The organism is Luteibacter sp. (assembly GCF_009912395.1).
Lineage (GTDB): Bacteria > Pseudomonadota > Gammaproteobacteria > Xanthomonadales > Rhodanobacteraceae > Luteibacter.
In genome coordinates, this window is the sequence record NZ_WNDO01000006.1 from 56,890 (window position 1) to 114,560 (window position 57,671).

At 64.0% G+C, this 57,671-nt stretch carries 49 protein-coding genes (2 of these 49 only partly in view); 28 read left to right on the top strand and 21 right to left on the bottom strand.

Annotated elements, in window-relative coordinates; all coding sequences use genetic code 11:
* The 6 genes from GAK28_RS07930 to GAK28_RS07955 all read left to right on the top strand — a co-directional run.
* Positions 1-243, top strand: partial view of a phosphopantetheine-binding protein gene (locus tag GAK28_RS07930; RefSeq protein ID WP_291776865.1) — the 3' portion only. The gene continues 30 nt to the left of window position 1, outside the view; 243 of the gene's 273 nt are visible here — the last part of the coding sequence; the start codon falls outside the window, past its left edge; its stop codon occupies positions 241-243.
* Between the two features lie 82 nt (positions 244-325).
* On the top strand, positions 326-631 hold the full coding sequence (locus GAK28_RS07935; protein ID WP_291776866.1) for a hydroxymyristoyl-ACP dehydratase: 306 nt from the start codon (positions 326-328) through the stop codon (positions 629-631).
* Positions 628-1,578: an acyltransferase gene (locus GAK28_RS07940; protein ID WP_291776867.1), complete on the top strand. Its 951-nt coding sequence runs from the start codon at positions 628-630 to the stop codon at positions 1,576-1,578. Before GAK28_RS07935 ends, GAK28_RS07940 begins: the two co-directional genes overlap by 4 nt.
* On the top strand, positions 1,499-2,146 hold the full coding sequence (locus GAK28_RS07945) for a LolA-related protein (protein ID WP_291776868.1): 648 nt from the start codon (positions 1,499-1,501) through the stop codon (positions 2,144-2,146). The genes GAK28_RS07940 and GAK28_RS07945 overlap by 80 nt, the downstream gene beginning before the upstream one ends.
* Complete coding sequence (locus GAK28_RS07950; RefSeq protein ID WP_291776870.1) at positions 2,143-4,467, top strand: MMPL family transporter; 2,325 nt, start codon at positions 2,143-2,145, stop codon at positions 4,465-4,467. The genes GAK28_RS07945 and GAK28_RS07950 overlap by 4 nt, the downstream gene beginning before the upstream one ends.
* Complete coding sequence (locus GAK28_RS07955) at positions 4,442-4,876, top strand: phosphotransferase (RefSeq protein WP_291776872.1); 435 nt, start codon at positions 4,442-4,444, stop codon at positions 4,874-4,876. The genes GAK28_RS07950 and GAK28_RS07955 overlap by 26 nt, the downstream gene beginning before the upstream one ends.
* A 178-nt stretch (positions 4,877-5,054) precedes the next feature.
* Here GAK28_RS07955 and GAK28_RS07960 read toward each other — a convergent pair whose 3' ends face one another.
* From GAK28_RS07960 to GAK28_RS07975, 4 genes are read right to left on the bottom strand one after another with little or no spacing between them, the layout of a single operon-like run.
* Complete coding sequence (locus GAK28_RS07960; protein ID WP_291776874.1) at positions 5,055-6,653, bottom strand: tryptophan 7-halogenase; 1,599 nt, start codon at positions 6,651-6,653, stop codon at positions 5,055-5,057.
* Between the two features lie 22 nt (positions 6,654-6,675).
* Positions 6,676-7,443 carry a glycosyltransferase family 2 protein gene (locus tag GAK28_RS07965; protein ID WP_291776876.1) on the bottom strand — a complete coding sequence of 256 codons (768 nt, stop codon included), beginning with the start codon at positions 7,441-7,443 and terminating at the stop codon, positions 6,676-6,678.
* The gene (locus GAK28_RS07970) at positions 7,440-8,240 is read right to left on the bottom strand and encodes a beta-ketoacyl synthase chain length factor (protein ID WP_291776878.1); all 801 of its coding nucleotides are present in this window, start codon (positions 8,238-8,240) and stop codon (positions 7,440-7,442) included. The genes GAK28_RS07965 and GAK28_RS07970 overlap by 4 nt, the downstream gene beginning before the upstream one ends.
* Positions 8,237-9,427, bottom strand: a complete 1,191-nt coding sequence (locus GAK28_RS07975; protein ID WP_291776880.1) for a beta-ketoacyl-[acyl-carrier-protein] synthase family protein — start codon at positions 9,425-9,427, stop codon at positions 8,237-8,239. Before GAK28_RS07975 ends, GAK28_RS07970 begins: the two co-directional genes overlap by 4 nt.
* Positions 9,428-9,551: 124 nt before the next feature.
* On the opposite strand from GAK28_RS07975, the gene GAK28_RS07980 reads away from it, so the two are divergent.
* Together GAK28_RS07980 and hemF are read left to right on the top strand one after the other, a co-directional pair.
* Positions 9,552-10,259 (top strand): YdcF family protein, encoded by a 708-nt coding sequence (locus GAK28_RS07980; RefSeq protein ID WP_291776882.1) that lies wholly within the window; start codon positions 9,552-9,554, stop codon positions 10,257-10,259.
* An 87-nt stretch (positions 10,260-10,346) separates the two neighbouring features.
* Positions 10,347-11,249: an oxygen-dependent coproporphyrinogen oxidase gene (gene hemF, locus GAK28_RS07985; protein WP_291776883.1), complete on the top strand. Its 903-nt coding sequence runs from the start codon at positions 10,347-10,349 to the stop codon at positions 11,247-11,249.
* A 60-nt stretch (positions 11,250-11,309) separates the two neighbouring features.
* Here the strand turns inward: hemF and GAK28_RS07990 are convergent, their stop codons facing one another.
* A complete protein-coding gene (locus GAK28_RS07990; protein ID WP_291776886.1) occupies positions 11,310-11,966 on the bottom strand; it encodes a hypothetical protein in 657 nt (218 codons plus the stop codon).
* A gap of 146 nt (positions 11,967-12,112) precedes the next feature.
* Between GAK28_RS07990 and gpmA the strand changes: the two genes are divergently transcribed.
* Positions 12,113-12,853 carry a 2,3-diphosphoglycerate-dependent phosphoglycerate mutase gene (gene gpmA / locus GAK28_RS07995; protein WP_291776888.1) on the top strand — a complete coding sequence of 247 codons (741 nt, stop codon included), beginning with the start codon at positions 12,113-12,115 and terminating at the stop codon, positions 12,851-12,853.
* A 126-nt stretch (positions 12,854-12,979) separates the two neighbouring features.
* Positions 12,980-13,399, top strand: coding sequence for a hypothetical protein (locus tag GAK28_RS08000; protein ID WP_291776890.1), 420 nt, complete (start codon positions 12,980-12,982; stop codon positions 13,397-13,399).
* 154 nt (positions 13,400-13,553) lie between these two features.
* Here GAK28_RS08000 and glnK read toward each other — a convergent pair whose 3' ends face one another.
* On the bottom strand, positions 13,554-13,892 hold the full coding sequence (glnK, locus tag GAK28_RS08005) for a P-II family nitrogen regulator (protein WP_291776892.1): 339 nt from the start codon (positions 13,890-13,892) through the stop codon (positions 13,554-13,556).
* Positions 13,893-14,071: 179 nt separating this feature from the next.
* On the opposite strand from glnK, the gene GAK28_RS08010 reads away from it, so the two are divergent.
* The 3 genes from GAK28_RS08010 to GAK28_RS08020 all read left to right on the top strand — a co-directional run bounded on the left by GAK28_RS08010 (position 14,072) and on the right by GAK28_RS08020 (position 17,047).
* Positions 14,072-14,326 carry an accessory factor UbiK family protein gene (locus GAK28_RS08010; RefSeq protein ID WP_291777205.1) on the top strand — a complete coding sequence of 85 codons (255 nt, stop codon included), beginning with the start codon at positions 14,072-14,074 and terminating at the stop codon, positions 14,324-14,326.
* A gap of 174 nt (positions 14,327-14,500) precedes the next feature.
* Positions 14,501-16,003 carry a YifB family Mg chelatase-like AAA ATPase gene (locus GAK28_RS08015; protein ID WP_291776894.1) on the top strand — a complete coding sequence of 501 codons (1,503 nt, stop codon included), beginning with the start codon at positions 14,501-14,503 and terminating at the stop codon, positions 16,001-16,003.
* Between the two features lie 114 nt (positions 16,004-16,117).
* The gene (locus GAK28_RS08020; RefSeq protein WP_291776896.1) at positions 16,118-17,047 is read left to right on the top strand and encodes a hypothetical protein; all 930 of its coding nucleotides are present in this window, start codon (positions 16,118-16,120) and stop codon (positions 17,045-17,047) included.
* A 103-nt stretch (positions 17,048-17,150) separates the two neighbouring features.
* On the opposite strand, the gene map is transcribed toward GAK28_RS08020, so the two are convergent.
* Positions 17,151-17,927, bottom strand: a complete 777-nt coding sequence (gene map / locus GAK28_RS08025) for a type I methionyl aminopeptidase (RefSeq protein WP_291776898.1) — start codon at positions 17,925-17,927, stop codon at positions 17,151-17,153.
* Positions 17,924-18,133, bottom strand: coding sequence for a ParD-like family protein (locus GAK28_RS08030; protein WP_291776900.1), 210 nt, complete (start codon positions 18,131-18,133; stop codon positions 17,924-17,926). The genes map and GAK28_RS08030 overlap by 4 nt, the downstream gene beginning before the upstream one ends.
* A 263-nt stretch (positions 18,134-18,396) precedes the next feature.
* On the opposite strand from GAK28_RS08030, the gene GAK28_RS08035 reads away from it, so the two are divergent.
* From GAK28_RS08035 to GAK28_RS08065, 7 genes are all read left to right on the top strand, one after another.
* The gene (locus tag GAK28_RS08035) at positions 18,397-20,214 is read left to right on the top strand and encodes a hypothetical protein (protein WP_291776902.1); all 1,818 of its coding nucleotides are present in this window, start codon (positions 18,397-18,399) and stop codon (positions 20,212-20,214) included.
* A gap of 382 nt (positions 20,215-20,596) precedes the next feature.
* Positions 20,597-25,906, top strand: coding sequence for a hypothetical protein (locus GAK28_RS08040; RefSeq protein ID WP_291776904.1), 5,310 nt, complete (start codon positions 20,597-20,599; stop codon positions 25,904-25,906).
* Entirely contained in the window at positions 25,903-26,910 is a 1,008-nt protein-coding gene (locus GAK28_RS08045; protein WP_291776906.1) for an RHS repeat-associated core domain-containing protein, read from the top strand. Before GAK28_RS08040 ends, GAK28_RS08045 begins: the two co-directional genes overlap by 4 nt.
* Positions 26,907-27,473: a hypothetical protein gene (locus GAK28_RS08050; protein ID WP_291776908.1), complete on the top strand. Its 567-nt coding sequence runs from the start codon at positions 26,907-26,909 to the stop codon at positions 27,471-27,473. The genes GAK28_RS08045 and GAK28_RS08050 overlap by 4 nt, the downstream gene beginning before the upstream one ends.
* 397 nt (positions 27,474-27,870) lie before the next feature.
* Positions 27,871-28,131, top strand: coding sequence for a hypothetical protein (locus GAK28_RS08055; protein ID WP_291776910.1), 261 nt, complete (start codon positions 27,871-27,873; stop codon positions 28,129-28,131).
* Between the two features lie 443 nt (positions 28,132-28,574).
* Positions 28,575-29,246, top strand: a complete 672-nt coding sequence (locus GAK28_RS08060) for an N-acetylmuramoyl-L-alanine amidase (RefSeq protein WP_291777207.1) — start codon at positions 28,575-28,577, stop codon at positions 29,244-29,246.
* Between the two features lie 281 nt (positions 29,247-29,527).
* Complete coding sequence (locus GAK28_RS08065) at positions 29,528-31,309, top strand: sodium:proton antiporter (RefSeq protein WP_291776911.1); 1,782 nt, start codon at positions 29,528-29,530, stop codon at positions 31,307-31,309.
* 215 nt (positions 31,310-31,524) lie between these two features.
* On the opposite strand, the gene aceA is transcribed toward GAK28_RS08065, so the two are convergent.
* Both aceA and aceB read right to left on the bottom strand, forming a co-directional pair.
* Positions 31,525-32,814 (bottom strand): isocitrate lyase, encoded by a 1,290-nt coding sequence (gene aceA, locus GAK28_RS08070; protein ID WP_291776913.1) that lies wholly within the window; start codon positions 32,812-32,814, stop codon positions 31,525-31,527.
* A gap of 26 nt (positions 32,815-32,840) precedes the next feature.
* Positions 32,841-34,436 (bottom strand): malate synthase A, encoded by a 1,596-nt coding sequence (gene aceB / locus GAK28_RS08075; RefSeq protein ID WP_291776915.1) that lies wholly within the window; start codon positions 34,434-34,436, stop codon positions 32,841-32,843.
* Between the two features lie 140 nt (positions 34,437-34,576).
* On the opposite strand from aceB, the gene GAK28_RS08080 reads away from it, so the two are divergent.
* The gene (locus GAK28_RS08080) at positions 34,577-35,605 is read left to right on the top strand and encodes a LysR family transcriptional regulator (RefSeq protein ID WP_291776917.1); all 1,029 of its coding nucleotides are present in this window, start codon (positions 34,577-34,579) and stop codon (positions 35,603-35,605) included.
* 3 nt (positions 35,606-35,608) lie between these two features.
* Here the strand turns inward: GAK28_RS08080 and GAK28_RS08085 are convergent, their stop codons facing one another.
* The 7 genes from GAK28_RS08085 to GAK28_RS08115 all read right to left on the bottom strand — a co-directional run bounded on the left by GAK28_RS08085 (position 35,609) and on the right by GAK28_RS08115 (position 40,513).
* The gene (locus GAK28_RS08085) at positions 35,609-36,196 is read right to left on the bottom strand and encodes a 1-acyl-sn-glycerol-3-phosphate acyltransferase (RefSeq protein ID WP_291776919.1); all 588 of its coding nucleotides are present in this window, start codon (positions 36,194-36,196) and stop codon (positions 35,609-35,611) included.
* Positions 36,193-36,615 (bottom strand): alternative ribosome rescue aminoacyl-tRNA hydrolase ArfB, encoded by a 423-nt coding sequence (gene arfB, locus GAK28_RS08090; RefSeq protein WP_291776921.1) that lies wholly within the window; start codon positions 36,613-36,615, stop codon positions 36,193-36,195. The genes GAK28_RS08085 and arfB overlap by 4 nt, the downstream gene beginning before the upstream one ends.
* A gap of 144 nt (positions 36,616-36,759) precedes the next feature.
* A complete protein-coding gene (locus tag GAK28_RS08095; protein ID WP_291776923.1) occupies positions 36,760-37,476 on the bottom strand; it encodes a pseudouridine synthase in 717 nt (238 codons plus the stop codon).
* A gap of 5 nt (positions 37,477-37,481) precedes the next feature.
* The gene (gene ubiB / locus GAK28_RS08100; protein WP_291776925.1) at positions 37,482-39,134 is read right to left on the bottom strand and encodes a ubiquinone biosynthesis regulatory protein kinase UbiB; all 1,653 of its coding nucleotides are present in this window, start codon (positions 39,132-39,134) and stop codon (positions 37,482-37,484) included.
* Positions 39,131-39,799: an SCP2 sterol-binding domain-containing protein gene (locus tag GAK28_RS08105; RefSeq protein WP_291776927.1), complete on the bottom strand. Its 669-nt coding sequence runs from the start codon at positions 39,797-39,799 to the stop codon at positions 39,131-39,133. Before GAK28_RS08105 ends, ubiB begins: the two co-directional genes overlap by 4 nt.
* 53 nt (positions 39,800-39,852) lie before the next feature.
* Positions 39,853-40,317: a tRNA (cytidine(34)-2'-O)-methyltransferase gene (locus GAK28_RS08110; RefSeq protein ID WP_291776928.1), complete on the bottom strand. Its 465-nt coding sequence runs from the start codon at positions 40,315-40,317 to the stop codon at positions 39,853-39,855.
* A 7-nt stretch (positions 40,318-40,324) separates the two neighbouring features.
* Positions 40,325-40,513: a hypothetical protein gene (locus GAK28_RS08115; protein WP_291776929.1), complete on the bottom strand. Its 189-nt coding sequence runs from the start codon at positions 40,511-40,513 to the stop codon at positions 40,325-40,327.
* Between the two features lie 403 nt (positions 40,514-40,916).
* On the opposite strand from GAK28_RS08115, the gene GAK28_RS08120 reads away from it, so the two are divergent.
* Positions 40,917-43,763 carry a pitrilysin family protein gene (locus GAK28_RS08120; RefSeq protein ID WP_291776931.1) on the top strand — a complete coding sequence of 949 codons (2,847 nt, stop codon included), beginning with the start codon at positions 40,917-40,919 and terminating at the stop codon, positions 43,761-43,763.
* A gap of 91 nt (positions 43,764-43,854) precedes the next feature.
* Positions 43,855-44,262: a DUF4156 domain-containing protein gene (locus GAK28_RS08125; RefSeq protein ID WP_291776932.1), complete on the top strand. Its 408-nt coding sequence runs from the start codon at positions 43,855-43,857 to the stop codon at positions 44,260-44,262.
* Positions 44,263-44,377: 115 nt separating this feature from the next.
* Here the strand turns inward: GAK28_RS08125 and GAK28_RS08130 are convergent, their stop codons facing one another.
* Positions 44,378-45,289 carry a LysR family transcriptional regulator gene (locus GAK28_RS08130; protein ID WP_291777209.1) on the bottom strand — a complete coding sequence of 304 codons (912 nt, stop codon included), beginning with the start codon at positions 45,287-45,289 and terminating at the stop codon, positions 44,378-44,380.
* A gap of 115 nt (positions 45,290-45,404) precedes the next feature.
* On the opposite strand from GAK28_RS08130, the gene GAK28_RS08135 reads away from it, so the two are divergent.
* From GAK28_RS08135 to GAK28_RS08150, 4 genes are all read left to right on the top strand, one after another.
* Positions 45,405-46,145 carry an SDR family oxidoreductase gene (locus GAK28_RS08135; protein WP_291776934.1) on the top strand — a complete coding sequence of 247 codons (741 nt, stop codon included), beginning with the start codon at positions 45,405-45,407 and terminating at the stop codon, positions 46,143-46,145.
* Positions 46,146-46,174: 29 nt separating this feature from the next.
* Complete coding sequence (locus GAK28_RS08140; protein WP_291776936.1) at positions 46,175-47,071, top strand: SDR family oxidoreductase; 897 nt, start codon at positions 46,175-46,177, stop codon at positions 47,069-47,071.
* A gap of 158 nt (positions 47,072-47,229) precedes the next feature.
* On the top strand, positions 47,230-47,448 hold the full coding sequence (locus GAK28_RS08145; protein ID WP_291776938.1) for a hypothetical protein: 219 nt from the start codon (positions 47,230-47,232) through the stop codon (positions 47,446-47,448).
* A gap of 32 nt (positions 47,449-47,480) precedes the next feature.
* The gene (locus GAK28_RS08150; protein WP_291776940.1) at positions 47,481-48,323 is read left to right on the top strand and encodes a hypothetical protein; all 843 of its coding nucleotides are present in this window, start codon (positions 47,481-47,483) and stop codon (positions 48,321-48,323) included.
* Here the strand turns inward: GAK28_RS08150 and GAK28_RS08155 are convergent.
* From GAK28_RS08155 to GAK28_RS08165, 3 genes are all read right to left on the bottom strand, one after another.
* The gene (locus GAK28_RS08155) at positions 48,320-48,871 is read right to left on the bottom strand and encodes an ECF-type sigma factor (RefSeq protein WP_291776942.1); all 552 of its coding nucleotides are present in this window, start codon (positions 48,869-48,871) and stop codon (positions 48,320-48,322) included. The genes GAK28_RS08150 and GAK28_RS08155 overlap by 4 nt on opposite strands.
* Before the next feature lie 102 nt (positions 48,872-48,973).
* Positions 48,974-51,772, bottom strand: coding sequence for a serine/threonine-protein kinase (locus tag GAK28_RS08160; protein ID WP_291776944.1), 2,799 nt, complete (start codon positions 51,770-51,772; stop codon positions 48,974-48,976).
* A gap of 222 nt (positions 51,773-51,994) precedes the next feature.
* On the bottom strand, positions 51,995-52,888 hold the full coding sequence (locus tag GAK28_RS08165; protein WP_343161847.1) for an EAL domain-containing protein: 894 nt from the start codon (positions 52,886-52,888) through the stop codon (positions 51,995-51,997).
* A gap of 854 nt (positions 52,889-53,742) precedes the next feature.
* On the opposite strand from GAK28_RS08165, the gene GAK28_RS08170 reads away from it, so the two are divergent.
* Positions 53,743-57,671: the 5' portion of a hypothetical protein gene (locus tag GAK28_RS08170; protein ID WP_343161848.1), read on the top strand. It continues 817 nt past the right edge of the window; the window shows 3,929 of its 4,746 coding nt (coding positions 1-3,929); its start codon is at positions 53,743-53,745; its stop codon lies off the right edge, out of view.

The window sequence follows — 57,671 nt, forward strand, 5'->3', positions numbered from 1 at the left end:
CTCGCCGAACTGATCGTCACCAGCCTGAACCTCGAATCCGTCCAGCCTGCCGAGATCGATCCCGATGCGCCGCTTTTTGGTGGCGACCTGGGCCTCGACTCGATCGATGCGCTGGAAATCGCGCTCGCCGTGTCCAAGCGCTATGGCTTCCAGCTGAAGTCGGACAACCCGGACAACCGCACGATCTTCACGAGCCTTCGTTCGCTGTCCGATCACGTCGAGCAGCATCGCGCAGCGGCCTGACCGCCGTTCAGGCCCTACTCGGCCCGGGCATGGTTCGCTAGTGGCGACCATCCCGAAACGCCTACCGCCGGAAGCCTCGCCGATGACCGACACCGCGTCCTTCGTCCGCCCGCTGCGTTTCGACGCCAACCATCCCAGCTTTGCCGGACACTTTCCCGGTCGGCCGATCGTGGCAGGCGTCCTGATGCTGGAGCAGGCCGCAGAGGCCCTTCGCACATGGCGCGGCCTGGGCGTGCGGCAGGTGATCGATGCGAAATTCCTTGCGCCCCTGCTGCCCGACGAGGACGCCCGCGTGGAACTCGATGCGCTTGGGGGGCGTCGCTACCGCTTCGTGGTCCGTCGCGATGACGACGTGCTGGTGAAGGGTACGCTGGAGGCCTCCGAGTGAGTCACTGGCAACAACGTGAAGGTGGCGGCCGTTTCGCCATCTGGCTGATCCGCACGATCGCCCTGCGTATCGGTCGCAAGCCGACGCGCATTCTGCTGTATCCGATCACGCTGTACTTTTTCCTGCGCCGTGCCAACGAGCGACTGGCGTCGCGTCTTTATCTCGAGCGCGTGCTCGGCCGGCCGGTCACGCATCGCGATATCTTCCATCACATCCACCTGTTCGCCGCGACGCTGCTCGACCGCCTGTTCTTCCTGGCGCGCGGCGAACGCGATTTCCGCGTCGAGGTAGAAGGCCTCGCCGAACTGGACGAGCGCCTTCGCGCAGGTCGCGGCGTATTCCTGATCGGTTCCCACCAGGGCAGTTTCGAAGCCTTGCGTGCGCTCGGCGCGCGCTGTCCCGACGTGCCGCTGCGCGTGGTGCTCGACAAGCAGAAGACGCCCGCGCTTACCGCCGTGCTGGAGGCCCTGGCGCCGGACGTGGGCGCCGCGGTGATCGACGCCTCGCTGGGCGGCACCTCCGTGGCCCTGGCGATGGCCGAAAGCGCCGCCAATGGCGCCATGCTGGCCCTGCTCGCCGATCGCGGGCACCAGGGCGAGGCGTCGCGCATCGTGCCCTTTCTGGGTTCACCGGCACCGTTTCCGGTGGGGCCGTGGCTGCTGGCCTCCGCGCTGAAGATTCCGGTGATGCTGTGCATGGGCATCTACCTGGGTGGTGACCGTTACCGGCTCATCTTCGAACCCTTCGCGGAAAGCATCGACATCCCTCGTGCCGGTCGTGCCGCGGCCCTCGACGACATCGTCGGCCAGTATGCGTCGCGCATCGAGCACTACTGTCGCGCCTATCCCTTCAACTGGTTCAATTTCTATGACTTCTGGCAAGAAACGGTTCCTGCTGACGAGCCTGCTGCTGCTTCCACTGGCCTGCCTCGCCGCTCCGACGCCTGACAACACCGATGCGAGGGCGTTGGTCGCTTCGCTCAAGCGTCCGGCGCCTGCACGTACGCCGTTCGCCGAGGCCCGCTTCATGAAGGTGCTCGACAAGCCATTGGTTGTTTCCGGCGAACTGTCGTGGCTTGGTGGCGATCGACTCGAACGGCGCGTGGACAAGCCGGCGAAGGAAGTCTCCACTATCGCCGATGGTGAGGTAACGCAGGAGCGTGATGGTCGCAAGCCGCGTACGTTCTCGCTCAAGCGCGCCCCGCAGTTGAAGATCCTGCTCGATAGCTTCGTGGCCTTGCTTGGCGGTGATGCCTCGCGCCTGGACGACTCCTTCGATGTGCATCTGGGCCGCGACGCGGATCGCTGGGCACTCACCCTGACGCCACGTGATGCCCGCCTGGTGAAGCAGATTGCCTCCATCCAGGTCTACGGCAGCGGTAACCAGCCGCGCTGCATGCGCATGAACGAGGCCGATGGCGACACGTCTATCGACATGCTCGGCGAGCTGGCCACGCACATGCCGGCCGAGCCGAAGCTCGAGGCGGTGATCGCGCAGTGCGGCGGCGCGATGTGAGCCGGGCACGCCTGGGGCTCCTTGTCCTGTGGTTGCTGGCGCTGGGCTTGCTTGGCTGGCTCGCGTCGCAGCATCTGAAGATCGGTACCGACCTACGCAGCTTCATGCCGGCGCCGACCACACCGGACCAGAAGCTACTGATGGAACAGGTCGGTGAAGGTCCGGGCTCGCGCCTGCTGTTGCTCGCCATCGAGGGTGGCGACGATGCGCGAAAGGCCGCCTGGAGTCGCGGACTTGCCACGGCGTTGCGCAAGGATCCGGCATTCACCCAGGTGGTGAATGGCGATTTCGACATGGCCGCGCTTGACGAACGCCTGCTGCCATACCGTTACCTGTTGTCGCCCACGCTGGATACGCAGCCGCTGGACAAGGACTACCTGGCTGATGAATTACAGCAGCGTCTGGACGATCTCGGTTCACCTGCCGCTAGTTTGCTGAAAGGGCTGTTGCCCCGCGATCCGACTCTCGAAGTGCTGAAGATCGCCGAACGCTGGACGCCGGCGCATTCACCGGATGTGCGCGAGGGCGTGTGGTTTTCCTCGAAGGGCGAGGCATTGCTGCTCGCGCAGACACGTGGTGCGGGCTTCGATCCGGGCGCCCAGGGCGAAGCCATCGACCACATCCGTGCGGCGCTCACCGCGCTGCCGGATGGCAAGGATGCGCGGCTGACGATCAGCGGTCCCGGCTATTTCACCGTGATGGTGAACGCGCAGACGCGCGACGAAGCCGACTGGATCGGACGTGTCTCCACCGTCGGTTTCATCGTGCTCATGCTGCTGGCGTACCGCAGCGTGCGCAGCTTGCTGCTCGGCGCGCTGCCGGTGGCGACCGGCGCGCTTGCCGGTATCGCGGCGTTGATGGCCATGTTCCCGGAAGTGCACGGCATCACGCTCGCCTTCGGCTTCACCTTGCTTGGCGTGGCGCAGGAGTACCCGATCCGCCTGCTCAGCCATCGTCGCGCAGGCGAATCCGCCGTGGCGAGCGTGCGCGGCCTCTGGCCGCTGCTGCTGACCGCGATCGCGTCAGCGTGCATCGCCTACCTCGCGTTCTACGTCTCCGGTGTCGGTGGCCTGAAGCAGCTCGCGGTGTTCACGATCAGCGGCCTGTTGGCCGCCGGTTTCTCCACGCGCTACCTGCTGCCTTACCTGTTGCCCGAACAGGCGCGCGACGTGGCGGATACGCCGGGGCTCGCGCGCTTCCGCGCATGGCTCGACGGCCTGCCGCGTCCGCGCTGGCTGCCGGTGCCCGTGGTGCTCGCCGTGCTGGCGATGCTGTGCTTCGCTCCCGGTCCGTTCTGGCAGAACGATCTCTCGGCATTGACGCCGCTGCCGCGCGACCTGCTCATGACCGATGCGCGCCTGCGCGGCGAACTGGGTGCGCCGGACGTGCGTTACCTGCTCATCGTGCAGGCGAAGGATGCCGATGCCGTGCTCAGCGCGTCGCGCAAGCTGGAGCCGGCGATGCACGCGCTGGTGAAGCTCGAAGCGCTGGATGGCTACGAGTTGCCATCGGTCTACCTGCCCGACCTTGAGACCCAGCGGGCGCGACAGGCGAAACTGCCCGATCAGAAAACGCTGGATCGCGAACTGGCTTTGGCGTTGCACGGACTGCCGTTCCGGAAAGACCTGTTCGCCCCCTTCGTCGCCGACGTGGAGCAGGCGCGCACGCTACCGCCGCTCACGCCCGAAGCGTTCGAGCAATCGCCACTCGGCCAGCGTCTTGCCGCCATGCTGGTCCATCGTGGCGACCAGTGGGTCGGGTTGTCCACGTTGAGTGGCGTACGCGATCCACAGGCCATCGAGACCGCCCTGCACGATACGGGCGTCGACGCCCGCCTGCTCGACTTGAAGGATGCCTCGGAGTCGCTGGTGGCGGCCTATCGCACGCGCATCCTGCATGCGGTGCTGGCTGCGACGGCGCTGCTGTTCATCACGATCACGCTGGCGCTGCGCAGCATTCGTCGGGCATGGCACGTGCTGGCGCCGATGACGCTGGCGACCTTTCTCGTGCTTGGCGTGGAACGCCTGGCGGGTATTCCGATCTCGCTGTTCCACCTCGTGGCGTTGATCCTCGCCGCTGGCCTGGGCCTGCATTACGCGTTGTTCTTCGAGCGCGACACGGGCGATGCCGCTGAGCAGCGGCGCACCCTGCACGCCACCGTGGTCTGCGTGCTGTCCGCGTTGCTGGTGTTCGGCATGCTGGCGTGGTCGAGCATTCCCGTGCTGCGCGCGATCGGCCTCACCGTGGCGCTGGGCGTCGCCTTCCATTTCTGTCTTTCGATCCTGATGGCCCCGCATGTACGCGAAGACCGACTTCCTTGATCTCATCCCGCATGCGGGCGACATGTGCCTGCTGGACGGCGTGGACGCCGTCGACGGCGACACAATCCACGCCTGGAGCACCAGCCACGTCTCGCCCACGCATCCGCTGCGTGGCCCGGATGGACTGCATGCCGTGCACCTGGCCGAGTACGGCGCACAGGCCACGGCCGTGCATGGTGCGCTGAAGTCGAAAGCCGGCGGCACGGCGCCGCCGCGCCCCGGGATGCTGGTGAGCTTGCGTGGCGTGACCCTGGCCGTGGGTCGCATTGACGACCTGCCGGGCCGTATCGATGTACATGCGCAATGCCTGATGGCCGACGACAACGGTGCGCAGTACACCTTCCGTATTGAACACGACGGGCGCGAGATCGCCTCGGGGCGTGTTGCGGTGATCCATCCGCCGATGTGATCGGCGGCCCGGAGGGGCTGCGAGAAAGGGTGACTGATGAGGAGCCTGACCGACCCCTCCGGGCCGACTTGGCCAGTGTGTGGGAGCGCTGTCTCATTCTCTAAGACTTGTAGGAGCGCGCTTGCGCGCGATGGGTGCTCGCGTCGAATCCCATCGCGCGCAAGCGCGCTCCTACAAGTCAGGCTACGCGGGCGAAGAGTGCCGTGCGAGTACCTTCGATGCCCGTGAACCGCTCGGTGCCTTCCAGCAACGAGGGGTGATCCACCGCCGCGCGCTCGACGATGCTTGCGGCCAGCAAGCGCATCATGTGCACGTTGTTGCGCAGCCGCTCCGCCAGGGAGCTATCGTCGAGTTGGTCATGCAACGTGCGGTTCATGTCGGCGAACCAGGTGAGGTCGCGCTGGTCGAGCATGGTCTTGCGATTGCGCCGCTCGGACTGCGCGTGCCAGCGCTGGAAGAACACCTGCATCTCGCCATTCAACTCGGCCGCTGCCTGTAGGTCGTCGCCCATGCGAGTGATGAAGGCACTGTCGCCGAGACGGTTCTGGAACACGATCTGGCAAAGCACGCCCCAGTAGTAGGCATAGTCCCAGATCACCTTGATCGGCAGCACCTCGGGATCGCCGAACAGGTTGTACTGCCCCCGATACATGCACAGCGTGTTGTCGTAGAACGACATGAACAGACGCTCATAATGCCGCGTATGTGGCGCCAGCTTCGCGCCAGCAAGATCGTGCCCGATCAGCAGCGTGATATAGGTATTGGTGATCGCAATAAAGTCGCTGCCGGGCGAGTAGAACGGATCCAGGAAGGCACCGGCCTCGCCCGTAAGCGCCCAACGGTCTGCCGAGAACATGCGCGAGCAGCTGTAGGAGAAATTGCGGAAGAAAGCGAAGTCGAGCAGCTTGTCCGTGTGCTTGCCGATCTCGCGTGCCACGACGGGCTGGTGTTCACGTAACCAATCGAGCGCGAGATCGAAGGTCTTCATCTTATCCAGCGGATGCATGTCGGCATCGGCGACGATGCCCACCGAATGCGCCCCAGAAGACAATGGAATCAGCCACACCCAGTAACCGGGGCCGCAGAGATGGTTGGTGGAGCGCCAGCGTTCGGGTGGATCGCAGCGATCGAGCCATTCCGCGTCGTCGCACCAGCCGTCGATGGCCAAGCGCTCGCCGATGCGGAACCAGACGGCATTGGCGTGATGCCCGTTGTCGCGGGTGAGGTCGAGCTTGCGACGGATCATGCCCGCGCGGCCGGACGCGTCGAGCAACCAGCGTGCATGGAGGGTGTGGTCGCCAGCGGCGTCCGTGTAGCGCACGGTATGCGCGTTGTCACCGGCACCGATGTCGAAACCTCGCACCGTAGCGCCTTCACGAAAGTCGATGCCGCGTCGCCCGGCTTCCTCCCCCATGAAGTTCTCGAGGATGCCCCGATCCACCTGGTAGCTGGGCGTCGGCAGCACGGCGCTCACGCCCAGTTCCGTCACGTCCGCGAGGTCGTCGCGGCCTTCCGAGAAGAAGAAGCGGAAACCGAACTTGCGGATATGGTCCGCTTCCAGATGATGGCGAAGGCCTAGCGTATCGGCGAAATAGTGCGCGGCGATCTCCACCGTGGATTCGCCCACCTTGTGGGTGGCTTCGGGCAAGGGGCGCGTCTGGCGCTCCAGCACGACAATGCCGAGCTGTGGATGTGCCGCGCGTAGCTGCATGGCAAGGGACAGGCCGGCAAGCCCGCCGCCGAGGATGACGACATCGTGCTGCGTGCCTTGCTCCATAGCCTGTCCTCCTGGAAGGGTGTCAGTGCGCCGGTCGCAGCGCGCTTTCGTCGATGATGGTGGGCATGGCCCGTGAGCGCCGATAGCTGGCGAGGATATCGCCATAGTGGAACAGGCGGCCGATGGTGTACGTGGTGATCCGGGTCACATCGCGCACGGGCTGGAAATGGCTCAAGCGGAATTCTCCCTGGTAGCGGGAGGCGATGGGCACGGAGACCACGCCGATGCCACGCTCGCGGCAGGCGGTGATGAGCAGGGCCGCCTCGAACACGAAATGCTCCGCCGGCAGGTCCACGAGGTCGAGTGCCGCGCGTGGATAAAAGCGCTGGCCGCTCTGCGTGTCCGCGATGGGGCGGCCACATGCCCACGAGATGCCCCAGTCCGCCACGGCATTCGCACGGCGGCGTCCGCCGGGTTGTTGCTGGCGATCGATGAGGCGCGCGCCGATGACGATGCTGCCCGGATACCGGTCTGCGGCATCGAGAATGGCGGGTATGTCGGAGGCGAGATGCTGGCCGTCGCCGTCCATCGTCACCACGGCGTCGTAACCCGCGCGCAGCGCCTCGCGGAAACCGGAGCGCAAGGCTTCTCCCTTGCCGCGACGCTGGGGATGGCGAATCAGGGTGACGGGCAGGGCGGCGACGATATCCGGCGTGCGATCGCTGGAGCCGTCGTCCACCACGATCACGGACAGTCCCAGGGCGAGCGCATCGGCCACCACGCGCCCGATCGCCTTTTCCTCGTTGAGGCAGGGGATCAGCACGCAAGGGCGGCCGGCAATCGCGTTCATGTGGGATAGCCCAGGTCGATATGCAGATCGAGCTCGTGCGCGGCGGGAACACGCAGGGCAGTGGCATGGGTCTTTGCCAAGGCGGCCATCAGCGGCACGGCACGAGCGCTGGGATTGCTGGCGGCGAGTGCGTCCAGCCATGCGTGGCCGCTGGCTTCCGCACCGGTATTGCAGGGTTCGGGCGAGAGGTCCATGCGCGCGGCGGCGCCGTGCGCGTGCGGCGACAGCACGAAGGCGAGGGCGAACGCACCGGTGGTGCTGGTCATGCTGCCCAGTGGTCCCGTCCCGGCGATGTCGTAGCACGCGAGCAGGACGGGATGGTCGTCGGCCACGGCGAGTGTCGCCGCTTCGAGTAGCCCGGCACCGAAGGCGTATTCACCACCGGAGACGGCGCTCGACGAGGCATGGCAATGCGTCGCGATGGTCCAGTAGCCGGCGGGTGCGTTGTGCACGGAGTTGTGGAACTTGGTCGGCGAGAGTTCGCGCGGTGCGCTCGCCAGGGTTTCGCACATGTAGTCGGTGATGGCCTGGTCGCCATGGGCCGAGGAAAACACGCAAGGCAGCGTCGCCGCATCCAGTCCGCTCATGCGCACGGCCTGGCCGGCCGCCGTCGCGGCGAGTAGCACGCTTTCCGGTGCGCGACGACGTTCGTTGGGTGGAAGGATTTCCGCAGGGGGGCGTGTGGTCGCGCTCGGCTCTGCACCACGCGCGACGATGTCGCCGAAGGCATGCCAGTCGGCGGCCCCCGGTGCCCACAGTCCGATGCCCTGCACCCAGACGGTCAGCGCGGCGCTCATGCGGCACCTCCCTGCCGGGAGAACGCAAGGCAGGCGTTATTGCCGCCAAATCCGAACGAGTTGCTGAGGGCGATGCGAATGTCGGCACGCTCCGCGTGCCAGGCCATCTGCGCGCCGCAGTGCGGATCGGGTGTCGTTCCGCCAAGGTTGGCCGGCACCACGCCGTCGCGCATGGCGAGCAAGGTCATCACGGCCTCCAGGATGCCGGCTGCGCCGAGCGTGTGCCCGGTGAAACCCTTCGTGGAGCTGGCACGGGTGGTGTCGGGGAAGAAGCGTGTCACCAGCGCGGCCTCGACCTCGTCGTTCTTCTGGCTGGCCGTGCCGTGCAGGTTGATGTAGTCGACGTCGATCGCCTCGATGCCCGCGCGATCGAGCGTATCGCGCAAGGCCAGTTCGGCGCCGAGTCCTTCCGGATGCGGCGTGGACATGTGATGCGCGTCGCTGGCTTCGCCGTAGCCGATGAACAGCGGTGCGTCGTCGTCCTCTTGCGGACGTTCGATCAGCGCGAAACCCGCCGCCTCGCCGATGGAAATGCCATCACGCTCCGCGTCGAAGGGACGACAGGGTGACGGCGAGACCAGTTCCAGCGAGTTGAAGCCGAACAGCACGCTGTCGCACAAGGTGTCCGTACCGCCGACGATCGCCGCGTCCACCAGGCCGAGGCGGATCATCCGCTCCGCGTTGGCGAACACTTTCGCGCTCGACGAGCAGGCCGTGGCGACGGTGAGGCAGGGTCCTTCCAGGTCGAAGACGGTGGCGACGAAACCCGCGAGCGAATGCGGCGTGTGCAGGACAGGGCGATGCAGGTCGGCCGGCATGCGTCCATGGTCGAGCCGTCGATAGCCTTCCTCGGTGGCGCCAATGCTCGCCGTGGACGTACCGAGCAGCACGGCCACGCGCGAGGCGCCGTAGCGTGCGCGGGCATCGCGCACGGCATCCATGAAGCCATCCTGCCGGAGCGCCAGCCACGCGAGGCGGTTGTTGCGGCAGTCCCACTCGGCGAGCGGTCCGGGCAGTGCCACCTGCTCTACGCCATCGACGCGGCCGATCCAGCAGTCGAGCGGTGCGGAGCTGATGTCGTTGGGACGTAGCCCACCGCGGGACAGCGCCAGGGCCTCCGCGTGGGCGGCGAGTCCATGGCCGAGGGCGGAGGTGGCGGTGTAGGCGCGAACGGCCAGGGGAGACATGGGATGAGGCATGACCTGAGCCTAGCGTTTTTGACCTCCAGCGTCGCGTGAACGCCGTGCGCCGATTCAGCCATCGTCGGCTCCGGGTAGACTCCGCGTTTTCCCCCGGATGCGTCGCCCACGTATGTCCACCGGCCTGCTAAAGCCCCTGCGCCGTGGCGTGTGGCGGTACCTGAGCGATCGCGACATCCTCGTCGCAGCCCTGGTCACCGCCGTGGGCTTTGTGGGTAGCCTGGGCCTGTTGTATGTCGCGCATTTCATCCGCGTCCTGAGGCTGGCGCGCCGTTCGCCGGTGACCGCCGGGCATCGCGGCACCTTCCTCGTGTTCGGCCGTCGTCTCGTGGACGACCGGCCGGAGAGGGATTTCCAGGCGCGGTTGCTACGGGCGCGCGCCAATGCCCTTGAAGGACGCGCCGACATCGTCATGCTGCTCGGCGGCATGAGCGGTGGCCATGTCAGCGAAGCGGAGGCCGGCCGGCGATGGCTGCTCGGGCAGGGGTGGCCGTCTGGCGTGCCACTGGCCTTGGAACAGGTGTCCATCGACTCGCTGGAAAACCTGCGCCATGCCCGCGAATTGTTGCGGGGGAGCGAGCGGGCACCGTTGCCGGCGGTATGGCTGGTTACCAGCCGCTATCACCTGGCCCGCTGCATGTACCTCGCCACGCGCCTAGGCTTCGACGCGTCGCCGCTGGGCGCCGAAGAAGTCATGCCATGGACGCGGCGCTATGTCGTGCGCATGGCGATGGAGGCGGGCTACCTGATGTGGATCGACACCGGCATGCGCTGGGCGTCGCTCACCGGCAACCGGCGCATGGCCGCGCGCATCGCCTGAGGCGTCACCCCTGCGCGGCCGCGTGTCGCAGCGGTGGGCGCGGGCACACTTGATAAGCTGCACACCTGCCAAGAGGATGCGGTCCCCATGTCCGAACAAGCCGATATTGCCGAAACCTTCCTGCGAGGTCTTCAGGACCGCATCTGTGCCGCCATCGAGGAGATCGACGGCAAGGCGCGTTTCCAGGAGGATGCCTGGACCCGTCCCGCCGGCGGCGGCGGACGCACCCGCGTGCTGCGCGACGGCGCGATCTTCGAGCAGGCGGGCGTGAACTTCTCACGGGTCTCCGGCACGCAGCTGCCGCCCAGTGCCACGGCGCACCGGCCGGACTTGGTGGGCGGCGGTTTCGTCGCTACCGGCGTATCGCTGGTGCTGCATCCGCGTAATCCGCATATCCCGACCACGCATGCGAACGTGCGGTACTTCGAAGCCTCGAAAGAGGGCGTCGAACCGGTGTGGTGGTTCGGTGGCGGTTTTGACCTGACGCCGTTCTATCCGGTGGACGAGGACGTGCGCCACTGGCACACGGTGGCGCGCGATCTGTGCGCGCCGTATGGCGCCGACGTTTACGACCGCTACAAGCGGTGGTGCGATGACTACTTCTTCATCAAGCACCGCAACGAGACGCGCGGCGTGGGCGGCCTGTTCTACGACGACCTCAACGAAGGCGGTTTCGACCGCTGCATGGATTTCACCCGCGACGTGGGGCAGGGCTTCCTCGATGCCTATCTGCCTATCGTGGAGCGTCGCAAGGACACCCCGTACGGTGAGCGCGAACGCGATTTTCAGTTGTACCGTCGCGGCCGCTACGTGGAGTTCAACCTGGTCTACGACCGCGGCACGCTATTCGGCCTGCAATCGGGCGGCCGTACCGAATCCATCCTGATGAGCCTGCCGCCGCAGGTGCGCTTCGAATACGCCTATGCGCCGGAGCAGGGGAGTGCCGAGGCGAAGCTTTACGATTATCTCAAGCCGCGGGATTGGCTCTGACCGGCTATCGCGCGCAAGCGCGCTCCTACAGGTAGGAGCGCGCTTGCGCGCGATCAGGCCTTACGGCGCGCTACCCGAAAACTTCTTCGCCGTCGCGCCCTGCACATTGCCGACCGATGCCGAATCGCTCACGAACAGGTCCACCGGGCGCTCGAAGGTGAGGTCGCCCTTCACCACGGCGTGCGGGCCGATCACGACCTTCGGGTTGCGATTCTCGTCGCGCCAGCCGTTGCCCTGCGGCTTCTTGTAGAGGATGCCGCCCTCAACCTTCGAGTTGCTGCCCACGGTCAGGTCCGCGTTGACCGTCTCGATGCCCTGGCCGACGTGGGCGTTGTCGAGTTCGATCTCGCCATTGACGTTGTACAGGCGGCCGCCGATATCGGCACCCTTGTCGAGATAGACGCGGCCATTCACGGACTTCACATCGCCGCTCACCTTGGCCTTCGCACCCAGGTTCACCGCGCCGTTGACGGTGTCCAGCTTGTCGGCCGAGGCCGAGTCGCCCAGCCTCACGGAGCCGTTCACGGTCTGCGCCTTCTGCACCACGGCGCGGTCGCCCACGCGGACGCTGCCGTTGACGGTGCTGACCTTGTCGACGTGTTCGCCGGCGGAGACTTCCACGGAGCCATTGACCTTGTTGTACGGGTCGGTGTCCTTGGCAATCACGCCTCCGGCGATGGTGAGGGCGACGAGGACGGAAAGCAGGGTACGGCGCATGGTGTGTTACTCCACGAGTGGTCTGGTAGGCCTAGGATGCGTCAGCCGGGCGCAAGGTTTAGCGTGACTTCCGGCAGGGTCCTGAAGTTGACGGCCCCCGGGTCACGGCCCACCATCGCCTTTTTCCCCTCGCAGCGTTGGACGCCATGTACAAGCTCGTCATGATCCGCCACGGCCAATCGGCCTGGAACCTCGAAAACCGCTTCAGCGGCTGGGCCGATGTCGACCTCAGCGAGCAGGGCGTCGCGGAGGCCCGCGAGGCGGGTCGCCTGCTCAAGGACGCCGGTTTCACCTTCGATCTGGCCCACACGTCCTACCTCAAGCGCGCCGTGCGCACCCTGTGGCACGTGCAGGACGCCATGGACCTGATGTGGATCCCGGTGGTCACCGACTGGCGTCTCAACGAGCGCCACTACGGCGCGCTGACCGGCCTCAACAAGGCCGAGACCGCCGCCAAGTACGGCGACGATCAGGTCAAGATCTGGCGCCGCAGCTACGACACCCCGCCGCCGGCCCTGAAGCCGGGCGAGATGTCCTTCGCCGACGACGCACGCTACGAGGGCATCGCCGACGTCCCCCTCACCGAGTGCCTGAAGGACACCGTGGCCCGCGTGCTGCCGTACTGGCACGAGGTGCTGGCCCCGGCGATCAAATCGGGCAAGAGCGTGCTGATGACCGCCCATGGCAATTCCATGCGCGCCCTGGTCAAGTTCTTCGACAACATCTCGGACGATGACATCGCCGAACTGAACATCCCCAACGGCATCCCCCTCGTCTACGAATTCGACGAGAACATGCACCCGGTGAAGCACTACTACCTGGGCGACGAGGCCGAGATCGCCGCCAAGATGGCTGCCGTGGCCAACCAGGGCAAGGCCAAGGCCTGATCCGACGTGGCGGGGTCTTCGGACCCCGCCTGACAGTCGTCACCCGCGATGGGTGGCGACTGGCCCTCGTGGGGGCGAGGGGCAATGGCTAATCTGTGTCCATCCGATCAACGCGAGAGCCACGCCATGCTTGCCCAGGTAGCCACGCAGTCCCCCGCCTCGCTGTTCACCCCCATCCTTATCGGCGGGTTGATCGCCTTTGGCATCTATCGCCGGGTGCGCGGCAGCTTCGGCCGCCAGCCGATCCGCACGAAGCGGATGACCGTCCGGGTGGCCTTGTTCGGCCTGGTGGCGCTGCTGATCCTGTCGTCGGGCCTGCAGGACATCCGCCTGGCGGAAGGTGGCTTCGGTGGCCTGGTGGTCGGCGCGGCGCTGGGTATCCTCGGCCTTCGCCTGACCCGCTTCGAGCTGGGAACCGGCGGACAGGATTGCTACATCCCCAATCCCTGGATCGGCGCGGCCCTGACGGCGCTGCTGCTGGGACGCCTGGCCTGGCGCTTCCTGGTGCTGGCGCCCATGTTCGGCGGCGCGGCCCTGCATCCGTAGACCCCGGCCCCGGGCAACAGCCCGCTGACCATGGTGATCGCGGGCCTGACCATCGGCTACTACATGGCTTACTACGCAGGCATCCAGATTCACCACCGCCGCTTCAAGCGAATGGGCCAGGCCGCCGCCTGAGGTCGCCCTGAAACGACGCCCTTCAGAGGGCGTCGTTATCCAGTTCGCCGGTGCGGATACGGATCACCTGGTCGAGCTGGCTCACGAAAATCTTGCCGTCGCCGATCTTGCCGGTACGGGCGGCCTGCTGGATGGCCTCGACCACGCGCTCGATCTGGTCGTCGGCCACCGCCACTTCCAGCTTGATCTTGGGCAGGAAGTCGACCACGTACTCGGCGCCTCGGTACAGCTCGGTATGGCCCTTCTGGCGGCCGAAGCCCTTCACTTCCGTCACGGTGACGCCTTGGACGCCCACGTCGGCGAGGGCCTCGCGGACGTCGTCCAGCTTGAACGGCTTGATGATGGCGACCACCAGCTTCATGTAAGGCTCCTTGGGGCGCAGGCGGGTGCCGGCGCGGGGATGGCCATTGTGCCATCCGGGCTGCCGGGCGTCTCCCGGAGGCGTTTGTAGGAAAAACCCTACAAGCCGTGTAGGCAAGCGCCTATAGCGCCTACAATCCAATCACCTAAAATTCATTCCACGACATCGAGGTGCGCAAGATGGATGTGCAGGGTATTGATCAACTCGCACAGCGGTTGGCATCGTTGGTTCCGCCAGGGTTGGCGCAAGCGCGTGAGGATATGCACGCCAACTTCAAAGATATTCTGGCGCAAGGACTACGCCGCCTCGATCTCGTAACCCGCGAGGAATTCGACGTCCAGAGTCAGGTTCTGGCCCGGACGCGCGAAAAGCTCGAAAGTTTGGAAAAGCGCATCGCTGATCTCGAAGTCAGCGCTGCGCACCGCGGCCAGTAGGACGGCTGCACATCCCGGGACCGCCTCCGATCCGTCACCCTCACCCCGAGAGCGGTCGGGGGCGGTTATTTTCCCCGCCGGCGCGCAAGGAGTGCGTATGCGAACAGGATCCCTACCGGATCGAAGACGTTCGCTGCCCGGCCAGATACGTAACCGGTTACGATACTTGCACCTATGAGCCTTGCGGTCACCTTGTCGCGGGCGCAGGAGGGTGTCGCCGCGCCGCAGGTCGTCGTCGAGGTCCACCTATCCGGCGGCCTGCCATCCACGTCCATCGTCGGACTGCCCGAAGCGGCTGTCCGTGAAGCGCGCGACCGCGTTCGGGTCGCCATCCAGAACACCGCGTTCGAATATCCCAACCGCCGGGTTACCGTGAACCTGGCGCCGGCCGAGCTTCCCAAGGACGGCGGCCGCTTCGACCTCGCCATTGCCCTGGGCATCCTTGCCGCCGGTTCGCAGGTCCCCAGGGAACGGCTCGACGACTGCGAATTCCTTGGCGAGCTGGCCCTTTCCGGAGAGCTGCGTGCCGTCCCTGGCATCCTTCCGGCCCTGATCCGGGCCAGGCGCAGTGGCCGGCGCATCGTAGTCCCCCGGGCCAATGCCGCCGAGGCAGCCCTCATCGGCGAAGCCGATGTCCTGCTCGCCGACAGTCTCGCCGAGGTTTGTGCCTGGCTCAGCGGCCAGACCGAACTGGTGCCGCCACCGGCCGCGGTCGATTTCTACGACCTGCCGCAGTCCGGGCCGGACATGCGCGACATCCGGGGCCAGCACCAAGCGCGTCGCGCCCTGGAGATCGCCGCCGCCGGTGGCCATCACCTGCTGCTGATCGGGCCGCCGGGCACCGGCAAGACCATGCTCGCGGAGCGCCTTCCCGGCATCCTTCCCCCCATGACGGAATCCGAGGCGCTGGAGAGCTGTGCCATCCGCTCCCTCGCCGGGGAGGAGATCGACCCCCAGGGCTGGCGCCGTCGTCCCTTCCGGGCCCCGCATCACACGGCTTCGGGCGCCGCGTTGGTCGGCGGAGGATCAAGTCCCCGCCCAGGCGAGATTTCGCTGGCGCATAACGGCGTGCTGTTCCTCGATGAGTTGCCCGAATTCTCCCGGCACGTGCTCGAAGTCCTTCGCGAGCCGTTGGAATCAGGCCAGATCGTCATCTCCCGCGCCGCACGGCAGGCCACCTTCCCGGCCGAGTTCCAACTGGTCGCCGCGATGAATCCCTGCCCCTGCGGCTACGCGGGCGACCCGCATCACGAATGCCGTTGCACCCCCGACCAGATCCAGCGTTACCGCTCGCGCATCTCCGGTCCCTTGCTCGACCGTATCGATCTCTGCGTGGAAGTCCCGCGCGTTCCCATCTCCGCACTCACCGCCAAGGCCTCGCCCCGCGACGAAGACACCACCACGGTGCGTCGCCGCGTCATCAATGCGCGCGAGAAGGCCTTGCTGCGTTCGGGGCAGAGCAACGCGGAACTGAGTGTCGTCAACCTCGAACGCGACTGCGCGCTGCCGCATGCCGAGCGCGAGTGGCTTGAATCGTCACTCGACAAGCTGGGTGCCTCGGCGCGTGCCTACCACCGCATCCTTCGCGTCGCGCGCACCATCGCCGACCTGGAAGGCGGTACCGGCTGCGTGGAACAGCCGCATCTGGCTGAGGCGTTGCATTACCGGCGATTCTAAGATCCCGGCCTTGCACTTCTTTCGTATCTGAAAGAAAGCTTGGCGCTCCGAAAGGTCGATGCTTTCGCCGTGCGGTGTGTCGTTCGCCGTCACCGCCGTTCAGAAGGAAATCAGATGAAAGGTCGATTGATGCATGGTTGGTTCGCCCACTTCAGGCGACGCATCAAACATGAATTCCGTCTGGATATTTCGCCGGACAAGAGCGTCGGGCCGGATATCTATCCACTAGCCTACTGTTGCCTCAAATTAAAACGTATCCCCATGAAGCCCCGGGACGTGCGTACGACGGCGGGGTTCGATGAGGAGTTGGACACCTATGTTTCAAAGTGGCAGCTATTGCGCGATGCCATCGAGGCGGGTGACGACCTGTTTCCCTATTCGAGCAAGCGGGTGGCGGACTGGAAGTTCAACGATTTTCTCTTCCATTCGTGCGGAATCAGTCATCTCCACCTTGCTCGTAGTACCAAAGGGGAAACGGGTAGCACCCTGGTGTTCGGCATTTTCACGCCTGGAAACTTTCATGCGTTGGCGTTGGGGGATCATCATGACCTGTACCAGCGGTCCAGGATCCTTGAACGAATCGGATCGGGCGCCGATGAGCTGGGGCTGAGTCTTAAGCGCGCTGATGGCAAGGTCGCGTGGCCGGCCGATGGCAAGGACTTCAAGCAATGGGCGAACCATAAGCAATTGGGTGGCAACCTCCTTTATCCCGCCCAGTGGAGTGTCGATGGGCGCGGCATGTTGCTCGATGGGCATCAGCGGGGCGCGTTGATCCGGTTCACCCTCAATGGCGTCACTCATACGGTGCCCGTGAGTGCATATCACGCCTACGAAAGGGAAGGGAATGCCCTTGACGCCATCGAGGCGGAATTGACAGCGCGGCATGGCCGCATGGACTTCAGGTTGTGCATCGACGATGAGAGAAGCATGTATGTCATTTCGTGGGGCAGTGATTCCATAGTGGAATATCCCATGCCCCACGATGGACTGACGTGTTCGCATTTCGCACATCGCGAAGGGTGCTCACAGTTCGCTGCGGATTGACGCGAATAGCCGCCCTGAATTCACATCACGCATCCTGTGGTACGCGATTTGGGAGCTCCGACAGGCGTTTCCTTGCAAGAGTCTCGCAAGCGTCCCTGGCGATTCAGGTCATCGCACACAGAGGCTTCTCACCCGGTCTGAGAGTCAACACCCGTACGCCGCTACGTGTCACGGCCACCGTATGCTCAAACTGCGCGGAAAGCTTTCCGTCTCGGGTGTATACCGGCCATTCGTCGGGTTGATGAAGGATGGCTGCGCGTCCCTGGTTGAGTATCGGTTCGATGGTGAAGGTCATGCCTTCCTGCAATTCGACACCGGTGCCGCGGTGGCCGTAGTGAAGCACTTGAGGATCCTCGTGCATCTCGCGACCGATACCATGGCCGCAGAACTCCTTCACCACGCTGTAGCCGTTCACGCGCGCGTGCTTTGCAATGGCGTGACCCACGTCGCCCAGGCGCGCGCCGGGACGGACCTCGGCGATGCCCTTCCACATGGCCTGGTACGTCGTGTCGACAAGCCGTCGTGCCGCGTAGTCCACCTCGCCGATGAGGTAGGTGGTGCTGGAGTCGGCGATGTAGCCGTCCTTTTCCAGCGTGATGTCGAGATTGACGATCTGTCCGTTGCGCAGCACATCGTCGGTCGACGGCATGCCGTGGCATACGACGTTGTCGATCGAGGCGTTGAGCACATAGAGGAAGCCATACTGTCCCTTGCTCGCCGGCCGCGCATTCAGTTCGCCGACGATCATGACCTCGACGATATCGTTGATCTGCATCGTGCTCATGCCTTCCATCGGAAGGCGATCGAGCGCGTGGAATACCGACGCCAGTAAGCGGTCGGCCTCGGTCATCCGAAGGATCTCGTCGGGCGCCTTGATCACGCCGATGCCGCCAGCGGTTGGGAGCGTACCCCGGCGTCGCGTAGCTCGCGGGCCACCAGTTCCTGGAAGCTGAGGTCCGGATGCAGTTCGCAGAGCATGCCGATGCGGATCCAGAAATTGGCCTGGGCGTTGATGGAGCGGCTGGTGACGGTGCAGGCGCGACGGAGCTGGTCGTGCAGCTCGTCATCGATGTTGACGATGCCCATGGGGATCCTGATATGGGGAATATATGAAATATATATACATCGTATATTCTGTGGACGCAACGGACGGGTGGGCTTCGCTGGGTTTGTCGCGCGCAGGGCGCCCTCCTACAGGTAGGAGCGCGCCCTGCGCGCGACAGCCGTGACACGGGTCACGCCCAAAGCCACCCTGGGCAGCCCTGTCCAATCCCCGCGATTTTTTGCCACGAACCGCCCCTCCCATCGCCGTAGCTTGCGACCGGTCCCCTTCTTGCGAGACCACCGTGATGATCGATCGCATCCTCCCCGTCCGCCGTGCGCTTGGCGTCCTGATCCCCGCGCTGCTTGCGGCCTCGGCGGGCGCCTACGCCGAAGGCGCGCGTACGCCGTTCGTCAGCTACGAAGCCGAAGCGGGGCACCTCAACGGCTCGCACTTGGTGTCGCTGACCGCGGCCCCCACCGACCGTTTCGCGACGCCCGCGCTGGAGGCCTCCGGGCACGCCTATGTCGAACTGCGCCGCACCGGTGAAGAGATCTGGTGGAGCAACGACACCGGCCAGCCGATCAGCTATATCGACGTCCGCGCCAGTGTGCCCGACGCGGCGCAGGGCGGCGGCATCGACACCACGCTGAACCTCTACGTGAACGGCGTCTTCCGCCAGCACGTCGATCTCAATTCGCACCAGTCGTGGATCTACGAAGGTCAGTCGTACCAGGCCAGCGATCAGAATCCGGCCAGCGGCAAACCGCGCGCGTTCTTCGACGACAGCCATTTCTTCGTGCAGGGCGATCCGATCGGGCCGGGCAGCACGTTCTCGTTCCGCAAGGACAGCGACAACACGGCGAGCTTCTACGACATCGACGTGATCGACGTGGAAAATCCGCCGGCACCGCTCGCGCAGCCGGTGGGCTCCCTGTCAATCACCGATTGCGGCGCAGTGCCGGACAACGCGCCCACTCGCGGCCGCGGCGACAACAACGCGCCGGACAGCTACGGGGCGATCCAGAACTGCATCAACCAAGCCCAGTCGCAGCACCGCGTGCTGTGGGTGCCGCCGGGCACCTTCTATCTCAAGGGCACACAAGGCCTCATCGTCAACGGCCTGACCATCCAGGGTGCGGGCATGTGGTACAGCACCATCGATCGCCAGGTACCGTTGCCCAACAACGGCGGTCTCGGCGCGCTGTTCCAGGTGCATTCGTCCACCATCCGTGGCCTTCACCTTGATTCCAACGCGACCAGCCGCGAAAGCGTCGATGGTGCGGGCGGCGCCATGGATATCGCGGGTGACAACTGGTTGCTGGAAAACCTCTGGACCGAACACGTACTGTCGGGTTACTGGGCGGCCGGCAACGGCGGCACCATCCGCAACAATCGCGTGACCTCGGTCTGGGCCGATGGCTGCAATCTCAACAACGTCTCGCTGGACGCCCACCAGGGCAATAACCTGACCGCCACGAACAACTTCATCCGCGGCACCGGCGACGATGCGATGGCGATCAACTCCGTGCACTACAACGGCGACGGTTCCAATCGCGTCTACTACGACGCGATGACCAACATCCATGAGACCAACAACACGTTGATCGGCGCATGGAACGGGAAGGGCATCGGCGTCTATGGCGGCAGCGGCCATGACGTGGAAAACAACCTCATCGCCGATACGGCGCGATACACCGGCCTGGGCGTGGGCCGCTTCGGCGTCAACGGCGACGACCTGCACAACTCGCGCATCGCGGGCAACCAGATCGAACGGGCGGGCGGCAACGGCTTCGACCAGGGACAGCCAGCGATCCATATCGGCAATGGAAGTGATGGCCAAAACGTGGGCGTCGTCGACGGCAACGTCGTGACCGGCAACATCGTCGTGCAGCCGATGTTCGACGGCATCGGCTTCTCCACCTCCACCAACACGCAGCTCACGGGCAACACGGTGACCTCGCCGTGGCGCAACGGCATCGTGATCGGCGCACCGTTCTACCCGGCGAAGAACGGCAGCGCGACGCTCACCAACAACTCGGTCAGCGGCGTGCTGCCGGGGCAGGTGGCGTTCCGGAATTCGGAGCCGACGTTCATCGTCACGCAGAGCGGTAATAGCTGGTAGCCCCTCTCGGTCGGAGGAGGGCTCGTCAGGAGTACAAGCCCGTGGCGACGGTCTGCATAAGAGCGACCGTCTTGCCGCCTTGAGTGACGCGAACGCGACGCCGTCCGGCCCTTTCGAATTTCGGAGGGACGGACAGCGAACGATGGATTCGGCGCTGGAAAGTACCTTGTAGGGGTTCCCCTACAGACATCCGAAAAATCTTGCCGCAATATCGTGAGATATCGCTGTCGCCATCGCTGCGCACCCGGTGCGTACCGATGGCGACCATGCGGGGTCCCCACATCGCCCGCATTTTTTCTCGACGCGACCCATTGAGTGGCACAGGGCGTCGGCATGGATACGACGGGGCGACGTGTCGCTTAAGAAACGAGAGATGACAAACATGACTCGAATGCATGTTCGTGGCCGCTTGGTCACGAAAGGGTGGTCGCGCCTCAAGGTCCGGTACGGTTTCTTTGGCGCGATGGCGCTGTGCATGGCGGCCGGGGTGGTATCGGCGGCGGTACCCGAGCACGAGTACAAGGATCTCATCAAGATCAACGACAGCATCCAGCCATTGGGGGATGCTCCGTTCGGAGCGCGCATCAATCGCTACACGGGTGAGTTGTCCTTTTTTACCATCGATGCGCAATTGGCCGGCACGGGACCGCTGCTTCGGCTGGGGCGCGAGATGCACCCTGGCGAACTCACGGAACCCACCATGTACCAGCCGCCGGGCTTTGGCGATTGGAATATCGCGATACCGCGCTTGGTGACACGCGTACCTGGCGACATGAAGTGGCAGATCATGCGATTGGGCCAAATCAAGGACACCCGTTGCAGCGAGTTCGCCTCGCCGTCAGCCGCACTGAATCGCTGGGGCCCCTTTCGCGATGCGGACTGGTTTACCGGTATGCAGTTGGTCACCGAGGACGGTATCGCCAGGGAGTTGCTCGAGCGGCATCCGGACAACCATCTGGCGCCGACCGACGCCAATGGCGTGAGCCTGGAGTCGAGCCATGGTGCCGTGACCACGGATAACTGGCAGTTCGGTTGCCTTCCGTCCACAAAGAACGGGCAACCCGGCGAGGGATTCCTTGGCATGGCGCCAGACGGGACTCGTTATTGGTTCGATTGGCTGGTGTTCGACTCGAGGCGGACGAGCGTGCAGACGACCATGGGCACCCCGCAGACGTTCACGCTGCCGGTGTATCGCGCCGCCATGCTGGTGACTCGCATCGAGGATCGGTTCGGAAACTACCTCAACTATAGCTATGACGGCGATCGCCTGACCCGCATCGACGGAAGCGACGGACGGAGCTTGAGTTTCGCGTGGAACGCCGATCAAACGATCGCCTCGATGACACTGGGCAGTGGAAACGCTATCAGGACCTGGGAGTACGCCTATACGACCAAGGTGATCAGCCCTGCCAGGACCGACCATTATCTCACCACGATGAAGCAACCCGATGGCATGGCCTACGGTTTCGATCTTTCCAGCTTCGCGAATGCCATGGTCGGCGACATCCAGCCGGATGTCAGTACCTGCGACATCGGTGTCGAGGGCCGTATATCCCATAGTGACATGTGGGGAAAGCATTTCATGGGCCGGATATCGGGACCCTCGGGCTTGATCGAGAGTTACGACATCACCCTGACCAAGCATGGGCGTGCGAACGTGCCGCGAGTGTGCTACCCCAACGAGTACAACACACCGTGGTACGCGGCGGCTCCTGCCGAGTTTTATACGCAGTCCATCGTGGCTCGCACGCAGGAAGGCACGGGCACCCGCCTGGCTTGGTCTTATCAGCACGGAACGCCGCATGCGAGTTGGGCCGGTCAATGTGGCGATGCGATTTGCGCCTCCAACACGGTGACGGAAGTGCGCCCCGACGGCGCATCGGACCGCTACACGTTCAGCATCGCCTGGGGAGAGACGGAGGGCCAGTTGCAGCGCGTCGACTACAACGCGGGCGGATCGCCATCCCGGTCCGTGGTAACGACCTATGCTTCGGCGGCACAAGGCCCCTATCCGGTACGATTTGGGTACGACCCCTCGCCAGGAAGCATGAACGACGCGAGAATCACCCGCATCACGCCGGTCAGTGGACAGTCGATCCTTCAGGATGGCGATACCTATCAAGCCGTGGTCGACGAATTCGATGAGTTCGCGCAGCCGGTGCGTACGCGTCGTTTTTCTTCCATGTCACCGCAGACGGTGTCTTCCGAACGATCCGTCTGGCTCAACGACAAGGTGCGATGGATTATCGGCCTCCCCGTCCAGACGGACGAGCTGGGCACTGGCCATGTCATCTCCCGCCGGGAGTACGATCCGTCGTCCTTGACGTTATCCGCACGATACGATTTTGGCCGGCTGTCCATGCGCTACGCCTATGATGCGAACGGCAATCTCGCTTCGTTCACCAACCCCAAGGGCGGCGTGACGACCCTCGGCGACTACATGCGAGGCATTCCCCGGCATATCGTCTTTCCTGCGACTGCTGGAGCACCCGCGGGCGCGGAGCAGTCGATCGCGGTCGATGAGGTGGGTAATGTCACGGCTATCCGCAACGAACGGGGCGAACTGACGCAATACGCCTACGACCCTATGAACAGGCTGACGCATGTCGTCTATCCCGCGTATATGGGAATGCCTTGGAATGATCGGTTCATCTCCTACGAATGGGTTGCGGCGGGGCGAGGCATACCCTCGGCGCATTTGCGGCGTACGGAACGCGAGGGGCAGGCGACCGCCCATACCGATTACGACGCGTGGTTCCGGCCGGTGCTGGAAGACAAGATGGCTCTGGACGGTACGCTGGCCTCGAGCCGCGGACACGCATACGACTGGCGCGGACAGACCACGTTCGACTCCTACGCCATGGCCGGGACGCCCGATCTCGGGGCGATGAATGAAGGCGTGTGGACCGATCACGACGGATTGGGGCGTCTGTCGGCGACACGTAGCACATCCGAGCAAGGCATCCTCACGACGAAGACGGAATACCTGTCCGGTGCGCGCGTCGCCAACACGGACGCCCGCCAGGCACGGACTGTCACCACGTATCAGGTCTTCGATCAGCCGGACTATGGCCGGCCGCTGCGCATCGACGCGCCGGAAGGCTTGAGCCAATCCATCGAACGCGATATCTACGGAAAGCCATTGTCCGTCACCCAGTCCGGTGGTGGACTGAGCCTCACCAAATGGTGGTTCTACGACGCATCGCAGAGACTTTGCCGGACGCGTGAACCGGAGAGTGGCAATACGGTCGCGGACTACGACGACAACGGCAACGTCATCTGGACAGCCGTCGGTCAGATCGACCCCGTCAATGATGTCCAGTGTGGTCGATCCGATGCGCTCGCGGAAGACAAAGTCGGTCGTGAATACGACGCACGCGATCGCCTCCTCACGGTCAACTATGCCGATGGCTCGCCCGGCCAGGCCTTCACCTACGATGCCGCAGGCGATGTGACGCATAGCGCCTCGGGTGATATAGCCTGGGATTTCGAGCGAAATTCGCGTGGTGCCTTGACGTCGGAAACGCTGTCGGTGGACAGTCACCGTTGGTCTTTCGGCTACGGTTATGATGCTTCGGGTCATCCGAGCGGCATCACCTATCCGGATGGGCAAGGCCTTTCGTTCGACGTCGATGCTCTGGGGCGGGCTCGACGCGTCGAGTCCTTTGCCACCGGCATCACCTATCACCCAGACGGAACGTTGCAGGCGATGACGCTCGGTAATGGCGTGTCGTTCAATGCGCAGCAGAATGCCCGGCATCTCGTCGCCAATGCGAGCTACGGCACGGCCTCGCAGCTCGCGATCAGCCAGGATATTCGATACGACGCCAACGGCAATCCGCTCACCATCACCGATCTGGCGACCACGGGGCAGCGAACGAAGACGTTCGGCTACGATGGTCTGGATCGCCTGGTTTCCGCCAAGTCGTCGCTTTGGGGCGATGAGTCGTATGCCTACGACGCCTTGAACAATATCGCTGCCATCGTGCTCAACGGATCGCAGCGGACGTACAGCTACGACAGTGCGAATCGTCTGCAGTCGATCGCATCGGGTACGGCCATCACGACGTTCGCCTACGATAAACGCGGAAATGCCACGGCGAAGGACGCGGTGCCTCGTCGTTTCGATCTGGGAAATCGACTTGTCGATACGATGGGGCAGTCGATGCGTTATGACGCTGCGGGTCGGCGAGTGAAGCTCTCGCGCGGTACGAAGGACACCTACTACGCCTATACGGCCAATGGCCGTCTGATGTGGGAATACGATCCAGCGACGGAGACGGGAAAGGACTATGTCTATGCGGCGAACAAGCTCGTCGCGCGCATGGATACTCAAAAGCTTTCCGATCAGCCGCCCGTGCTGAGTGGCCCGTCGAGCGTGGGTCTGGGGGAAACGATCCATCTCACATGGACTGCCGTGACCGGAGCCGAATATTACGAGGTGCTGGAGCTGACTCCCGGTGGCGAGGCCATTCTCGCCTACAAGGGCGCGGGGCGGTCCGTGGATAGGGTGCATCAGGATGCCGGCACCTATCGTTATCAGGTACAGGCCTGTCGGGGCGACAGCTGCAAACGCTCCAGTGAGCCCTTTCCCGTAATCGTCCGAGCACCCCCCGCAGCTCCGGCTGCGCCTGCCTCGGTGTCGGCTTCGGCGTCCGCCGACTTGTTCATCGTAACGGTCCATTGGTCCGAATCCCCTGATGCCAGCCGATACGAAGTCCAGGTCAGCTACCAGTGGAACGCGTCCGTCGACCTCTACAAGGGGCCTGCGTTGACGACTCAGCACTATACGGCGTCCGATGGTTTCTATATTTACCAGGTACGCGCCTGCAACGACGTCGGATGTAGCGCCTGGGTGGCTTCGCCTCGTGTGGACGAGAAGCATCATCCCGTCGTTCCGGCGAACGTATCGGCCCCCGCGAGTAGTGGCGCATCGGTTGGCATTTCCTGGAATACTTCGGCCTATGCGGTCAAATACGAGGTAGAGGTTTCCAGGAATGGTGGGGCGTTCACTGCATTCGCCACGGTCAACGCGCCTGCCGTTACCTATGTGGCGTCGGATTCGGGAACCTATGCGTTCCGGGTGCGTGCGTGCAACGACGTTCAATGTAGCGACTATGGTCCTGTCGCGACGTCAGCTGTCCGCGTGGCGCCTAAATTTGCGCCCAACGTGTCGGTGCCTTCGGCGAGTGCCTCCGATTCGTATACCGTCTCGTGGACCGGCGTCAGCGACGCGGATAATTACCTTGTTCAGGAACAGGTCAACGGTGGTGGCTGGGGAACACTGCAGCAGCTAGCCAGTGGTGCCCTCGCGATCCAAGGGCGAGGCACGGGTGTCTATGGTTATCGTGTCCAGGCCTGCAATACAGGTGGTTGCGGCCCGTTCAGTGGCGTGGCCAGCGTCACGGTAAGCCTGATACCAGCGGTACCGACCGTCACCGCGTATACCCGAAACAGCCCCCGGTTCATCAGCCTCATCATCAGCTTGTCTCCGGTGCCAGGAGCGACCTGGTACGAATCCAACGATGTCGACCCGAATGCGAATCCCAATGGAATCATCGTGAATCGCGGAGGCGCCACCGAGTACGAGGCGGATTCGTTGGATATTTCGGAGTTGCCCTTCCAGGGCAGGCACCGTGTTCGGTCCTGCAATTCGCAAGGCTGCTCTGACTGGAGCGAGTGGAAGCGATGAAACACATGATCTCCTTCGTGGTAAGGCTGGCTTTCGGATGGATGCTTGCCTTCGGTCTGGCAGGCAATGGCCACGCCGCTGACAAGGTGATCCACGTCACCTATTACTACACCGATTCGCAAGGCTCGGTGCTAGCCACCGCCGACGAGTCCGGACGCGTCCTCACGGTGTCCGACCGTAAGCCCTATGGCGATCGCGCGATGGGGCTGCCGGAAGAGGGCCCCGGCTATGCGGGGCATGTCGATGATCCCGACACGGGGTTGGTCTACATGCAGGCCCGGTATTACGACCCCTCCGTGGGACGATTCCTGAGTGTCGATCCCGATGCGGCGGGTGATGGCGACGTGCATGGCATATCGCGATTTGCCTACGGCAACGACAATCCCGTCGCGTACCGCGACCCGGACGGGCGGCAGAGCGTGCCGCTCGATGCGTACACGTCGCGCTGGCCCGGCTCCGAGCAGGAGAAGCTCTACAACTTCATCTCGGGAATGGGGGGGACCTTCGTCAGCATCCTCACCATGTCGAACGTGTTCGACAAGGCACCGGCAGGATCGGGAAGCGGCGCGGTGGCCTCGTCCGGCTTCCCGCTGGAGTTTGCCGCCGCAGGAGGCGCCACCATGGCAGCACGAGCCGCCACATCGGTGCTCCGGGCATCCGTGGAAGCCGCTGGCGAAGGCGTCGCAGCGTCGGCAGCCACGGCAGCCACGGTCGCACCGACGCTGCCAAGGATGCGGCTCTTGGATATTACGGCCAGAGGGGCCAAGATGCCGAATTACCAAGCCAGTTGGACACTACGTCAGTTTGAAGATCATCTCGACGGTGCGGGATTCACTTCACAGGTCAATGGCCCGGTGAAGTTGTGGTTCGACCCGGCGGGAACGAAGACCTTCTCTACGCGTACGTTTTCAACAAGCACGAACGGCGCCACTGGCGAGCTCTATCGCGCAGGCCAAAAAGGTGCGGCCGCGAAAGTTCGATTCCTGGATAAGCAGACACCATGAAAGTATTGACCGATTCGTCTCTTTTCGACCAATGGATATCGCGGACGGGAAATATTCCCGAGAAGCCGTTCGAGCACGTCGCGGCGATCGACTATCGAAACTTCATGGCCTTCGGCTACACCGAGATATTCCTGGTGGACGTTATCGATGCGATACGTAGCATGGCTGATGACGAGGACGCCGAGGAAATATGCTATCTGTTCACAGCGCCGGATCCGAGAAGCTATTTCGATGAAACGGGATTCTTCGGCGCAGTGACATTCCGGCCCGACGAGCCGTCGAGCGACATCGAGGAAGCGCTTTACGCTCCCCGACGCGGGCTGGAAGTCTACTCGATCTACGAGACCTCACATCGCACCTACGTGCTTCCCAGTCGTGGATCATGGATGATTGTCGCGGACCGGGACGCCGACCTGGCGCTGCTTTGCTTCCGATCGGCGGAGGATTTACAGCGTTTCAGGTTGCTTTCGCCGACACTCGAGGGCTTCGATACCCTGGCCGATGCAGCGACCCATGCCCGGTCGTTCATGGATTACGATCTCGATCTCGGAGCACTGTCTTGATCCTTTAGTCACCATCGCGTTCCGGGGGAAAGCGATGCGGTACCTCGAGGCCTCGCCCGTTTGAAGGGGCGGGGCCTTATTGTTTTCAGCGATCCCCTTTCCAGGGAGGCTTCGCTATTTTCGGCGAGATCTCTCCTTGGGCATCGGGCGAGCCTCATGTTCGACGATCTAGCTGTTCATGAAAATCGACCTATCCGGCACAAATGACACATGGGGTGTCGTTCGTTGTGAGGATGGGGAGTCAATGAATGAATAGATTAGTTCTGGGTAGAAACATCCTGGTCGCCAGTGTGCTCTCTGTGTCGACTCTGGGCTCGCTAGTTGTTGAGGCGCAGTCGAATACCTTTCCGTAAGGCAATACGGAAGCTCCAGTCCTCTCAATGACGGAAAAGCAGTATTGGAGGATGATATCCGTCGGGCTCTGCAAAGGGTTGTGGACAAGCCGGAGCGTATCGAAGGGCAGGCCCAGTCCATCACGGTAAAGGTTGTTGTTCCCGATGCGGGAGACAAGATGATGGTGGACCTTGGTCGGGGATATAAGCCAGCTCACGACGGTGCGGCTTTTGAAGACATCATTCATGATCTGGAAACGACGTTTCATACCGTGATGATTGAGAGAAAAATCAACTATCAGATTGATTTTTATTCGGCGATATAAGTATCGGTGAGTTCCTCGAAATCGAGGACTCGAAGCTTGATATTCAGCAGCAGTCGAGGGTGCATCGCGATGCCCCTTCTGCGAAGGACGTGGTGGTCGTTTCTGCCGGCCACGGTATGTACTACCACCGTGGGTTTAAGAAGTGGACATATCAGCGTGACCCTCATAATGGAATCGTTGAGGACATGGCGACGCCGAGCTTCTCGAGACGTCTTGAACGATATCTTCAGCATAGGAGTGGGGTTGAGGTCGCCAGGGCTAGGTCGGATTCGCTTGATCGATTCGAAGATAGTGGCCTGGTTTATTACCAGCTCGGCGCCCGGTACCGACTCAAGTCCTTGTTTCCCGATGCTCCCCAGATATGGAACAGCATGAAAACAGATAAATCGCCGCTGATTGAACGTGACCAGGATATTCGTTCCCGGCCTTACTAAGCCAATCATCTGAATGCGACCTCGCTGATCCATCTGCACACGAATGCCGCCGAGAACCCTGGTGTGCGGGGTCTGCGTGTGTACTACGCAGAGGGGCGATCGGACAGCAAGCAATTTGCGCGAATTGCCGCTTGCTATATGAAGGAGTCCATTCGATCCATTCCGTCTTATTCGAACTATCCTGTGGAAGAGAATCCCTTTTCAGGGCGGCATGGAGAAAATCGTTATGCCAGGATGCCCTCGATCATTGCCGAGGTCGGCTTCCATACCAACGCCGAGGATGCCAGGGCGATCCAGCATCCGGTGTTCCAGGACGCGGCGATGCGTGGCCTGGAGAAGGGCTATCGGATGTTCCAGGACGGAAAGGGTTGCGAGACCTTCACGGTCGCATTTCCCGACGCGGACCTCGTTTCCGGCGACTCAAGGGACATCGATGCCGCGGTAGGCGGCCATCCGCGTTATCCGATTCGATACACCATGCGGGTTGTCGAGTGCACACAGGGATTTCTCTGTGTCGGCGGATCGGGCGTGTTCTACGACGAGACCGAGGCTCACACCACGAACCGTTCGTGCCATACGGCGACGAAGCCGTTCAAGATCGTCTGGGAGGTCACGGCCAGGGACGAGGACGGCATCGTCGCGACCACCCAGACGACCATGAATTGCCAGCCCAAGGTCTGAGGCCGGGTCGGATGCCGGAAAGCCGCTTCGGGACAAGCCCAGCCTAAAACATGTTTCATGTACTGATGAGTTGACAAATAGGGGGCGGGCGCGGAGAATTCTGTACCAGGCGGTTCTCTTAATAATGGCTGCCTGCCCCGTCCCGATGCTGGATACCCCTCCCTCCCCCCGCTCCAGCATCGGGACCCGGCCTTTTCACATTTGGATCCTTATGATCCCCGTAGGCGACCGACTCTAGCGAGCCGGTCGTTTTTCTTTTGGGAACAAGGATCTGCACGTCTATGGAACTGGCAATGCTGCTGACCCTGATGCTCGGCATCGGGTTCCTGTGCCAATGGGTGGCCTGGCGGGTGCGCCTGCCGGCGATTCTCTTTCTGCTGCTCGCGGGCATCGTGGCTGGACCGGTTTCCGGCTTGCTGAGACCGGACGCGCTGCTCGGCGACCTCCTGTTCCCCATGGTGTCCCTGGCAGTGGCGGTCATCCTGTTCGAGGGCAGCCTCACGCTGCGCTTCGGTGAACTGAAGGGGATCGGGCACGCAGTGCGGGGACTGGTCACCTACGGTGCCGTGGCGGCCCTGCTGATGCTGGCCGCCGCGGCACACTGGATCGGCGGACTGAGCTGGGAGCTTTCATTGTTGTTCGGTGCGCTGACCTGCGTGACCGGGCCGACGGTGATCGCGCCGATGCTGCGTACCGTGCGTCCCAATGCGCGCATCGCCAGCGTGCTGCGCTGGGAAGGCATCGTCATCGATCCGATCGGCGCCTTGTTCGCGGTGCTGGTGTACGAAGCGATCGTGTCGCATCGCGAAGGGCATTCGATCCAGGTGTTCCTGGGCACGGTCGCCTGCGGCGTCATCGTGGGTGGCGTCGCCGCCTTCGTGCTCGGTCGCCTGCTGCGTCGGCAGGTGATTCCCGAATACCTGCAGAACTTCGGCACGCTTGCCGCCGTGCTGGCGGCCTTCAGTCTTTCGAACCATGTTGCGCACGAGTCCGGCCTGCTCGCGGTGACGATCATGGGTATCGCGCTGGGCAACATGCGCGACGTGCACATCGACGACATCATGGATTTCAAGGAGCACCTGACGACGCTGCTGGTGTCGACGTTGTTCATCCTGCTCGCCGCGCGTCTTGACTGGCCTCTGCCCGATGGCGCGTTGTTTGCGGGCATCGCGATCTTCGTCGTCGGCCAGGTGCTGATCCGTCCGCTGTCGGTTTTCCTCTCCAGTATCGGCAGCACGCTCGCCTGGCGCGAGCGCGCGCTGATCGCCTGGGTGGCGCCGCGCGGCATCGTCGCGGCGTCGGTATCGGCGCTGTTCGCGATTCGCCTGGAAAAGATCGGCATGAGCGGTGCGGATAAGATGGTGCCGCTGGTGTTCCTGATGATCATCGGCACGGTGGTGTTCCAGAGCGCGACGGCGCGTCCGCTGGCGCGCTGGTTGAAGGTGGCCGATCCCGAGCCGCGCGGCGTGTTGATCTACGGTTCCGACACGGTCGCGTTGGAAATCGCGCAGGCGCTTGCTGCGAACGAAGGCTTGCGTGTAGTGGTGGCCGACGACGACTGGAACGGCATACGCGCGGCGCGCATGGCGGGCCTGCCGACCTTCTTCGGCAATCCCGCGTCACAGGCGGCGGATCGCAATCTCGACCTGGCGGGCATCGGCCACCTGTTCGCGATGTCGACGCATCGCGAGCTGAATTCACTGGTGAGCGTGCATTACCGCGAAGAGTTCGGGCGGGACAAGGTGTATCGCCTGCGCAACCTCTCGCCGGAGGAAAGCCACGGTCGCGCGTCGCTGGCTGGCAGCCTGCTGGCGACCGCGTTGTTCGCCGATGACATGACCCATGCACGCTTCGCGGAGTTGCTGGGTGAGGGCTGGCGGATCAAGTCCACTCGTCTGAGCGAGACCTTCGACTGGCCGCACTTCATCGAGCAGTACGGCTCGCGGACGGTGTTGCTGTTCGGCATGGAGGAGAAGGGCGACCTGCGCGTGGCGTCGGGGGCGAGGGAGCTGGAGCCGCGCCCCGGCTGGACGGTGATCGCCCTGGTGCCTCCGGAGCGCTGAACCCTTTTCTTGACGCGTTGCCGCAGTGCGCCGAAAATAGCGCCTGCGGCCGCGCGCAGTCTCCCCGCCCTCGGCCGCAGTCTCCCCCTCGACAGCCAGCCAAGCTCGCCTCCCGCGAGCCCAGCCAGCAATCGTTGTTGTCGTAGGAGCGCGCTTGCGCGCGATGGGAATATCGGCAGCTGGCTATCGCGCGCAAGCGCGCTCCTACAGGGGGCTTAAGCCGCTGTGGCGGGATGGAACTGCTCCTCTTCCGTCGAGCCCGACAGCGCCGATAGCGAGCTGAACGATCCCGAGATCACTTGGTTTACCGCGTCGAAATAGCCCGTGCCGACCTCGCGCTGGTGCTTCACGGCGGTGTAGCCGTCCTTCTCCGAGGCGAACTCGGCGTCCTGCAAGGCCACGTATGCGGCCATCTGGTGCTGGCGATAGCCGGTGGCCAGCTGGAACATCGAGTGGTTGAGCGCGTGGAAGCCGGCCAGCGTGATGAACTGGAAGGTGTAGCCCATTTCGCCCAGGCGCTTCTGGAAACTGGCGATGGTCTTCTCGTCGAGGTGCTTCTTCCAGTTGAAGCTCGGCGAGCAGTTGTAGGCCAGCTTCTTGCCGGGGAACTTCGCATGGATCGCTTCGGCGAAGCGGCGCGCTTCCTCGAGGTCCGGCGTGGAGCTCTCGCACCAGATCAGGTCGGCGTACGGCGCATAGGCCAGACCGCGACTGATCGCCTGATCGAGGCCTTGGCGGCTCTCGTAGAAGCCTTCGACGGTGCGCTTGCCGGTGAGGAACGGCTTGTCGTTGTCGTCGATGTCCGAGGTGACCAGCCCCGCGCCCTGGGCGTCGGTGCGCGCGATGATGATCGTCGGCACACCGGCGACATCGGCGGCGAGGCGCGCAGCGATCAGCTTCTGCACGGCTTCCTGCGTGGGCACCAGCACCTTGCCACCCATATGGCCGCACTTCTTCGCGCTGGCGAGCTGATCCTCGAAATGCACGCCCGACACGCCGGCCTCGATCATCTGACCCATCAGCTCATAGGCGTTGAGCACGCCACCGAAACCGGCCTCGGCATCGGCGACGATCGGCGCGAGCCAGTCGCGGCCGTCCTTGCCTTCGGCGTGATGGATCTGGTCGGCGCGCAGCAGGGTCTTGTTGATGCGGCGTGCGACGTTCGGCACGGAGTCCACCGGATACAGCGACTGGTCGGGGTACATCGTGCCGGCCGTGTTGGCATCGGCCGCCACCTGCCAGCCCGACAGATAGATCGCTTCCAGGCCGGCCTTCACCTGCTGCATGGCCTGGTTGCCGGTCAGTGCACCCAGCGCGTTGACGAAGGGACGCTCGTTGAATGAGCGCCACAGGCGCTCGGCACCGCGACGGGCCAGCGTGTGCTCGACCTGCACGCTGCCGCGCAGGCGAACCACGTCCTCGGCGGTGTACGGGCGCTCGATGCCGTTCCAGCGATCGTTGTTCTTCCAGTCCAGGGTGATCTGTTCGGCGGTATGCGTCTTCATGGCGTGTTCTCCTTGGAAATGTCGGCTCAGGACAGGCGTTCGTAAGCGGGCAGGGTGAGGAAGTCGCGCAGTTCGTCGGAGCGGGTGAGCGCGGCGAGCAGCGAGGCGGCGTCGTCGGCGCGTGCGGCGCCGGGTGCGGAGGATTCGCGAAGGCGATGGCGATGCTTTTCCAGCGCGTGGTCGAACAACGCGAAGGTGATGGGCGCGTGGTCGCTGAATTCGATTGGGCCGTGGTGCAGCCACTGCCACAGCTGCGCGCGGGCGATCTCCGCCGTGGCGGCGTCTTCCATCAGGTGATGGATCGGTACGCAGCCCTGGCCGTCGAGCCATGCGGCGGTGTAGCGCAGGCAGACCTCCACGTTGTTGTCGAAACCTTCGCGCGTCACGGTGCCGATCGCCGGAGCGATCAACGCGTCGCGCGAGGCGTGCACGTCGTCACGGCGCACGTGCAGCTGGTTCGGCGTGGGCATGTGTGTGTCGAACACCTCGCGTGCGATGGCCACGAGTGCGGGATGCGCCACCCAGGTGCCGTCGTGACCGGCGGTGACTTCGCGCAGCTTGTCCGCGCGCACCTTCGCCAGCGCAGCCTCGTTGGCCGCATCGTCGCCCTTGATGGGAATCTGCGCCGCCATACCGCCCATCGCGAACGCACCGCGACGATGGCAGGTCTGGATCAGCAGCTCCGAATAGACCTTCAGGAACGGCACCGTCATGCCGACCTGTCCGCGCTCAGGCAGCAGGCGATCGCGATGTGCGCGGAACGTCTTGAGGTAGGAGAAGATGTAATCCCAGCGTCCGCAGTTGAGCCCGACGACGCGCGTGCGCAGCACATGCAGGATCTCGTGCATCTGGAACACGGCCGGCAGTGTCTCGATCAGCACCGTGGCCTTCATGCAACCTTCGGGCAGGTCGAGTTCGCTCTCGGCATGGGACATCACCTCGTTCCACAGCGCCGCCTCTTCCATCGACTGCAACTTGGGCAGATAGAAGTAGGGGCCGCGATCGCGCTCGTGCAGCGAACGCGCGTTGTGGAAGGCGAACAAGCCGAAGTCGAGCAGCGAGCCGGAAACGATGTCGCCGTCCACCTCCATGTGTCGCTCAGGCAGGTGCCAGCCGCGCGGGCGGATGACGAGCGCGGCCGGGTCGTCGCCGACGGTGTAGCGCTTGCCGGCCTCGTTGGTGAATTCGATGCGGCCGTCCACGGCATCGCGGAGGTTGCGTTGTCCATCGATCTGGTTGATCCAGGTCGGTGCGCTGGAATCCTCGAAGTCGGCCATGAATACCTTCGCGCCGGAGTTCAGCGCGTTGATGATCATCTTGCGTTCCACTGGGCCGGTGATCTCCACGCGGCGATCGAGCAGGGCGGCGGGTATCGGGGCCACGGTCCAGTCGCCCTCCCGCAGGGCGGCCGTATCGGTGCGGAAGTCGGGCAGTTCGCCGGCGTCGTAGCGCTGCTGGCGGGCCGTGCGTTCGGCCAGCAGGGCGAGGCGGCGGGCGTCGAAGCGACGGTGCAGCCCGGCGACGAAGGCGAGGGCTCCCGGGGTCAGGATGTCGGCGTGGGCCTTGCGGTCCTCCACGCGGACGCCGGACAGGGGATCGATCGCACTCTTGGGAACGGCCATGACGGTTTGCCTCCAGCGACGGGTCGGGAGGTCACGCTACGCCTTGAAAATCATGATTGACAAAGCAAATGTTTCAAAGAAACATATTAACTATGTCAATAACGTATCCAATTGCCTGATTGTCATAGGGAATGTGGAGCATGAAAAAGCCGAATCCAGCCCGTAAAAGCGCCGCCAAACCCCGCTCGCGTACCGCGCGAAGCTCGGTCGGGGAGGACGCCGGCGGCCGTTTCTACTACAAGGGCAACCGGCTCAAGCAGCTGCGCGCCTTCGTCTATATCGCCCGCCTGGGTAGCCTGAGTCGGGCGGCCGAGGCGCTGTTCCTGTCTCAACCCTCCGTGAGCCTGCAGCTCAAGGCGCTGGAGCGCGAACTGGGGGCGACCCTGCTGGAGCGCACCCGCCGTCGTATCACCCTCACCGATGCCGGCGAGGCGCTCTACGAGATGGCGCGTCCGCTGGTGGAAGGGTTCGAGGATCTGGATCGCGAGTTCCGCACCCGCGTACAGGGCGCGAAGGCCGGCAAGCTCACCATCGCGGCCGGGTCGTCCACCATCCAGTACCTGTTACCCGAACTGGTGAAGACCTATCGCGAGCGCTATCCGGGCGTGCACCTCGCGCTGTCCAACGTCACCAACCGCGATGGCCTGGCGCTGTTGCGCAGCGACGAAGTGGATATCGCGGTGGGCTCGATGATCGACGTACCGCACGACATCGCCTGGGCGCCGGTGTACCACTACGACCCGATGCTGATCATGCCGCCGGATCATCCGCTGGCGGAAAAGACCGACATCCGGCTGGAGGACATCGCGCCCTACGGGCTCATCCTGCCCCCGAAGCGGCTCACCACGTATCGGCTCGTGGACATGGTGTTCCAGCAAAGCCACGTGCCCTACACGGTGGCGATCGAGGTGGGTGGCTGGGACGTCATCAAGCAGTACGTCGCGATGGGGCTGGGCGTGTCGATCGTCACCGGTATCTGCCTCACCGAGGCCGATCACGAGCGACTCGTCGTGCGCAACATGCGCCAGTACCTGCCGCAACGCAGCTACGGCGTGGTGATGCGCAAGGGCAAGTTCCTGAGCCCCGAGGCGAGGGCGTTCATCGACCTGATTCGCCCCGGCCTGCTGACCCATCGCGACTACGACGAGTCGGGACACTCCGAACGCTGAGGCTCAGGCGTCGCGGTGCTTGCCGTGGTAGCCGGCGAACATGGCGCGGATGCGCGTCAGGTCGGCGTCGGTGTCGCCAGTGGGATGCACCAGCGGGCCGAAGGTGAAGGTCTTCGTCGGGTAGTCGATGAAGATCGGCTGGATCGGCACGCCGGACGCCTGCGCGATGCGCAGGAAGCCGGATTTCCACTGTTTTACCGCCTTGCGCGTGCCTTCGGGCGCGATGCCCAGCCACATCTTCGGATGCGTGGCGAAACGCTGCACCATCTGGCCCACGACATCCGTCGCGGCCTTGCGGTCGATGGGGATCATGCCGAGGCGACGAACGATGGGGCCGAACGGGCCACTGAATACTTCGCGCTTGATCATCACGCCAAGATCGAGGCCCATCGCCGACTTCATCAGAAGGCCCCAGATACCGTCCCAGTACGACGAATGCGGTGCGCCGATGACGACCAGGCGCGGCAGGTCCGGTATCTCGCCCGCGATGTGCCAGCCACTGAGGCCGATGGCCCAGCGCGCGAAGCGCTTCCAGGCGGAGTCGGGCAGGGAGGGGACGTTGGGTGGCAGATGCCTGGGAACGCCCTTCATTCACGGCTCCAGTCGCGCGAGCGGCCGCGCTTGGTCGCGCCACGCTGGTTCTTGCCGGCGAGGCGTCGCTCCTTCGAGGCGCGCGTCGGTTTGGTCGCGACGCGCTTCTTCGCCACCACGGTGGCTTCGCGGATGATCTCGGCAAGGCGTTCGCGCGCATCGTCGCGGTTGCGTGCCTGATCCCGAAAGCGGCGTGCCTGGATCACGAGTACGCCGGCATCGGTCATGCGCCGGTCGCGTCGGGCGAGCAGACGGGCCCGGACGTCGTCGGGCAGCGACGGTGACGAGGCCACATCGAAACGCAGCTCCACCGCACTCTCGGTGCGATTCACATGCTGCCCGCCCGGACCGTCGGCGCGCGTAAAGCGCTCAATCAGTTCGGCCTCGGCGATGACGATGGCGTGGGTCACGGTGAGCATGATGGCGGGATTCTAGCAGGGCGCGCCGGTAGCGCTCTGCCAGCAGACCCGGCTTGGTCGCAACCAGGCATTATTTGTAGGAGCGCGCTTGCGCGCGACGGGTGTTGCCGCGAGCCCCATCGCGCGCAAGCGCGCTCCTACAGTTCAGGCGGCGTGCCAGTCTTCGTACGCGGCCTGCCACTCGAAGCGTTCGAGCAATCGCTGCCATGTCGCGTCGAGCCCGGCGTTGACACTCATCCGCCGGCCATCGACGGGATGGTCGAACTCCAGTCGCGCCGCATGCAGCAGTAACCGATGCGAGCTGAAATGCTGCTTGTACAGGCGATTATGGTCGCCCCGGCCGTGTTGGCTGTCGCCGACGATGGGGTGGTGGATATGCGCCAGGTGCTTGCGGATCTGCCGAAAGCGGCCGGTGCGCGGCTCGGCGGCCACGAGGGCGTAGCGCTGTTTTTCGTAGCGGCCGAGCGCGATATCCACTTCGACGGTGCCGAGGCGGCGGTAGTCGGTCTGCGCTTCGCGGCGCGGACCGGTTTCGCGTGATCCCGGCAGCGGGTAGTCGATGCAGCCTTCCGTGGGTTCCGGCCAGCCGCGCACGATCGCGGCGTAGCGCTTGCGCACGGTGCGACCCATGAACTGCTCGCCCAGTTGCGCGGCGACCTCCGACGAGCGCGCGACGAGGAGCACGCCGGAGGTGGCGCGATCCAGGCGATGCGCGAGGTGCAGGCGTCCTTCCACCTGCTCGCGGAGCATGTCGATGAGGAAGGCGTCGTCGGGGCCGACGAAGGCCGAACGATGCACGGCGAGGTTCGCGGGCTTGTTGACGGCGACGAGGTCGTCGTCCTGGAACAGGATCTCCAGCACGGCGATCAGTGACTGCGGCGCGGCCAGGCGGCCACGAAAGCGCCCGCACCAACGATTCCGAGCACCAGCGCCACCGGCCATGCGGCATGCGGCGACAGCGCGTAGAGCAGCGAGGCACCGATCAACAGCGAACCGCCGAGCAGGCCGCAGGCGATGGAGCGATGCAGCCTGCGGGCATCTTCGCGGGCGAGCGCGAGGGCGACCGGATCGGCGACTTCGCGGCGTTCGCCGCTGGCGACCTGGCGCAGCGCGTCGCGGACCAGCTCCGGCATGCGCGGCGCGCTATGCAGCCACTCCGGCACGCGACGGCGCACGTCGCGCAGCGTGGAACGCAGGCTGTAGCGCTCGCGCAGGATGCGCTTGAGCACCGGATGCGCGACGGCCCAGATGTCGATCTCCGGATCGAGCATGCGGCCGACGCCTTCGATATTCAGCAGGGTCTTCTGCAACAGGATCAGCTGCGGTTGCAGCGTCAGCTCGAACTTGCGAGCCGTCTGGAACAGCTTCACCACCAGTTCGGCGATGGAGATCTGCGACAGCGGGCGCGTGAAGTAGGGTTCGCACACGGTGCGCACAGCAGCTTCGAGTTCGTCGAGGCGGATGTTTGACGGCATCCAGCCGGCGGCCACGTGCAGCTGCGCGATGCGGGCGTAGTCGCGCTCGAACAGCGCGATGAAGTTCTCGGCGAGCCAGTACTGGTCGGCTTCGGGCAGCGAGCCCATGATGCCGAAATCCAGCGCGATGAAGCGCGGCTCGTCCACGCGCGCGGTATCTACCCAGATGTTGCCGGGATGCGCGTCGGCGTGGAAGAAATTGTCGCGGAAGACCTGTTCGTAGAACAGTCGCACGCCTTTCTCGGCAAGGCGCTTGCGATCGAGACCGGCCGCGTCGATGGACGCGATGTCATCGGCGCTGACGCCGTGCACGCGCTCCAGCGTCAGCACGCGCTCGGTGCTGAAATCCCAGTGGACCTCGGGCACGTACAGGTCGATGCCGCTGGCGAAGTTGCGTCGGAGCAGGCTGGCGCTGGCGCCTTCGCGCTGGAGATCCAGCTCGTTGGCGAGCATCTTCTCGACCTCGGCCACCACCTCCAGCGGGCGGATCTTGTCCGCCGCGGGATGCCAGCGCTGGGCGAGTTCGCCCAGGGCGTGCAGCAGGTCGATGTCGCGCGCGATGCGCTTGTCGATGCCGGGGCGCAGCACCTTGACCACCACCTCGCGGCCGTCGTGCAGCGTCGCGGCGTGCACCTGGGCGATCGAGGCGGAGGCGAGGGCGTTCTCGTCGAAGCGGGCGTAGACCGTGGTGACGGGGGCCTTCAGTTCGCGCTCGACGATGGCGCGGGCTTCGGCGCCGGGGAACGGCGGCACTTGGTCCTGGAGCAGCGCGAGTTCGTCGGCGACGTCCGCGGGCACGAGATCGCGCCGCGTGGACAGCACCTGGCCGGCCTTGACGAAGATCGGGCCCAGTTCCGTCATCGCCAGGCGCAGACGCGCACCGCGCGACATGCCACGCACATCGGCGGCGGGACGCGGGAACAGCGGTCGGACCAGCTTCAGCGGGCGGAACAGGTGGGCGCCATCGACCAGTTCATCGAGCTGGTACTTGAGCAGGACGGCGGCGACGCGCAGCAGGCGCGGAACGAGGCGCAGCGACGTCATGCGCCGGAGCCCTTCAGCGTGCGCTCCAGGCGGGCGAGTCGCGCCTCGGCGCGGTCGGCACGTTCGCGCAGTTCGTCCACGCCATCGAGGAAGACATCGACCTCGCCCGGTGCCACGGCGACGCGACCTTCGTCGCGCAGCCAGTCCGCGCCGTCCTCGGTGAGGTGGGCGGCGGTCTGCTTCGCGTGGGCGAAGGCCTTGTGCAGGGCCTGGGCAAGCGGCACGCCCACCGCGTCGCCGAAGCGCTGTGCGAAGGCTTCCTCGATGTCCGGGGCGTACTGGCGGGCGAGGCGTTCGAGGCGGCGCGCGAGTTCGGCGTCGCCAGCGATGTCCACCTTGCCGGGGGCGACGCCGTCGTCGTCGCGGCGCAGGGCCATGGCCAGCAGACTGCCCGGCGAGGCGGTGACGCGCAGGCTACCGCCGTCTTCCGCCGGATCGACACGCAGGCGGCCTTTCTCGACGGATACGCGCAGGGCCAGCTCGGGACCGCTCAGGTGGACCTGGACGCTGCGGCCGTCCAGCGCGTCGAGGCGCTGGCGGGTGTCCGGATCGAGGTCGACGGCGCGGTTGAGCACGGACTCCATCGCACGGCCGGCGAGGACACGCAGCGGACGGGGAAGGAAACGGGTCGGGCCGGCGTCGGCCGAGGGACGATCGGAGGTCATGCCACGGATTGTAGCCTGCCGCTCCCGGCAGGGAGGCATCCGTGGTGTCGCGGTCAGTCCGCGCCGTCGAAGCCGGTCTGGCGCCAGGTCTCGAAGACCGCCACGGCCACGGCGTTGGACAGGTTGAGGCTGCGGTTGCCCGGTCGCATGGGCAGGCGCACGCGCTGGTCTTCCGGGATCGCGTCGAGTACGTCGTCGGGCAGGCCCGCCGTTTCGCAGCCGAACAGCAGGGCATCGCCGTTCGCGTAGGTCACGTCGGTGTGCAGGCGGCGGCCATGGGTGGAAAAGGCGAAGACCCGGGGATGGCCGATGGCGGCCAGGCAGGCATCGAGGGTGTCGTGGACGGCGAGGTTGGCGAACTCGTGGTAGTCGAGTCCGGCGCGGCGCAGGCGCGTGTCGTCCAGTTCGAAGCCCAGGGGCCGTACCAGGTGCAGGTCGGCGCCGGTATTGGCGCAGAGGCGAATCACATTGCCCGTGTTGGGCGGAATCTCGGGACGGAACAGGATGACGTGGGGCATGCGCCCATTATGAGCCAGAGCGCAGGCACATGACGCCGTCCTGGGGCAGGGCGCAGCCGGTGACCGTGGCGGCGGCGCCCTTGGAGGCCAGTTGGACCGGGTTGCCGGAGTAACCCAGCATGTTGCCCAGGATCAGGCCGCAGACCAGCATCGAGGCGACCAGGAGGCTACGGAGCAGGAGCAGTTCGTGTTTCATGGCGTGTGTCCTTGAGGTGGGTTGGCGCGTTCAGACCATCAGGCCCAGGGTGAGGCCGCACAGCACCATGGAGGTGATCAGCAGGGCGGCGAGCATCGGCAGTTCGTATTTCATGGCGTGACTCCTTCGGCGGTTGGCGGATGGGGCGTTCGACCCCGGCAGAGGTATTAAGGCAAACCCCGTGCCAGCTTTTGAGAGCCCGCAATCAACTGATTCGCATGAGATTTGTCAGGTGGCCCTTTCTTCCCTGTCTGTCCGCGGACAGTGGCCGCCCGCCAACGGACAGCGCTAGCGGTCGGCGGACACCCTGGCAGATGCCTGGCGAATGGCGATTGCGTCCGGTGAACGACGCGGGCTAGCCTCGGTCGATAGAAGGGGCCATGAGGGCCTTCGAGGAATTCGCATGAAGAAACGCCTGACCCTGCTCGCCGCAGGGCTGATTTCCCTGGTAGGCGGCGCGTCCGCCGCCGACGGCGCCGCCACCCTTCCCGATATCCCCTTCACCCGGTTCCAGTTGCCCAATGGCCTGACCGTGGTGGTGCACGAGGATCACAAGGCGCCCGTCGTCGCCGTCAGCATCTGGTACCACGTGGGCTCCGCCGACGAGCCGGCCGGCAAGACGGGCTTCGCGCATCTCTTCGAGCACCTGATGTTCTCCGGTTCGGAGAACCACAAGGGCACCTACTTCCAGCCGTTCGAGCTGGCCGGTGCCACCGACATGAACGGCACCACTTGGTTCGACCGCACCAACTATTTCGAGACCGTGCCGACCACGGCGCTCGACATGGCGTTGTGGATGGAATCCGACCGCATGGGCCACCTGCTGGGCGCCATCGGCCAGCACGAGCTGGACACCCAGCGCGGCGTCGTCCAGAACGAAAAGCGCCAGGGCGAGAACCAGCCCTACGGTCGCGTCGACGAGAACGTGCTGGTCAACACGTATCCGGCAAACCATCCGTACCACCACGACACCATCGGCTCCATGGCCGACCTCGACGCGGCCTCGCTCGCCGACGTGAAGAAGTGGTTCCACGACTACTACGGCGCCGCCAACACCACCCTGGTGCTGGCCGGCGACATCACCGTCGAGCAGGCCCGCGCGAAGGCACAAAAGTACTTCGGCGACATTCCGGCGGGCCCGCCGGTGCCGCGCCAGCAGCCGTGGATCACCCCGCTGGCCACGTCCACTCGTGGCGTACAGCATGATCAGGTCGCGCAGCCGCGCGTGATTCGCACCTGGATCGCCCCGCAGCTGGGCACCGACGATTCGGTGCAGCTCGACCTCGCCACCACGGTGCTTGGCGGCGGCAAGTCGTCGCGCCTGTACCAGCGCCTGGTCTACAAGGACAAGCTCGCCGACGACGTGAGCATCAGCGTCTCGCCGTTCGCACTGGCGAGCCAGTTGCAGCTGTCCATCGACGTAAAGGAAGGCGTGGATCCCGCCAAGGCCGAAGCCGCGGCTGCCGAGGTGATCGCCGATTTCCTCGCCAAGGGCCCCACCGAGGACGAACTGGAGCGTGCGAAGGTCAGCGGCCTCGCCGGCTTCGTGCGCGCGCTGGAGAAGGTCGGTGGATCGGGCAAGGCGGCGATCCTCGCCGAGGGCCAGGTCTACCGTAACGATCCGGCCGCCTACCGCAAGGATCTGGAGCGTGCCCAGCAGGCCACGGTGGCCTCGGTGCTCGCCGCGTCCAAGCAGTGGCTCGGCAAGGGCAACTACACGTTGACCGTGTTGCCCGCACCCGCCGGCTTCGATCCGGTCGCCGAGGACAAGGCCGTGAAGGGTCTTGGCGACGCCGCCGGCCGTCCGAAGGCCGTGCTTCCCGCCGCGAAGACCTATACGGCGGGGGCCTCCGACGTGGATCGCGCCAAGGGCGTGCCCACGGTCGCCAGCTTCCCCGACCTGTCGTTCCCGAAACTCCAGCGCGGCAAGCTGAAGAACGGCATCGAGGTGGTGCTGGCCGAGCGCCACACCGTGCCGGTCACGCAGATCCAGCTGTTGTTCGACGCCGGCTACGCCGCCGACCAGGGCCGCAAGCTCGGCACGGCCAGCTTCACCTCGGCGCTGCTCAACGAGAGCACCACCGATCTCGATTCGGTGGAGGTTTCCCGGCGCAAGGAGCGCCTTGGCGCCATCATCGGTTCGAGCTGCTCGCTCGACACCTGCTCGGTGGCGCTCAACGCGCTCAACAGCGAACTGCAGCCCTCGCTCGAACTGTTTGCCGATGTCGTGCGCCATCCGGCGTTCAAGACCGACGACATCGAGCGCGTGCGCGGCCAGTGGATCGCAGGGATCGCTCAGGAAAAGACCGAGCCGACCAGCCTCGCGTTGCGCGCGCTGCCGCCGCTGCTCTACGGCAAGCAGCATGCCTACGGCATCCCGTTCACCGGTAGCGGCAACGAAAAGGCCATCGCCTCGCTCACGGGCGACGACCTTGCCGCCTTCCAGCGCGACTACCTGCGTCCGGACAACGCGCGCATCCTCGTCGCGGGCGACACCACGCTGGAAGCGATCCTGCCCCGTCTCGACGCGGTGTTCGGCGACTGGAAGGCACCCGCCGGTGCCATCCCGAAGAAGAACATCGGCGAGGTCGCCGCGCAGGCGAAGCCGCGTGTGTTCCTGATCCATCGTCCGGACGCCCCGCAGTCGCTCATCCTCGCGGGCCTGCTGGCGCCGCCGACCAAGGCGAAGGATGCGCTCGACCTGGGCATCGCCAACGGTGCGTTCGGCGGCACCTTCACCTCGCGCCTCAACATGAATCTGCGCGAGGAGAAGCGTTGGGCATACGGTGCGGGCAGCATGCTGTCGGATGCGAAGGGCCAGCGTCCGATGCTGATCTACGCACCGGTGCAAACGGACAAGACCGCCGAGTCGGCTGCGGAGATCCTCAAGGAAGCGAAGGCCGTCATCGGTTCGAAGCCGCTCACCGACCAGGAGATCGCGAAGATCCGCTCGCAGCGCGTGCGCGCCCTGCCGGGTAGCTTCGAGACCACCTCGTCCGTGTTGGGCGCGATGTCGAGCATCGTGATCTACGACCGCCCGGACGACTACGTGCAGACGCTCAAGTCGCGCATCGACGCGGTGGATCGCTCGGCGGCCGAACGCGCGCTGTCGGCGGTGATCCATCCGGACGCGCTCACCTGGGTGATCGTCGGCGACCTGCGCAAGATCGAAGCCCCGGTTCGTGCCCTGAACCTGGGCGAGATCCAGGTGATCGACGCCGACGGCGAGCCGGTGAAGCAGGCGAAGTGACGTCCCCAGCCATGGGCACGATCGAATCAGATCGCGCCCATGGCTTCATCCGGCTAGGATAGCCGCCGACCGTGATATCCGGAGTTCCTCAATGCGTAAGGCCATCGTCCTCATCCTTCCCCTCGCCCTGTCCGCCTGCTCGTGGGGCATCAAGCTCGACGACGCCGCGCGCAACGTGCGCACCGCATGGAACGGCGACGTGTCCGGATGCCGGGAACAGGGCAAGCTCTCGGTGTCGGTGATGAACCGCGTCGGCCCGGTCGATCGCAGCGACCTCAAGGTGCGCGACGAACTCGAAGTGCTGGCCCGCAACGAAGCGGCCAAGATGGGTGCCGACACCGTGAAACCGGCCGGCGATCCGAAGGAAGGCTCGCAGGACTGGCTCGCCTATTCCTGTGGCGCCCGCGCTCCGTCCTCCGCCGCACGCAGCGCCCCGGCGCCGACGCCGGCCCCGCAGGGCAACGCGCAAGGCGGCTTCGAAACCGTCCCCCTCAAATAAAACGACCTTGTAGGAGCGCGCTTGCGCGCGATGGGTGCTCGCGATACGGCCCAGACCAGGCCACATAGCAACCCCGAATCGCGCGCAAGCGCGCTCCTACAAGGGTCTGCATCGTTCACGACGCGCGCACGCCCAACGCATCGCGCGTCGCGAACACCGTCGACAGCCAGTCGATGAACACGCGCACGCGGGGCGACAACTGCCGGCTGTGCGGATAGAGCAGCGATACGGGTGAAGGCGTGGGTGGATACCCAGGCAGCAGGCGCACCAGCCGCCCTTCCTCGATGTACTTCGCCACGTGGTACAGCGGCACCTGCACGATACCCAACCCCAGCAAGGCGAGATCGGTATTGGTCTCCGCGCCGGTCACCGTCACGGTGGACGGCAGCGTCACGTAGCGCACCTCGTCGCCCTCCATGAATTCCAACGGGATCGTCGCGCCGGTGGCCGACGAGAGAAAGCCGATGGCGATGTGGCCGTCGAGGTCGTCGGGCGAGACGGGCATGCCGTGCCGCGCCACATAGGCGGGGCTGGCGCAGGTCACCTCGTCGAGCATCGCGATGCGCCGGCCCACCATGGTGCTGTCGCTCAGCTCGCCCACGCGCAGCACGCAATCCACGCCTTCCCGGACCAGGTCGACCCAACGGTCGCCTTCGCCGATATGGACGCGCAGGTCCGGATAAAGGGCGAGGAAGTCCGGTAGACCCGGCAGCACGAAGGTGCGCGCCAGCGTGCCCTGCATGTCCACGCGCAACAGGCCCGACGGCCGCGCGTCGGTGAAGGCGCCCTCGGCGTCTTCCACCTCGGCGAGGATCGCCACGCAGCGGCGGTGATAGGCCTCGCCGTCTAGCGTCGGGCTGACCTGGCGCGTGGTGCGCTGGAGCAGGCGCACGCCAAGGCGGGCCTCCAGCCGCTTGATCGCCTGGGTGGCGGTGGAGCGGGGCAGGCCCAGGTCGGAGGCCGCCTGGGTGAAGCTCCGCCGCTCCACGATGCGGACGAACAGGCGCATGGTCTCGAAGCGGTCCAGGTTCACGTTGTTCCACTCAATGGAATAGTGAAGCCAAATCTAAGGGGATTATCCGGTAGCTGGCAACGGCCATCCTGTTCCTGCCCAGCAATGACGCCGGTACGGAGTCCTCCCCATGAACGAGCAAACCCAGAAGGTCGCCATCGTCACCGGCGCGTCGCGCGGCATCGGTGCCGCCGTCGCCCACCGCCTGGCGAAAGACGGTTTCACCGTCGTCGTGAACTACGCCGGCAACGCCGCGGCTGCCGAGACCGTGGTGCGTGACATTGCATCGGCGGGCGGCAAGGCGATCAGCGCCCAGGCCGACGTGGCCAACCCCGCCGACGTGCGTCGTCTCTTCGATACCGTGCAGGAGGTCTACGGCGGCGTGGACGTGCTGGTGAACAACGCCGGCATCATGACGCTCTCCACCGTGGCCGACCTCACCGACGACGCGCTCGATCGCCTGCTCGACATCAACGTGAAGGGCAGCTTCCACACCATGCGTGAGGCAGCGAAGCGCCTGCGCAATGGTGGCCGCATCGTGAACTTCTCCTCCAGCGTGGTGGCCTTGTTGCAGCCCACCTATGCGCCGTATGCCGCGACCAAGGCGGCCATCGACGCGGCCACGATGGTGCTCGCCCGTGAACTGCGCGGCCGTGGCATCACCGTCAACGCGGTGGCACCGGGTCCCACGGCCACCGAACTGTTCCTCAACGGGAAGTCCGACGAGTTGATCGACCGCCTGGCGAAGCTTTCGCCCTTGGAACGCCTCGGCACGCCCGACGACATCGCGGCCGCCGTGTCCTTCCTCGTCGGCCCGGACGGCAGCTGGATCAACGGCCAGGTCCTTCGTCCCAACGGCGGCATCGTCTGAACCCCTAACCCCTTCCTGGAGATCGTGTCATGAAGCAAGTCATCCTCATCACCGGCGCATCCAGTGGCTTCGGCCTGCTTACCGCACGTGCGCTCGCCGAAGCCGGGCATACCGTCTACGCCAGCATGCGCGATCTCGCTGGCGCCAATGCGGAGCGTTCCCGCGAGGTGCTCGCCGAAGCCGCTCAGCGTGGCATCGACCTGCGTACCGTCGAACTCGACGTCACCTCGGAAGCCTCGGCCGATGCCGCCATCCGCACGGTGTTGGAGCGTGACGGCCGCCTGGACGTGCTGATCCACAATGCGGGACACATGGTGTTCGGTCCGGCCGAAGCCTTTACCGCCGAACAGTACGCGCGGCTCTACGACGTGAACGTGCTCGGCACCCAGCGCGTGAATCGCGCCGCGCTGCCGACCATGCGCAAGCAGGGGCGCGGCTTGCTGGTGTGGGTGGGAAGCAGCAGCACGCGCGGCGGCACGCCACCGTTCCTGGCGCCGTACTTCGCCGCCAAGGCCGCGATGGATGCGCCCGCGGTGAGCTATGCCGGCGAACTCACCCGCTGGGGTATCGAGACCTCGATCATGGTGCCGGGCGCCTTCACCAAGGGCACGAATCACTTCGCGCACTCTGGCAAGCCCGAGGATGCGGCGGTGGAAGGCGAGTACATCCAGGGCCCGTATGCCGGCATGCCGGAGAAGATTCTCCAGGGCCTCGCCGCGCTGGAGCCGGCCGATGCGGACGTGACCGAGGTGGCGCGCAAGATCGTCGAGGTGGTCGACATGCCCTTCGGCAAGCGGCCCTTCCGCGTCCATGTCGATCCGTCGCAGGACGGCGCGGAGATCGTCAATGGCGTCGCCGACCGTATGCGCAGGGAGCTGTTCTTCCGTGCGGGCTTCGACGACCTGCTGGTTCCGACGGGCGCCTGAGGCCATCGGGAATCGGACGCTGACGAGGCGATCATGGCGCCTCGTCAGGCACGTGGCATCTCGTTCCGCCCTGGTGGCATCACCGACGAAGGCTGTGTCGGGTATGGAAGACCGTTTGCGCATTTACGAGATGAATGCCGACGCTTAGCCACTACCCCATGATCAAGACGACCTTTTCGATTGCTCCAGATAACGCCACGCAATGGCGTGTACTTCGCGACGTGGATGTCGTCGCTGGTGGCCTGACGTTGGATGAGGCGTGGGACGTGGCCTTGAAGAACGCCTTGGACACGGAGGCCGCCGGCGACTCGTGTTCGATCGAATGGATAGGTTCGGCGACCACGCTGAACATGCGGACATTCCGTGGTGACCGCTGATGTGCTCCGCCGAACGTCAGGGCTGGGAAGGCATGCGTTCTCTCCAGACAGCGGGTGCGCTTGGTCAGTGCTTGATCGATCTGGCACGAAGCCGGCCCGGTTGCCGGGATGCCAGCATCGTATGGGACATGGATCGTCATCTGCCGAGTGACGATTCGATGTGCGTTCGGCAATGGTGGTTCGCACCTGGATGGCGAAGCGCGCTGCCAGGTCGCCAGGCTGGCTATGTGCTGTGCGATGTGCCGAAAAGGGTGGTAATCGTCCTCTCTTTCGACGATGAGGCCGATATCGCGAGAGTCACTCGGGAGCTGTCCGGCTTCCTTGAAGCCTCGGCCCACCGCATGAGCCATCTCCTTCGCATGGAAGGCGAATGGGGTCGCGAGCACAAGGCGAGACGACTGGAGGATATGAGTCGTGTACTGAGGGCCATTGGCAACTATGCGTCGTCCAGCCTCGACATGAAAGAGATTTTTCTTGGTATCCATGCCGAGACGGGCATGATCGTTCCCGCGGATTCGATGGCCGTCGCCAGCCTGGACGGCAAGATGGGCAAGCCCGTGTATGTGTATCGAGCCGGCTATACGGGACATGTCATCGATGAAATCGATGCTGCGTGCGAGAGCTGCGACCTGGTCGATGCACGATTAATGAGGTTCATGAATGAAGGCGTGATTGAAAGGAACATTTTCAGCGGAAGCATGGCATGCCACATAGAGCCTCAGTGGGCCGTGACAACGCTTTCACCGGCAGCGATGAGTGCCGGCATTCTGTATATGGCCGTCAGCGAAACCCCGGCCTTTTTTCATGAAGAGGATCGCCTGTTGCTGGAAGTGATCGCCGGATACGTCTCGATGGCGCTGGAACGTCGTCGCTAACCTTCGAGACTCACGAGAAGGAAGGCCCGAGCCTTCTTCCAGTAGCGCTGCACGGTTCGCTCCGTGACGCCAAGGCTTTCCGCGATCTCCCGCTCGCTGTAGCCGCCGAAATATCGCAACTCAACGACACGGGCAAGTTCCGCATCGACGTTTTCCAGCTCGGCCAGGGCATCGCTTAGCGCGACGATCTCCGTGGCCTGTTGTATCAAGTGGCCGCTTACGGTGGCATCCAGTGAGATTTTTACCACATCACCGCCGCGTTTCTGGGCGCCTACTGTACGCGCATGGTCCACGAGTACCTGGCGCATGGCGTTGGCGAATATGCCCATGAGGTGGCTTCGATCCTTCGGGGCTAGCCGGGCATTGTAGATTCGTATATAGGTTTCATTGACCAAGGCCGTGGTATTCATGCTTCCACCGCCGCGCCTAAGCTGGCGGCGGGCACAGGCCTTGAGGTCCTGGTAGACGATGGCGTAGGCGTGCTGAAGAGCTTGCTCATCGCCTGCCTCGATTTGACCCAGCAATACGTCCAGATCGTTCTCAGGCATTGGCGCTATCCGCATGATGCAGGTTCAGGATTGGACACATGACATGTGTAGATCCCCGCTGCGGGAGATAATGGATTTCTTGTCCGAGCATTGTCAATGCGCTTACTTTTCGACCCCTGATGATCGACTTGCTTCGGTGCACGAAACGTGACGTGCCGCCCGCAAGGCCTTGAGTCCGAACACCGGGGCAGTGGAGGTCAGGGATAGCGTCACAACGTGGCATGGGCCATAGCGAACCATGGCCTCCCTATGCAGGCGATCGAGCATTTCATATCCATTCCGATCATGCATGGCAATGGTCGCCACGGCCACGTTCCTTCGGTTCATGAGCGCCATCGGATCGGTATCCAGCGATTTTCGATCGATGATATCAAGGCGATAAAGCTTCAATGCCTCCTGCGCCTTGGTTATCGCGCATGGGTAGTCGCCTGCTTCAAGGCATATCGCCGACCGAATCTGGGAAATCCTGTATGCGGTGAAGGCGGTGGATATGTGTCCGTTCTCCATGTCTCTCGACGTTTTTTCAGCAGCCGCCACGTCGCTATCCAGAAGCTGCTTTTCAGCGATGGAGGCAAAATAGAATTGTTCGCCGCTAGGCCCGAGGTCCCTTGTCTGAATTTGCGATAGGTTCGCTAGAAGGCTATCGGCTTCCTGGTCTTGCCCGCTGATGCGAAGACATTCCACAAGAACAAATGTCGCTATCAATGCATCGGGATTATGCGGTCCGTACAAAGCGGCGTAATGATCTCTATAGTAGCGTGCGTAAGGCACGGCGTCAGAGAACTTGCCCTGCCGTATGAGCATTTCGATGTAGAGAGCAAGTGCGTAAGTGCGAGGATTTCTTTCCCCCATCGACAGCAAGGACCATCCGCTTAGCAGCGGCTGAAGAATGGCGACGGGCTGGCTTAGCTCTCCTCTGAATCGAAGAATTTCCGCCTGTAAGACTCGGAGCCTTATGGCCGTGACCGAATGGGGCAGGCCACGCAGCGCGTAGCGGGCGTTCACCTCATCGAGTGCGGACTGGGCCGCATCCATATTCTTGGAGAGCAGGAAATTCTCGACAACCTGAACGAATGCGTCTTCCTCCATGGGAGACGGTTTGGACTGTAGAAGAAGGCGCTGAGCCTGCAGGGTTTTCTGATCGACTTGTTCAGGCCCATACTCCTGTATGTTGCCTTTGATGGCGGCCGATAACAGGATGGACTTCGCTTTCAGCAACGCCTTGACAGGAGCGTCTATGGATAGCTTGTCGGTTAGGGCGGATGCTTCCTGCGTCATTCCGTCGGCCTCCGCCAGGTTGCCGTAGCCTGTCAGGTGATCCGCCATACCCAGCAGCGCTATCACCCGTTCATAACTGACGGGCGGCGCTGTTTCTATCGCCTTGTGAAACTGGATCGCCGCTTGCTCAGATAGTCCCATCGCATCGTAGGAAGCGCCAAAAACGGAGAATATCTGGCTCTTGGCCGACGCGGCCAGATATTGATCTTCCTCGACATGCTTGATCCCGGTGTCGATCGCCTTGCGAACCATGAAATTGGGGTCGCCGATCGTTCCCGCATCATTTTGTACGAGCAGGCTGAGAAACAAGTTGTTGACTTGTCGAGCGGTATCCCTTTCCTTGTCTATGCCCGCATGAAGCCGGTTCTCCTGCCACAAGGACAGGCTCAGAAGGAGCAAGAGGAGAAAGGTGGAGAGTATCGGCCACCGGGTACGCTTCATGAGCAGCCGCATGCGATAGGCCCAGTCATGCGACTTTATGCTGATCGGTTGCGTGTCCAGCCACCGTTTCAGGTCGGTTACCAATTGATCGACCGAGGTGTATCGATCTTCGGGGCGCTCTTTGAGGCACTTTCCCATGATGTCGTCGAGATCGCCGGCAAGCTGGCGCACCATTTTTCTTCGTCCGCTGCTCCAGCCCAGTCGCTCTTTTGCCGTAAGCTCGGCCGCAAAACGACTCATCTGGCCTGGTTGATACGCGGGCGCCGATGAACGTCGTCGCATCGACTCACGTGTCGAGTCCGTCGGAAAGGCATGGCTTCCGCAAAGCAGGAGATGAAGCAGTAATCCGATGGAGTAGATGTCCGTCGAGGTACTCAGTGGAGAAGACTGGAACTGCTCAGGTGCGGCGAAGCTGGGTGTCAAGAGGTCGTCCTGATCGACGGCGCTACCTCCTGTGGCATCGATGATCGAAGAAAGACCAAAATCCAGCAGCTTGACCGCACCATTCTTGCTCACAAGGACATTGGATGGTTTGATGTCCCTATGAATGACAAGCTGGCTGTGGGCATATCGGACAGCATCCAGTACGTCGAAGAACATGCGTATCCTGGATCGGACATTGAGACGTTCCCTGGTGCACCATTCATCGATTTGAAGGCCATCGACAAGCTCCATGGCATACCATGGGATCGTTCCGTCCTCTACGCCCCCATCCAGTAGCGTGGCGATATGCGGATGGCTAAGGCGTGCGAGTGTCTGGCGCTCTTCGATGATTTTCTGGAATAGCTTTTCATCGTTGGCATCGATACGCACAACCTTGATCGCACAGGTTTGTTCGAAGTTTCCGTCCACCCGCTTGCCACGATAAACCAGCCCCATCCCGCCGTAGCCAATGAGCTCGCCAATTTTCCACGACCCGAAGCGGCGCCCCATCAGGCTGCCCACGGTGTAGTCGTGCTGGCTGGGCGGCAGGTAGAGCGCAGGCGCGGGGCGATCGATGGCATGGCTGGGGCGCTCGGCAGCCGCTAGAAGCTTGCCGATGAGGTAGGCGAGTTTCGGGTTGTCCCTTTGCAGCGCATACAGGCGCGCTTTTCGTTCATCCTCGGGGAGGTCGAGAAGCTCATCAAATAGGTCGAGGGCCTGCGAGGCCATCGAATCGTCCTGAGGCGGATGAGTGCTCATGGCGCGGCCCTGGATAGACTAGGATCGATGCACGCAGGCAGGGAATGGGCGATTGCATGTGGACCACAACCGGGCTTCCGTCGTTGGATCATAGGGTGGTCGCTGAGAGGTGAAAAGAGGGCGAGATGCGATGTCGACAGCGTGGGCGGATAGCCGCTCTCTCGCCCGTTTCCGGTCTATCCGGCGAGGTACTGGGCTCCAGTGGGCATCCCGGGCCGTTGTTCAGGCACCGGGAGGCTTCCCGACGATGCGTTCCATGACGTGGCCCAGGGGCGATGGCCGCCCTATCAGATAGCCCTGCGCAGCGTCCGCGCCAATCCGTTGCGCCATGTCGAATTCGGACGCACGCTCGATGCCTTCCAGGGTGACCGTCGAACCGACGCCGTGTATGAGATCCACCAGCGCGCAAACGATCGTCTCGGCGCGATGATCCTCGCTGCTTCGGTGAACCAGGCTCCGGTCGATCTTGATGGCGTCGAACGGTATATGCCTTACCAGTTCCAGTGAGTTGAAGCCCGAGCCGAAGTCATCCATGGCCAGCATGAATCCGAGGTCCTTGATCGTCGTGGCGTTGAGGACGGTGGCCGCGAGATCGGACGGCGGTGTGTGTTCGACGGCCTCGAATACAAGGCATCGTGTCGGTATGCCTCGCTTGGACATGGCCTCGGCCATGGATTGTACGTTGTTGCGAGACGCCAGCCAGTTCCATGGAGCGTTGACGCTGACGCAGATGTCGCTGTGCCCTTGGGCGCGCATCAGGGAAAGCGCGTCCATGGCGTGCGTCATCATGTGATCCGTGAACGCATCTATGAGTCCCATGCGTTCGATCGACGACAGGAAGTGACCCGGTGTCACGATGCCATGAACGGGGTGGCTCCATCGACTAAGCGCTTCGAGTGTGTATATGCGACCGTTTGAAGTGCTTACGATGGGCTGAAACCATGCCTCGAATCCCGAGTGCTCGATGGCGGATCGTACGTCGACCTTCCATAGGTCGGATGGAATAACTCCGTCATCAAAGGCGGAGCCGTGGCCATGCATGAGCTTCTCCTGCGGTGCTGTCGAACCTTGTGTCTTATGGAATGCGATGGCCTGGACACCGAAGCGCTCATCCATGAGCAAGAAACGGTCCTTCGGTGTGCAACATCTCGCGACGTAGCGCGGGGTGCGAATGGCAAGGGAAACACCCCGAAAAGCCCGCGGAGGATCGGGCCAACGTGTCCTGCTCTTACGGCAGGTTCTCTTCTAATGCGGAAAGCGGAGGCGGAACCCGACACGACGGGTTTTGTCGGCTCGGCGGCAGCTCGCGTCACGTGAAGGCCTTCCAGGCATCTCAGTAGGACGAGGCGTGTCGGGTTTCGGCCCCGTCTTACGCATCTCCATATAGCGACGATCACGGTATCGGTGCGATGCCAATTGATTGGGCTTTTTCGATCCCAACCAGCCTGTTGAAGCCATATGAAGCGGAAAAAAACCACCCTCGCCATGCTGACGTCCTGGAATTGCCTATGAACAGGATCTTCCGAAAGGTCTGGAGTACCTCATTGCGCGCACTGGTCGTGACCTCGGAGCTGGCCTCCCGGCGGGGCAAGGCAGACACCGATTCGAGCGCTCGATCGGTTCAGCCAAAGATCGCAACACGCGCCCTGGGTCTGGCTGCGTTGCTCGCGGCATCGCTATGCGGAATGGACGCGCATGCTGCGACTTATCCGCCTAGTTTTGCTTGCAACCAGGGTGGTACCGACACAGGCCCGGACGGTGTGGTGCGGACGCCGGCAGGTAACCCCGTAGATGGTTCCGGCTGGTGGTCGAATATCCTTGGTTGCAGCGCTTCAGGCAACAAGGCGAATGCCGTAATGGCCCTGGGTACGTATGCAAATGCCTCGAGCACGGGGGCTATGGCGATGGGCTTCGGGGCAAATGCAGGGAATGGGACGGCATTTGGAGCTTGGGGAGCACTGGCCGTTGGTATGGACGCATCGGCGACGGGGTTGCGATCCGTTTCCATCGGTACGTTCAGCATGTCCAACGGCGCAGGAAGCGTAGCCATTGGGGGTAGCGATACCGATCCGAATAGCACCGTAGGTGCCGGTACGCTGGGCGCAAGGGCGTTGGCGGATAAATCGGTTGCGTTGGGTAGCAGGGCGTTCGTCGACACGACGGCCCCCTCGGGCGTGGCGATCGGCGCCTCCGCTTCGGTGGCCACGGACAGCAGCATTGCTATCGGTGCGAACGCCCTGGTCGGGGCTTCACAGGGTGGTTCGCTGACTGTTCGTCGTACGGACGGCCTTGGCTGGCCCAGCAGCAATTCAACGGTTGTGAACTACTCGATGGCTATCGGCTATGGCGCCCAATCGACGGGGGCGTCGAGTGAGGCCATTGGTAGTAACAGTATCGCTAGCGGCGCTCAAAGTCTCGTCTTTGGTCACAGCGCCGTAGCCAGTGGCCAAAGCGGCCTGGCCCTGGGGCAAGCCGCCTATGCGACGGGGGCCTCGTCTATCGCGCTTGGTCGGATGGGTGTCGTGACGGGCGATCTTGCCATGGCGCTAGGAAACGTCGCCACCGCCACGGGGGTGGGCAGCGTGGCCATGGGCAACTCCGCCTATGCGAAGGGCGATCGCTCGCTGGCCTTGGGGGCGTCGGCGGCAGGCGGAGTCACGCAGGACACCACCACGAACACTCGGGCGGTCGGTACCGATTCCGTCGCCATCGGGACGACTGCTGCTGCGTTCAACGCCAATGGCGTGGCGCTTGGCCTGAATGCCAAGGCAGGTGCCAGTGGATCCACCACCACGACCAACGATACAGCCATCGGTAACGGCGCAGCGGCGACGGGGGGTAACTCGGTCGCACTCGGTACGGGCGCGAACGCGACAGCTACCAACAGCCTGGCTCTCGGAAGCAACGCCGCGGCGACTCGTGGTGCCCAGACGGGCTATGTCGGTTATGCGGTGGGCAGCAGCACGTCAGGCGGAGAGCTGAACGTCGCCAATAACGGCATCGGGCGTCAGGTGACCGGCGTGGCCGCTGGCAGCACCGGCACCGACGCCGTGAATGTGAGCCAGCTGAACCAGGTCGCTCAGAATGGCGCGGCGGCACTGGGCGGCGGAGCGACGCTCAATGCAACGACCGGTGTCTGGACGCTTCCGTCGTACGCGATCAACACCATCGGCTCGACGGGCGCCAACGGAGGTAGTACATCCGTCGCCAACGTAGGGGCAGCGCTTTCCGCACTGAACAGTGACGTGGTGAATACAGCGGCGATCGCAGTGAAATACGATGCGGTGGGCGGGAATGCGATCACGCTGGGCGCGACCGGTGGCACGGGTTCGACCGGTACGGTGAAAATCACCAACCTGACCCCGGCCGCACTCAACGCCACCAGCACCGATGCGGTGAACGGCTCGCAGCTGTATGCCACGAACCAGCAGCTCGGCAATATCGCCGGCGGCGGTGGCATCAAGTACTTCCATGCGAACTCGACGCTATCCGACAGCACCGCAACCGATACTAACAGTGTCGCGATCGGGCCGCAAGCGGTCGCCATCAATGCCAACGATGTCGCCTTGGGCAACGGCAGCACGACGGCCGCGCCGCATGCGGGTACGACCGCGTTGTACAACGGTACCGCCGCCGGGATCGCCAATGCCGCCAACGGCGTGATAGCGGTGGGTGGCGCAGGTACCGAGCGCCAGGTACAGAACGTCGCGGCGGGTGTTATTTCGAAGACGAGTACGGATGCCGTCAACGGCTCACAGGTCTATTCGCTGTCGGCAGGAGCCAATCAGCTCGGCGGCACGGTCGCCAGCATCCTTGGTGGTGGCGCTGCATACGACCCGAACACGGGTAGCCTTGGCGGATTCAGCCAGCCGATCAATACGATCAGCACGGTGGGTGCCGTGGGTGCGACCACGGCCCTGAGCACGGTGGCCGGCGCGTTGAGTGCGCTCAATACTAACGTCAACAACACGGCGAACATCGCGGTGAAGTACGACAAGGTCGGAGGTAATGCGATCACGCTCGGTGCGACCGGTGGCGCAGGCGCGACCGGTACGGTGAAGATCACCAACCTGGCGCCGGCGACGCTCAACGCCACCAGCACCGATGCGGTGAACGGCTCGCAGGTCTATGCGTTGTCGGCGGGTGTGAATCAGCTCGGTAACTCGATCGCCAACACTCTCGGCGGCAGTGCGGCGTATGACCCGAATACCAGCAGCGTGGTCGGGTTCAATCAGCCGATCAATGCGATCAGTACGGTGGGTGCCGTGGGTGCGACCACAGCCCAGGGCACGGTGGCCGGCGCGTTGAGTGCGCTCAACACCAACGTCAACAACACGGCAAACATCGCGGTGAAGTACGACAAGGTCGGAGGTAACGCGATCACGCTCGGTGCGACCGGTGGCGCAGGCGCGACCGGTACGGTGAAGATCACCAACCTGGCGCCGGCCGCGCTCAACGCCACCAGCACCGATGCGGTGAACGGCTCGCAGGTCTATGCGTTGTCGGCAGGTGTGAATCAACTCGGTAACTCGATCGCCAACACTCTCGGCGGCAGTGCGTCGTATGACCCGAACACCAGCAGCGTGGTCGGATTCAATCAGCCGATCAATGCGATCAGCACGGTGGGTGCCGTGGGTGCGACCACAGCCCAGGGCACGGTGGCGGGCGCATTGAGTGCGCTCAATACCAACGTCAACAACACGACGAACATCGCGGTGAAGTACGACAAAGCCGGGGGTAACGTAATAACGCTCGGTGCGACCGGTGGCACGGGATCGATCGGTGCGGTGAAGATCACTAATCTGGCACCGGCGGCGCTTAACACCACCAGCACCGATGCGGTGAACGGTTCGCAGCTGTATGCCACGAACCAGCAGCTTGGCAATATCGCCAGCGGCGGTGGCATCAAGTACTTCCACGCCAACTCGACGCTTACCGATAGCTCGGCGGGGGGAGTCAACAGTGTTGCCATCGGAGCGATGGCCGCCGCTACCGGCAATGCAAGCATCGCGCAGGGCTTCGATAGCCAGGCGACTGCGGACAGCTCCGTGGCGATTGGATGGAACAGCCAGGCCAACGCGATCGTATCGACGGCGCTTGGCGATGGGGCGAAAGTCACCGTGGCCAACAGTGTCGCCATTGGCTCGAATGCCGTGGCCTCGACGGGGGCGCAAGCTGACTACGCGGCGTTCGGCCTGAATTCCAGGCAAGCATCGTTCGGTGAGGTGTCCCTCGGATCGGTCGGTGCGGAACGTAAGGTCACGAACATCGCGGCGGGTAGCGATGCGACGGATGCGGTGAACGTGGCCCAGTTGAAGGGTGCGGCATCGAGCCTGGGTAACGCCGTGGCTAGCCACCTTGGGGGTGGCGCGGCATACGATTCGACGACGGGTACGATCACCGCACCGAGCTATAGCGTGCAAGGAGCCACATTCAGCAGCGTGGGCGGCGCGCTGGATGGACTGAACACCGGATTGACCAGCATGCAGAACCAGGTCGCCAGTATCAATAATGGCGCGGGAATCAAATATTTTCATGCCAACAGTGCCGGCAATGATAGCCTCGCCACTGGCACCGATAGTGTCGCGGTAGGTCCTTCGGCGGTGTCCGCAGGCGCACATGGCGTGGCGATGGGCGATGGTGCACAGGCCAGTCGAGATAACTCGGTGGCCCTGGGTGCCAACTCGACGACGTCCGTGGGTGCGCAGTCGAACTACACGGGCGCCTACATGGCATCCGGAAGCAGTCAATCGAACGGCGAGGTATCGGTAGGCTCTGCGGGCGCGCAAGGATCGTCGGCCACTTACCGCCAGGTGACCAACGTAGCCGATGGCTCGGGGTCCCACGATGCTGTCAACGTGCAGCAGTTGCAGGCGGGCGTAGGCAATGCCATCTCGCA

Bases quoted from the DNA above. Each gene is read 5' to 3' on its own strand.
- GAK28_RS07935 (WP_291776866.1), top strand. From the start codon at position 326: ATGACCGACACCGCGTCCTTCGTCCGCCCGCTGCGTTTCGACGCCAAC.
- GAK28_RS07945 (WP_291776868.1), top strand. From the start codon at position 1,499: ATGACTTCTGGCAAGAAACGGTTCCTGCTGACGAGCCTGCTGCTGCTT.
- GAK28_RS07955 (WP_291776872.1), top strand. From the start codon at position 4,442: ATGTACGCGAAGACCGACTTCCTTGATCTCATCCCGCATGCGGGCGAC.
- GAK28_RS07960 (WP_291776874.1), bottom strand. From the start codon at position 6,653: ATGGAGCAAGGCACGCAGCACGATGTCGTCATCCTCGGCGGCGGGCTT.
- GAK28_RS07965 (WP_291776876.1), bottom strand. From the start codon at position 7,443: ATGAACGCGATTGCCGGCCGCCCTTGCGTGCTGATCCCCTGCCTCAAC.
- GAK28_RS07970 (WP_291776878.1), bottom strand. From the start codon at position 8,240: ATGAGCGCCGCGCTGACCGTCTGGGTGCAGGGCATCGGACTGTGGGCA.
- GAK28_RS07975 (WP_291776880.1), bottom strand. From the start codon at position 9,427: ATGTCTCCCCTGGCCGTTCGCGCCTACACCGCCACCTCCGCCCTCGGC.
- GAK28_RS07980 (WP_291776882.1), top strand. From the start codon at position 9,552: ATGTCCACCGGCCTGCTAAAGCCCCTGCGCCGTGGCGTGTGGCGGTAC.
- hemF (WP_291776883.1), top strand. From the start codon at position 10,347: ATGTCCGAACAAGCCGATATTGCCGAAACCTTCCTGCGAGGTCTTCAG.
- GAK28_RS07990 (WP_291776886.1), bottom strand. From the start codon at position 11,966: ATGCGCCGTACCCTGCTTTCCGTCCTCGTCGCCCTCACCATCGCCGGA.
- gpmA (WP_291776888.1), top strand. From the start codon at position 12,113: ATGTACAAGCTCGTCATGATCCGCCACGGCCAATCGGCCTGGAACCTC.
- GAK28_RS08000 (WP_291776890.1), top strand. From the start codon at position 12,980: ATGCTTGCCCAGGTAGCCACGCAGTCCCCCGCCTCGCTGTTCACCCCC.
- glnK (WP_291776892.1), bottom strand. From the start codon at position 13,892: ATGAAGCTGGTGGTCGCCATCATCAAGCCGTTCAAGCTGGACGACGTC.
- GAK28_RS08010 (WP_291777205.1), top strand. From the start codon at position 14,072: ATGGATGTGCAGGGTATTGATCAACTCGCACAGCGGTTGGCATCGTTG.
- GAK28_RS08015 (WP_291776894.1), top strand. From the start codon at position 14,501: ATGAGCCTTGCGGTCACCTTGTCGCGGGCGCAGGAGGGTGTCGCCGCG.
- GAK28_RS08020 (WP_291776896.1), top strand. From the start codon at position 16,118: ATGAAAGGTCGATTGATGCATGGTTGGTTCGCCCACTTCAGGCGACGC.
- GAK28_RS08030 (WP_291776900.1), bottom strand. From the start codon at position 18,133: ATGGGCATCGTCAACATCGATGACGAGCTGCACGACCAGCTCCGTCGC.
- GAK28_RS08035 (WP_291776902.1), top strand. From the start codon at position 18,397: ATGATCGATCGCATCCTCCCCGTCCGCCGTGCGCTTGGCGTCCTGATC.
- GAK28_RS08040 (WP_291776904.1), top strand. From the start codon at position 20,597: ATGACTCGAATGCATGTTCGTGGCCGCTTGGTCACGAAAGGGTGGTCG.
- GAK28_RS08045 (WP_291776906.1), top strand. From the start codon at position 25,903: ATGAAACACATGATCTCCTTCGTGGTAAGGCTGGCTTTCGGATGGATG.
- GAK28_RS08050 (WP_291776908.1), top strand. From the start codon at position 26,907: ATGAAAGTATTGACCGATTCGTCTCTTTTCGACCAATGGATATCGCGG.
- GAK28_RS08065 (WP_291776911.1), top strand. From the start codon at position 29,528: ATGGAACTGGCAATGCTGCTGACCCTGATGCTCGGCATCGGGTTCCTG.
- aceA (WP_291776913.1), bottom strand. From the start codon at position 32,814: ATGAAGACGCATACCGCCGAACAGATCACCCTGGACTGGAAGAACAAC.
- aceB (WP_291776915.1), bottom strand. From the start codon at position 34,436: ATGGCCGTTCCCAAGAGTGCGATCGATCCCCTGTCCGGCGTCCGCGTG.
- GAK28_RS08080 (WP_291776917.1), top strand. From the start codon at position 34,577: ATGAAAAAGCCGAATCCAGCCCGTAAAAGCGCCGCCAAACCCCGCTCG.
- GAK28_RS08085 (WP_291776919.1), bottom strand. From the start codon at position 36,196: ATGAAGGGCGTTCCCAGGCATCTGCCACCCAACGTCCCCTCCCTGCCC.
- arfB (WP_291776921.1), bottom strand. From the start codon at position 36,615: ATGCTCACCGTGACCCACGCCATCGTCATCGCCGAGGCCGAACTGATT.
- ubiB (WP_291776925.1), bottom strand. From the start codon at position 39,134: ATGACGTCGCTGCGCCTCGTTCCGCGCCTGCTGCGCGTCGCCGCCGTC.
- GAK28_RS08105 (WP_291776927.1), bottom strand. From the start codon at position 39,799: ATGACCTCCGATCGTCCCTCGGCCGACGCCGGCCCGACCCGTTTCCTT.
- GAK28_RS08110 (WP_291776928.1), bottom strand. From the start codon at position 40,317: ATGCCCCACGTCATCCTGTTCCGTCCCGAGATTCCGCCCAACACGGGC.
- GAK28_RS08115 (WP_291776929.1), bottom strand. From the start codon at position 40,513: ATGAAACACGAACTGCTCCTGCTCCGTAGCCTCCTGGTCGCCTCGATG.
- GAK28_RS08120 (WP_291776931.1), top strand. From the start codon at position 40,917: ATGAAGAAACGCCTGACCCTGCTCGCCGCAGGGCTGATTTCCCTGGTA.
- GAK28_RS08125 (WP_291776932.1), top strand. From the start codon at position 43,855: ATGCGTAAGGCCATCGTCCTCATCCTTCCCCTCGCCCTGTCCGCCTGC.
- GAK28_RS08135 (WP_291776934.1), top strand. From the start codon at position 45,405: ATGAACGAGCAAACCCAGAAGGTCGCCATCGTCACCGGCGCGTCGCGC.
- GAK28_RS08140 (WP_291776936.1), top strand. From the start codon at position 46,175: ATGAAGCAAGTCATCCTCATCACCGGCGCATCCAGTGGCTTCGGCCTG.
- GAK28_RS08145 (WP_291776938.1), top strand. From the start codon at position 47,230: ATGATCAAGACGACCTTTTCGATTGCTCCAGATAACGCCACGCAATGG.
- GAK28_RS08150 (WP_291776940.1), top strand. From the start codon at position 47,481: ATGCGTTCTCTCCAGACAGCGGGTGCGCTTGGTCAGTGCTTGATCGAT.
- GAK28_RS08155 (WP_291776942.1), bottom strand. From the start codon at position 48,871: ATGCCTGAGAACGATCTGGACGTATTGCTGGGTCAAATCGAGGCAGGC.
- GAK28_RS08160 (WP_291776944.1), bottom strand. From the start codon at position 51,772: ATGAGCACTCATCCGCCTCAGGACGATTCGATGGCCTCGCAGGCCCTC.
- GAK28_RS08165 (WP_343161847.1), bottom strand. From the start codon at position 52,888: ATGGATGAGCGCTTCGGTGTCCAGGCCATCGCATTCCATAAGACACAA.